The sequence below is a fragment of the Streptomyces sp. NPDC055815 genome, from assembly GCF_053616475.1.
In genome coordinates this window covers 1-54,657 of record NZ_JBSHDU010000041.1, presented here as the reverse complement: position 1 = coordinate 54,657, position 54,657 = coordinate 1, and the positions used below count along the sequence as shown (strand labels likewise).

Here is a 54,657-nt window from a genome sequence, read left to right as displayed (position 1 = left end):
GTGCGCGCCCCTTCGGCGTCGTACGGCGGGGGTCAGCCGAGCGGCAGGCCGTTCAGCGGCAGGCCGCCGAGGAGGCCGCCGAGCGGGGTGGCGCCGAGGCCGCCGGCGGCGGCGTCCAGCGGGAGGTTCTGGGTGGCCTGGCCGGCGGCGGCCGGGAGGGTCTTCACGCCCTGGTCGACACCCTGACCGAGGGCGCCCTGGCCGGCACCGAGGGACTCGGAGGCGCCGTCAGGGAGCGTGGTGAGGCCGTCACCCAGCGGGACGGCCGAGGTCACCGTGCCCAGCGCGTCGGCGTCGAGCGGCAGGGGCGACGCGGCGTTGGCCGCGCCGGCACCGGCGGCGACGAAAGCGGCACCGAGAGCGGCGACACCGAGCTTCTTGGCGGCAGACTGCTTCATCAGAAAATCTTCCTTGGGGAATCCGGGGGCTTCCGGGAAAGCCGGGCGGGGAAATCCTGGGAATTGAGAGCGGCTCTGCAACCTAACCAGCGAACGTCGCCTCCGCAAACACCGAAAAGCGGCCGGGTGTCGCATCGACCCGGCCGCTCCCGTCCCCTGCGCGGGGCGTGTTTCAGCTTTCCGTACGGGAAGACTCGCTGGTCGTGGCGGTCTGCTGGAACAGCCATTCGGACTTGAGCTCGGCGTATCCGGGCTTGATGACCTCGTTGATCATGGCGAGTCGTTCATCGAAAGGAATGAACGCTGATTTCATCGCATTGACCGTGAACCACTGCATGTCGTCGAGCGTGTAGTCGAATGCATCGATCAGCAGCTCGAATTCCCGGCTCATGCTCGTCCCGCTCATGAGCCGGTTGTCGGTGTTGACCGTGGCCCGGAAATGGAGGGTGCGGAGCAGACCGATGGGGTGCTCGGCGATGGAGGCGGCGGCGCCGGTCTGGAGGTTGGAGGAGGGGCACATCTCCAGCGGGATGCGCTTGTCGCGGACGTAGGCCGCGAGGCGGCCGAGGCGGACCGCGCCGCTGTCGGCGACCTCGATGTCGTCGATGATCCGGACGCCGTGGCCGAGCCGGTCGGCGCCGCACCACTGGAGCGCCTGCCAGATCGAGGGGAGCCCGAAGGCCTCGCCCGCGTGGATCGTGAAGTGGTTGTTCTCCCGCTTGAGGTATTCGAAGGCGTCGAGGTGGCGGGTGGGCGGGTAGCCGGCCTCGGCGCCCGCGATGTCGAAGCCGACGACGCCGGTGTCGCGGTAGCGGTTGGCGAGTTCGGCGATCTCCAGGGCGCGGGCGGCGTGCCGCATGGCGGTCAGCAGGGCGCCGACCCGGATGCGGTGGCCGTTGGCCCTGGCCTGCCGCTCGCCCTCGCGGAAGCCCTCGTTGACGGCCTCCACGACCTCTTCGAGGGTGAGACCGCCTTCCAGGTGCTGCTCGGGGGCGTAGCGCACCTCGGCGTAGACGACGCCGTCCTCGGCGAGGTCGACGGCGCATTCGGCGGCGACGCGGAAGAGGGCGTCCCGGGTCTGCATGACGGCGCAGGTGTGCGCGAAGGTCTCCAGGTACCGCTCCAGGGAGCCGGAGTCGGCGGCTTCGCGGAACCAGATGCCGAGCTTGTCGGGCTCCGTCTCGGGCAGCTGCTCGTAGCCCTGCTCCTGGGCGAGTTCGATGATCGTGCCGGGGCGCAGTCCGCCGTCGAGGTGGTCGTGGAGCAGCACCTTCGGGGCACGGCGGATCTGGTCCGCGGTGGGGACGTTGGGGGTCTGGCTCGTCATTTCCGCACTCTAGCCCCTACGCGCGTAGAACACCCCGTGCGGCACCGTTTTTCTCGTGGCGGCGCGGAGACGGCCCCGCCTAGCCTGCCCGTATGACGTCCACCGCAGCCGAACTCCCGCGCATCCACCGCTTCCTGTCCGACTTCCACCGCCGGCAGGCGGCCCGTACCGTCGAGTTCCCGGGCGCCGTCGCGGTGCTCGACGACGACTTCCGGCACTCCCGGGGCAACAACCACGTGCTCGCCTACGGGGCCGTGGACCCGGAGGCGCTGGCCGGTTACACGGACGAGGCGCAGAGCCATCTCCCGTACCGCTTCGCGTACGTCCTCGACGAGCAGGTCGCCGCCGCCTGTGTGGCGCCGATGGAGCGGGCCGGGTTCCGGCACGCCACCACCCTGATCATGGCGCACAGCGGCCCGGTGCCGGAGCACGGCGGGGCGCGCGAGGTGGACTTCGACGAACTGCGCGGCCCGGTCGCCGCGTCCTGGCCGCGGTTCGCCCCGCAGGCGACGCCCGAGCAGATCGGGCACCTGGTGGAGCGGCGGGTGGCGCGGCGGCGGGGTGCCGACGTCGTCCGCTTCTTCGCCGCGCACACCCCGGAGGGGGAGGTGGCCGCCTGGGTCGATCTGTACATGGACCCGGCGACGGGCATCGCGCAGATCGAGGACCTGGTCACCGTGGAGGCCCATCTGAAGCAGGGGTACGCGGGGAAGGTGCTCGACACCGCCCTGCACGAGGCCGCCGCCGCGGGCTGCACGACCCGCTTCCTCACCGCCTTCGCGGGCGACTGGCCGCACACCTGGTACGGCCGGAGGGGCTTCACGGTCGTCGGCTCGGTGGCCCGGTTCGAACGGGTATAGGAGCAAAGGGCGTTCGGTCTCCGGACGATACGTAACAGAGACCGCGCGTACGACTGGCGTACACCTCTCCTTCTGAGACTGTTCTGCCATGGCGCACTTCGCACTCGTGGGGCCGCCCGAGACCCGGAGACCCCGGCTCGGGCGCCCCGTCGGTTCCCGGTCGGCGGTCGCGGCGGTGGGCGGCGTGGTGCTGCTCCTGCCGGACGGCGAGCCCGTGTCGGCCCGGCGGGCCTCCGCGCGGGCGCACGCGGCGATGCTCGCGCCGGCGCGTGAACTGGTGCGGGCGGGCCGGTCCGAGGGGCTCGCGGCGCACGTGGTGCGCTACCGGGCGCGCGGCTGGAACGGCGCGGACGCGGATCTCGTGGCGGACGCCTCCTGGGCGGTCGAGGAGGCCGTACGGCGCTACGGCGACGTCCCGGTCTGCCTCCTGGGCCACGGGATGGGGGCGCGGGCGGCGCTGCGGGCGGCCGGGCATCCGGCGGTCGGCGCGGTGCTGGCGCTCGCGCCATGGCTGCCGGAGGACGACGTGGCGGCGGAGCCGGAGCCGGTGCGGCAGCTGGTGGGGCGCAGGGTGCTGCTCGTGCACGGCACGAACGACGCGCGGACGGACCCGGAGCTGTCGTTCCGGTTCGCCGAGCGGGCGAAGAAGGCCAACCGGGACACCTGTCGCTTCGAGGTCCACTCGGACGGCCACGCGCTGCGCCAGTACGCGGCCGAGGTCCGGGCCCTCGCCGCGGACTTCGTGCTCGGCGCCCTGTTCTCCCGGCCGGTCGCCCGCCCGGTGACCGACGCGATGGCGGCTCCTCCGCCGCTGGGCCTGCGGATGCCGCTCGCGGCGGGCTTCGGGAGCTCACGCCGGAGGTGACGGACTCACGCCGGAAGTGACGGCTCCTTCGGGAGCAGGTGGCCGCGCCTGCTGAGCAGGAACTTCTTGAAGGCGGCCACCGGGGCCGTGTCCGGGTGGCCGTCCAGCCAGGCGACGCCGATCTCGCGGACCGCGCGCGGCGCGGTGACGGTGAGTTCGACGACGCCGGGGCGGGGCACGGCGGGCGGCGGCAGCAGGGCGACGCCGAGCCCGGCGGCGACGAGGCCGCGCAGGGTCTCGGCCTCCTCCCCCTCGAAGGCGACCCGGGGCTTGAAGCCGGCCTCGGCGCACAGGTCGTCGGTGATGCGGCGGAGCCCGTACCCCGGCTCCAGGGTCACGAAGGTCTCCTCCGCGGCCTCGGCGAGCCGCACCCGCTTGCGGCCCGCGAGCCGGTGGTCGTCCGGGACGACGAGCCGCAGCCGCTGTTCGTCGAGGCGCCGGGCCACCAGGTCGGGGGCGTCCGGCACCGGGGAGGTCAGGCAGAGGTCGAGGTCCCCGGCGCGCAGCCGCTCGATCATGGCCTCGCCGTAGTTCTGGACGAGGGTGAAGCGGATGCGGGGGTGGTCGACGCGGAAGGCGCGGATGAGGCCGGGGACGGTCTCGGAGCCCATCGTATGGAGGAAGCCGAAGGCGACCCGGCCCGCCGTCGGGTCGGCATCGGCCCGTACGGTGTCGGCGGCCCGCTCCACCTCGGCGAGGGCCCGCTCGGCGGCGGTGAGGAAGCGGCGGCCGGCCGGGGTGAGGGAGACGGTGCGGCCGCGGCGGGCGAAGAGGGTGACGCCGAGGTCCTGTTCGAGCCGGACCATGGCCCGCGAGAGCGTCGACTGGGGCACGCCCATCTCGGCCGCGGCGCGGGTCACGTGCTCGTGCCGGGCGACGGCGGCGAAGTACGCGAGCCGCGGCGCGAGCAGCAGTCCCATGTCTTCTTCGTTACTGTTCGGTGACAGCCGAGGCTGTGGCCTGTACTCATGCACCATGGGAACGATTACAGCAGTTCCGTGCATTGGACGCATGAAGCGGACCGTCCTACGTTCGTGACATGCCTTCCGCCAGTACCAAGGCGGCCGCCACCACCGCGTCCGCCGACACCCGCCTCTCCCCCGGTGCCCCCGGCTACCGCCGGATGAGCCTCGCGCTCTTCGCCGCCGGACTGGCCACCTTCGCCCTCCTCTACTCCACGCAGGCCCTCCTCCCGGCCATCTCGGCCGAGTTCGGCGCCACCGCCTCCGCCGCCTCCTGGACGGTCTCCGCCGCGACCGGCGCCCTCGCCCTCTGCGTCCTGCCGCTCAGCGCCCTCTCGGAGCGCTTCGGGCGGCGCGCGATGATGACGGCCTCCCTCTCGGTCGCGGTCGCCGTGGCCCTCCTGGTGCCGCTCGCCCCGAACCTGGAGTCGCTGATCGCGCTCCGCGCGGTCCAGGGCGCCGCGCTCGCCGGCCTCCCGGCCTCGGCGATGGCGTACCTCGCCGAGGAGGTGCGGCCCAAGGCGCTGATCGCGGCGATCGGCCTCTTCGTGGCGGGCAACTCGATCGGCGGCATGAGCGGCCGGCTCGTGACCGGCTGGGTCTCCCAGCTGTGGGGCTGGCGCGCGGGTCTGGCCGCCGTCGGCCTGACCTCCCTGGCGTGCGCGCTCGCCTTCCGGGCGCTGCTCCCGAAGGCCCGGCACTTCACGCCCGGCACGCTGAACCCGAAGGCGCTGGCGAAGACCGTCCGGGGTCACCTGGCCGACCCGCTCCTGATGCGTCTTTACGTGATCGGCGCGCTGTTCATGACGGTCTTCGGCGCCGTGTACACGGTGATCGGCTACCGCCTGGTGGAGGCGCCGTTCTCGCTGCCGCAGGGTGTGATCGGCTCGATCTTCCTGATCTACCTGGTCGGTACGGTCTCCTCGGCGGCGGCCGGCAAGCTGGTCGGCCGGCTGGGCCGGCGCGGCGCGCTGTACCTGGCGGTCTCCACGACGGCGGCGGGCCTGCTGTGCTCCCTGTCCGACTCCCTGGCCCTGGTCCTCGCGGGCCTGGTCCTGATCACGGCCGGTTTCTTCGCGGGCCACGCGGTCGCCTCCTCCTCGGTGAGCCGCACGGCGAAGACGGGCCGCGCGCAGGCCTCGGCGCTCTACCAGTCGGCGTACTACCTGGGCAGCAGCGCGGGCGGCACGCTCGGCGCGATCGCCTTCCACGCGGGCGGCTGGGCGGGTACGGTCCTGATCGGCCTGGTCGCGGTCCTCGGGGTCGTCTCGGTCACCCTGTACGGCTCGCACAGCGCGCGCGTCGAGGCGCGGCGCCTGCACCCGGCGGCGGCGTAGGCGGTCTCCCGCCACGGGCCTGCAACCGTCACACTCCCCCTTACGTCCTCAAGTGCAGGGACTCAAGGGGGAGTTGACGATCATGAAAAGAATCTCGCGGCTCGTCGGCAGAAGGGCGGGCATCGCCGCCGGCATCACGTCGCTCGTGGTGCCGATGACGATCGCGCTCGGTACGGCCCCGGCGCAGGCGGCGTCCTGCAACGTGACGACGGGGCCGTACCAGAAGCAGGTGGAGAAGTTCCTCGGCCGGCCGGTCGACGGACGCCAGTCGCTCGCCGACTGTCAGGCCATCCAGGCCTTCCAGGCCAAGCACGGCATCACCCCGACCATGGGGTACGCCGGGCCGGTCACCTGGCGCACCATGAACACGATGCTCCAGCAGAGGGCGGCCGGCACCAACCCCAACCGGGCGGGCACCTGCCCGACCAACCGCGGCCGGATCGCCTGTGTCGACCTGACCCGCCAGCTCAGCTGGATCCAGGACGGCTCGCGCCTCAAGTACGGCCCGGTGCCGGTCCGTACGGGCAAGGACGGCACCGAGACGCGTACCGGCTCCAAGAAGATCTACTGGCGGAACATCAACCACTGGTCGACGATCTACCACGTCTCCATGCCGTACTCGCAGTTCTTCGACGGCGGCCAGGCCTTCCACTCGACCACCAAGTCCATGTGGAACCCGCCGGGCTCCGGCGGCTGCGTCAACATGACGCCGAGGGACGCGAAAGCGTACTGGAATCTGCTCAGGAACGGCGACGACGTCTTCGTCTACGGCCGCAAGCCGGGAACCTGACCCCGGCTGTCAGTCCACTGCGGTAGCTTCCCTCTCACCGGCGCCGAACGGGTACCGGTGAGGGGTGAGTGGGGTGTGGACCCGATGAGCGATGCCGCGACGGCGACGACCGAGGAACTCGACAAGTACCGCAGGGAGCTGACCGGTTACTGCTACCGGATGCTCGGTTCCTCCTTCGAGGCGGAGGACGCGGTGCAGGACACCATGGTCCGCGCCTGGAAGGCCATCGGCTCCTTCGAGGGCCGCTCCTCGCTGCGGTCCTGGCTGTACCGGATCGCCACCAACGTCTGCCTGGACGCGCTGAACGCGGGGAACAAGAGGGCGCGGCCGATGGATCTGAGCTCCCCGACGCCCGTCGCTCAGGCGCAGCTCGTGAAGCAGCCCGAGATCACCTGGCTGGAGCCGATCCCCGACGGGCGGGTGCTGCCCACGGCGGGCGATCCGGCGGAGACGGCGCTGTCCCGGGAGTCCGTACGGCTCGCGTTCGTGGCCGCGCTTCAGCACCTGCCGCCCAAGCAGCGGGCCGTGCTCATCCTGCGCGAGGTCCTCGCCTGGAAGGCGAGCGAGGTCGCGGAGCTCCTCGACACCTCCGTCGCCTCGGTCAACAGCGCCCTCCAGCGGGCCCGCGCGACCCTCGCCGAGCAGGCCCCGGCCGCCTCCGACCCGGCGGACCCGCTGGACGAGGAGCAGCAGGCGCTCCTGGAGCGCTACGTCGCCGCGTTCGAGGGCTACGACATGAAGGCGCTGACGGCGCTCCTCCACGAGGACGCGACGATGTCCATGCCGCCGTACGACCTGTGGCTGCGCGGCCACGACGACATCGTGGGCTGGATGCTGGGCGTCGGCGAGGTCTGCTCGGGCTCGAAGCTGGTGCCGACCGTGGCGAACGGCTCCCCGGCCTTCGCCCAGTACCACCCGGACCCGGCGGGCGGCTTCAGCCCGTGGGCGCTGATCGTCCTGGAGCTGCGGGACGGCAAGGTCGGCGGGATGGACTTCTTCCTGGACACGGAGCGCTGGTTCCCGCTCTTCGACCTGCCGGCGCGGCTAGAAGCCTAGGGTCTCCGCGAGGCCGGTGAGGTGGAGCAGGGTCCGCAGTTCGGGTCCTGCTCCGTGGAAGCGGATCCGGTGGCCCCTTCGGCTCGCGGCGAGTTTCAGCCGGGCGAGGGCGTCGACGGCGGCGAGATCGGCGCCCGCGAGCGCGCCGACCTCGCAGACGACGTCACCGGGCGGGGCGGCGCCGAGCTCGGCGCAGAGCCGGGCGACGTCCTCCGGGCCGGGGCGGGCGGGCAGGGTCACGACGAGGGGCTGACTGGTGTCCACACCGGGGAGACCGCCCGGGCGCCCGGAACTCATCGCTAGGCTCCGGATCATGAGTCTTGAGCCTGTCGAACTGGTGATCTTTGACTGTGACGGTGTTCTGGTGGACAGCGAGCGGATCTACTGCCGGGTGGACCGGGAGGTGTTCGCCTCCCTCGGCGCCGCGTTCACGGAGGCGGAGATGGCCGAGCTCTTCGTCGGTTCCTCGCACGAGATGCTCACGGCGATCGTCGAGGAGCGGCGGGGCCGGCCCCTCGAACCCGGCTGGCAGGCGCCCTTCAAGCAGCGGTACGAGGACGCGCTGGACGCGGAGCTGACGGCCGTGGAGGGCGTCACGGACGTCCTGGACGGCCTGTCCGTCCCGTACTGCCTCGCCTCCAACGGCAGCCACGGCAGCATCCGCAAGAACCTCGGCCGGACCGGCCTCCTGGCCCGCTTCGAGGGCCGGATGTTCAGCGCCCGCGACGTCGCCCGCGCCAAGCCCGCCCCGGACCTGTTCCTGCACGCGGCGGCCTCGATGGGCGTCCCGCCGGAGCGCTGCGCGGTCGTCGAGGACAGCCCGTACGGCGTCCGGGCCGCCCGCGCGGCCGGCATGCGCGCCTTCGGCTACTGCGGCGGCCTGACGCGGGCGGACCGCCTGATGGGCCCCCGGACGGTGGTCTTCGACTCGATGCGGGAGCTGCCGGGGCTGCTCGGGGAGCCGGTGTAGTCCTTCACCGGCTCCCGTCGCGGGCCGGGCCTCAGGCGATGCGGTCCAGGACGATCGGGTTCGGGGTGAACTCCGTGCCCGGGGCCGCGATGTCCCAGGCGCCCGTCAGGGACTTCAGGGCGTAGTCGAACTTCTCCGGGGTGTCCGTGTGGAGGGTGAGCAGCGGCTGGCCCGCGGTCACCGTGTCACCCGGCTTCGCGTGGAGCTCGACGCCCGCGCCCGCCTGCACCGGGTCCTCCTTGCGGGCGCGGCCCGCGCCCAGGCGCCAGGCGGCGATGCCGATGTCGTACGCGTCGAGGCGGGTGAGGACGCCGGTCGACGGGGCCGTGACGACGTGCTGCTCGCGGGCGACCGGGAGGGCCGCGTCCGGGTCGCCGCCCTGGGCCGCGATCATCCGGCGCCAGTGGTCCATCGCCGAGCCGTCCGCGAGGGCCTTCGCCGGGTCGGCGTCCTTGATGCCGGCGGCGGCCAGCATCTCGGCCGCGAGGGCGACGGTCAGGTCGACGACGTCCTTCGGGCCGCCGCCCGCGAGGACCTCGACCGACTCGCGGACCTCCAGGGCGTTGCCCGCGGTGAGGCCGAGCGGGGTGGACATGTCGGTGAGGAGGGCGACCGTCTTGACGCCGCTGTCGGTGCCGAGGCCGACCATCGTGCGGGCGAGCTCGCGCGCGTCCTCGATGTTCTTCATGAAGGCGCCGGTGCCGACCTTGACGTCGAGGACCAGGGAGCCGGTGCCCTCGGCGATCTTCTTCGACATGATCGACGAGGCGATCAGCGGGATCGCCTCGACCGTGCCGGTCACGTCGCGGAGCGCGTACAGCTTCTTGTCGGCGGGGGCCAGGCCGTCGCCCGCCGCGCAGATGACCGCGCCCGTGGTGTCGAGGACGTGCAGCATCTCCTCGTTGGAGAGCAGCGCGCGCCAGCCGGGGATGGACTCCAGCTTGTCGAGGGTGCCGCCGGTGTGGCCGAGGCCGCGGCCGGAGAGCTGCGGCACGGCCGCGCCGCAGGCGGCGACGAGCGGGGCGAGCGGGAGGGTGATCTTGTCGCCGACTCCGCCGGTGGAGTGCTTGTCGGCGGTCGGGCGGGAGAGCGAGTCGAAGTTCATGCGCTCGCCGGACGCGATCATCGCGGCGGTCCAGCGGGCGATCTCCGCGCGGTTCATGCCGTTGAGCAGGATGGCCATGGCCAGGGCGGACATCTGCTCGTCGGCGACCTCGCCGCGGGTGTAGGCGTCGATGACCCAGTCGATCTGCTCCGGGCTCAGCTCGCCCTTGTCCCGCTTGGTGCGGATGACGGAGATGACGTCCATGGTGGTGCCTCTTTCTACGCGCATAGAGGGGAGGAAAGGGGAGCGACCCTCCCATCGTGCCGGAAGGGCCGCTCCTAGGTGCTACTTGGCGAGGTGGTCGGGCCCGAAGGCCTGCGGGAGCATCTCGGCCAGGGTCAGGAACCCCGCCGGGGTCTCCAGGACGAGCTCGGGTCCCCCGAACTCGTACAGGAGCTGCCGGCAGCGTCCGCACGGGACCAGGGACTCGCCCCGGCCGTCCACGCACACGAAGTGCGTGAGCCGGCCGCCGCCGGTCGCCCGGAGCTGCGAGACGAGCCCGCACTCGGCGCACAGGCTGAGGCCGTACGAGGCGTTCTCCACGTTGCAGCCGGAGATCACCCGCCCGTCGTCCACGAGGGCCGCCGCGCCGACCGGGAAGCCCGAGTACGGGGCGTAGGCACGGGACATGGCCTCGCGGGCCGCCGTACGCAGGGCCTCCCAGTCGGGGGTCGTCACTTGCCCTGGCCCTTCCGGTACGGCAGACCGTCCGCCTTGGGCATCCGCAGGCGCTGCGCCGAGAGGGCGAGCACGAGCAGGGTGGTGACGTACGGGGCGGCGTCGACGAACTGGCTCGGGACCTCGTCGGTGACGAAGTACCAGATGAAGAAGCCGGCGGAGAAGATCGCGGACGCGGCCGCGGAGAAGTACTTCTTCTTGTACAGCTGCCACGCGGCGGCGATCACCAGGAGCACCGCGACGAGCAGCAGGAGCGCGTGGACGTTCTCGGCGCCGCCGCGCAGCTTGAGGCTGTCGGTGAAGCCGAAGAGGCCGGCGCCCATGGCCATGCCGCCGGGCATCCAGTTGCCGAAGATCATCGCGGCGAGACCGATGTAGCCGCGGCCGCCGGTCTGGCCCTCCTGGTAGATGCCGGTGGAGACGATCGCCAGGAACGCGCCGCCGAGGCCGGCGAGGCCGCCGGAGACGACGACGGCGATGTACTTGTACTTGTAGACGTTGACGCCCAGGGACTCGGCCGCGACCGGGTTCTCACCGCAGGAGCGCAGCCGCAGGCCGAAGGCCGTGCGCCAGAGGATCCACCAGGTGGCCGGGACGAGCAGGACGGCCACGATCGTGAGCAGCGACAGGTTGGTGACCAGGCCGCCGAGGATGCCGGCGAGGTCCGAGATCAGGAACCAGTGCTTCTGCTGGAGGTCCATCAGCCAGTCGGAGAGGCCCGGGATGGTGATGTCGGTGATCGGGTCGATGCGCGGGGACTGCTTGGAGGAGCCGCCCTCGGCCTCGGCGAAGGTGAAGTTCGACAGGTACTTGGTGAAGCCGACCGCGAGGATGTTGATGGCCACACCGGAGACGATGTGGTTCACGTTGAACGTGACGGTGATGATCGCGTGCAGCAGACCGCCGATCGCGCCGCCGAGGATGCCGACGACGACACCCGTCCACGGGCCCCACTGGTAGCCGGCCCAGGCGCCGAACCAGGTGCCGAGGACCATCATGCCTTCGAGGCCGATGTTGACGACGCCCGCGCGCTCGGCCCACAGACCGCCGAGACCGGCCATGCCGATCGGCACGGCGAGCTGGAGCGCGCCGGAGACCTGGCCGACGGAGGTGAGGTCGTCGGCGCCGGAGACGGCCCGGACGAGCGAGAAGAGCACGAGGCCGGCCGCGGCGATCAGCAGGATCCAGGGCCAGGTCAGCTTGCGGCGTCCGGCCTTCTTGGGCGCGGCGCTCGGCTTGGCAACGGTGCCGGTGCTCATGCCGCCACCTCCTTGTCGGTCTTGATGGCGCCGCCGGCGGCGAGCTCCTCGCCGACCTTCTGCTGCTGGCGGCGGAGGCCGTAACGGCGGACGAGCTCGTAGGAGACGACCACGGCGATCACGATGATGCCCTGCATGATCTCGGTGATCTCCTTCGGGTAACCCTCGACGTCCAGGCTGGAGGACGCCTTGTCGAGGAACGCGAAGAGGAGGGCCGAGAAGAGGATGCCGACCGGGTGGTTGCGGCCGAGCAGTGCGACGGTGATGGCGGTGAAGCCGACGTTGACCGGGAAGGCCAGGCTGTACGTGTGCGACTCGCCGAGCAGGATCGGCATGCCGGCCAGACCGGCGAGGCCGCCGGAGATCAGCATCGCGGTGAGGATCATCTTCTTGGCGTCGACGCCGCTGGCCTGGGCCGCGGACTCGCTCTCACCGGTGGCGCGCAGGTCGAAGCCGAAGCGGGTGCGGTTGAGGACGAACCAGTAGACGACGCCGAGCGCGAGGGCGACGAAGGTGAAGCCGTAGATCTCGCCGCCGTCGCCCATGTCGATGCCGGGGAACCAGCCGGACTCGGAGATCTGACCGGTGGTGAGGTCGTTGGAGCCCTGGGGCTGGACGCCGAAGTTCTTCGGCAGGATCAGCCAGGCCACCAGGGAGGTGGTGATGGCGTTGAGCATGATCGTGGAGACGACCTCGGAGACACCGCGGGTGGTCTTCAGGACGCCCGCGATACCGGCCCAGATCGCACCGGTCGCGATGGCGACGATCACGATCAGCAGGATGTGCAGCGGACCGGGCAGGTCGACCGCGGCACCGACGAGCGCCGACACCATCGCGGCGAGGCGGTACTGGCCCTCGACGCCGATGTTGAAGAGGTTCATCCGGAAGCCGATGGCCACGGCCAGGGCCGCCAGGTAGTAGATCCCGGTCTGGTTGACGATGAGGACCTGGACGTCGGAGTACCCGGCGTTGTCGATCATCAGCCGGATGGGCTCGATCGGGTCCAGGCCCGTCGCGAGCAGCACCAGCACGGTGAGCACGAAGGACGTGACCAGGGCGAGCACGGGGCCGGCGGCCCCGATGATCAGCTTGTCCTTGTCGAATTTCATCATCGGGCGTCACCGTCTTCGGGCTGCTCTTCGGTGCCTTCGAGGCGGCCGGTGGCTGCGCCGGTCATGGCGGAGCCCAGCTGCTCGGGCGTGATGGTGGCGGGGTCGGCGTCGGCGACCAGCTTGCCGCGGTACATGACCCGGAGGGTGTCGGACAGGCCGATCAGCTCGTCGAGGTCGGCGGAGATCAGCAGCACCGCGAGGCCCTCGCGGCGGGCGTCCCGGATGGCGTCCCAGATCTGCGCCTGCGCGCCGACGTCCACACCGCGGGTGGGGTGGGCGGCGATCAGGAACTTGGGCCCGTGGCTCATCTCGCGGCCGACGATCAGCTTCTGCTGGTTGCCGCCGGAGAGCGAGGACGCGGTGACGTCGATGCCGGGGGTGCGGACGTCGTACTCGCGCACGATCCGCTCGGTGTCCTTGCGGGCGGCCTTCGGGTCGAGGATGCCGCGCTTGGAGTTGGGCGCCTCGGTGACGTGGCCGAGGATGCGGTTCTCCCAGAGGGGGGCCTCCAGGAGCAGGCCGTGGCGGTGGCGGTCCTCGGGGATGTAGCCGATGCCGCCCTCGCGGCGCTTGCGCACCGAGACCTTGGTGATGTCCTCGCCGTCGAGGCTGATGGCGCCCGCGTCGGGGGTGGACATGCCCATGAGGGCCTCGATGAGCTCGGTCTGGCCGTTGCCCTCGACACCGGCGATGCCGAGGATCTCGCCCTTGTGGATGGTGAGCGAGATGTCGTCGAGGAGCTTGCGGCCCGCCGCGGCCTCCTCGTGCACGGTGACGGCGGCCGACGGGTCGGCCGGGGCCGCGGTGGTCAGCGGGGCGCCGGCGGCGCCGCTCTCGAGGAGCGTCAGGTTCTCGACCTTGAGCATCGCGACGTCCGTGACCGTCGACTCGCGGGTCTCCGGCGAGGGCAGCTCGCTGCCGACCATCAGCTCGGCGAGCTGCTTGGTGGTGGCGGTCTTCGGGTCGGCGGTGCCGACCGTGGTGCCCCGGCGGATGACGGTGATGTCGTCGGCGACCTTCAGGACCTCGCCCAGCTTGTGCGAGATGAAGATGACCGTGAGGCCCTCGGACTTGAGCTCGCGCAGGTTGTCGAAGAGCGCGTCGACCTCCTGCGGGACGAGGACGGCGGTCGGCTCGTCGAGGATGAGGATCTTCGCGCCGCGGTAGAGGACCTTGAGGATCTCCACGCGCTGACGGTCGGCGACGCCGAGGTCCTCGACGAGGGCGTCGGGGCGGACCCCGAGGCCGTACGCGTCGGAGATCTCCTTGATCTTCTTCCGCGCCTTGGCGCCGATGCCGTAGAGCTTCTCGCCGCCGAGGACGACGTTCTCCAGGACGGTGAGGTTGTCGGCGAGCATGAAGTGCTGGTGCACCATGCCGATGCCGCGCGCGATGGCGTCACCGGGGCTGGAGAAGGTGACCTGCTCGCCGTCGACGGCGATGGTGCCCTCGTCCGGCTTCTGCATGCCGTAGAGGATCTTCATGAGGGTCGACTTGCCGGCGCCGTTCTCGCCGATGAGGGCGTGCACGGTGCCCTTGCGGACCGTGATGGCGATGTCCTTGTTGGCGACGACGCCGGGGAAACGCTTGGTGATGCCGTGCAGTTCTACGGCAGGGGGGCTGGACGCGTTGATGACGCACTCTCCTTGGCCGGAAGGAGTGGGAGCGGGAGGGCAGGGCGGGGCGAAGTTATCGTGCCAGGGAGACATCTACGCGCGTAGCACTGCCGAAAAATGAAAACCCGTACGGGAATGGGTCCGAGGCCCGGGTCCGGTGGGGGGTGCCACCGGACGCCGGGCCCGGGCTCAGGTCGTGACCTGGATGTCCTTACGGAGCGGTCTTGACCGTGATCTTGCCGTCGATGATGTCCTTCTTCGCCTTGTCCACCGCGGCGATGAGGTCCGTCATCTTCATGTACGCCGGGTTGGAGTCGGCCAGGCCGACGCCGTCCGTGGCGAGGCCGTAGCGGATCTCACCGGACTCCGGCTTGCCGTCCTTGACCGACTTGATCACGTTGAAGACGGAGCCCGAGACGTTCTTGGTGACCGAGGTCAGGATGTGGTCCTTGTACTTGGCCAGACCCGCCTGGTTGTACTGGTCGGAGTCGACGCCGATCGCCCACTTGCCGGCGGTCGCGGCGGCCTCGATCGAGCCGGAACCGGCCAGACCGGCGGCGGCGTAGATCACGTCGGCGCCCTTGTCGAGCTGGCCCTGCGCGGCGGCCTTGCCGAGGTCGGGCTTGGAGAAGCCGTCGAAGTTCGGCGGCTGGGTCAGGTACTGGGTGAGCACCTTCGCCTTGGGGTTGGTGTCCTTGACGCCCTGGACGAAGCCCGCCTCGAACTTCTTGATCAGCGGAACCTCGACACCGCCGATGAAGCCGACGGTGCCGGTCTTCGAGGCCTTGGCGGCGGCGACGCCGGCCAGGTAGGAGCCCTGCTCCTCGTTGAAGACCAGGTTGGCGATGTTCGGGGCGGTCACCGACGTGTCGTCGATGAGGCCGAACGTGGTCTTCGGGAAGGACTTGGCGACCTTCGCGATGGCCGGGGCGTAGGAGAAGCCGACGCCGATGACCGGGTTGTTGCCGGCGCGGGCGAGGGACGTGAGGCGCGCGACCTTGTCGGCGTCGCTCTCACCCTGCGAGGGCTCGGCCTCGGAGCCCTTGATGCCGAGCTCCTTCTCGGCCTGCTGCAGGCCCGCGAAGGCGGCGTCGTTGAAGGACTGGTCGCCGCGGCCGCCGATGTCGTACGCGATGGCGGCCTTGCCGCCGGCCGCGGACGAGCTGGAGCTGGAGCCCGCGTCGTTCGAAGACTTGCCACAGGCCGTGACGGAGAGCGCGAGCGCCGCGGAGGCGATGCCCACGGTCGTGATCCTGGTGATCCGGCGCAAGAGGAGGGTCCCTTCAAGACTGACCGAAAGCGCCTCTTCCGGCGCTGGTTTCGCGGCGATCGTAACGCGCGTAGATGTCAGTTAAAGACCCGTTCATGAGTCGTTATCGGATCGTCGCGAACCGGCCTGCGAAGGCGACCGGGGGCGTTCGGCCCGGTACCGGCGGTTATACCGCCGGGGCGGGGTGTCCGGACAGGGGCCGGGAGGCGACGCGCCGGGCGCTGGGCCGGACGTGGGACGGCGGTGGGCCGGACGGACGAGCGGCCGTGTTCGAAGCGGCTCCGGCCCTCCGTCCGGCCGAAAATCATCGTTCGGGCGTGGCGTCCAGCAGGGCCGCGGCCGTGAAGAGCTCCACCCCGGCCTCGATGCACCGCTCGTCCACGTCGAAGTCGCCGGCGTGCAGGTCCCGGACCCGGGTGTCGCCGGGGGTGCGGACGCCGAGGCGGGCCATGGCGCCGGGGACGTGCTCCAGGTACCAGGAGAAGTCCTCGCCGCCGAGGCTCTGCTCGGTGTCCTCGATCGCGTGCGCGCCCCGGCGGGCCACCATGGCGTCGTGCAGCAGTTCGGTGACGAGCGGGTCGTTCACGACCGGGGGGACGCCGCGGACGTAGGTGACGGTCGACTTGGCCCGGTGCAGGGTGGCGACCTCGTCGATGGCCGCGTGGACCAGGTCGGGCGCGTCCCGCCAGGTCGGCAGGTCGAGGCAGCGGACGGTGCCGGAGAGAGCGGCGTGCTGCGGGATGACGTTGGGCGCGTGACCGGCCTCGATGCGGCCCCAGGTGACCGAGAGGCCCGAGCGGGCGTCGACGCGGCGGGCGAGGACGGCGGGGACGTCCGTGGCGACCCGGGCGGCGGCCGTGACGAGGTCGGTGGTGAGGTGCGGGCGGGCGGTGTGGCCGCCGGGGCCGTCGAGGGTGATCTCCAGACGGTCGCAGGCGGAGGTGATGGGGCCCACCCGGAGCCCGATCTTCCCGGCGTCGACGCGGGGGTCGCAGTGAACGGCGATGATCCGGCCGACCCCGTCCAGGACCCCGGCCTCGACGGCGTCGGCGGCGCCGCCGGGCAGGACCTCCTCGGCCGGCTGGAAGATCAGCCGCACGGCGTTCGGCAGCAGGCCCCGGCGGGCGAGGTCGGCGAGGACGAGGCCGGCGCCGAGGACGGTGGTGGTGTGGACGTCGTGTCCGCAGGCGTGGGCGCGGTTGGCCACGGTGGAGCGGTAGGCGACGGTCTTGACGTCGGGGATGGGCAGCGCGTCGAGGTCGGCGCGGATCGCGAGCATGGACCGGCCGGGGTCCCAGGTGCCGATGTCACAGATGAGTCCCGTGCCCGCCGGCAGGACCTTCGGCGCGAGGCCGGCCGCCTCCAGGCGGGCCTTGAGCGCGGCGGTCGTACGGAACTCCTGGTTCCCGAGCTCGGGGTGCATGTGCAAGTCCCTGCGGAACGCGACGAGTTCGGCGCGCAGGGAGTCGGACAGCGTTCCGGGCAGGGTGACGGAGCCTGGCTCACGGGACTTCAACTGGTTCACCCTTTGAAGGGTAGGCCCGTCGAGAGGTCAACTGCCCGTTGATCACGAAAAGTTCAGCCCCTTAGGGGAAAGAATCTCGGTTTCCCAGGCATGAAGCTCACTCCTTGTGGGTACGCTCAGCCGAATTCGAGCCGATCGGCCGGATGTGCCGCTTGGGTGGTGAGCCGGTCGACCTCGTGGGCCGCGGTTCCCGTGATCCCGGACAGGAAGCCCTGGGCGCGCGGGGAGGCGGTCGCCCGCAGCCACTCGGGCGCTATGTCGATGACGGCGACCTTCACGCCCGTGCCGGCGAGGGCCAGGGGCAGGGTGTGGACGACCGTGGACGGGAAGCTGACGACCGTGCGTCCGATGGGACCGCGCCGGGCGATCAGCTCCAGGGGGAGATCGGGCCGGACGACCTGGAGGCCCGTCTCGACCGCGATCCGGTGCAGTTTCTCGGCGCTCTCCCGGCGGTGGGCGAAGTAGCGGGTGGCGCCGTGGGCGCGGGCGAGCTCGCTCAGCACGCGCGCGTAGTGGTCGGCGTCGACGACGCCCGTCTCGACGAGCGAGGTGCCGACCAGGTCCGCGCCGCCGGTGAGCAGCGGCGGGCCGAAGGTGTTCCGGGTCCAGGCGTACGCGTTCTCGGTGACCGTGACGCCGGGCGGGGCCTCCACGGGCAGCGAGGTGAAGATCTCGACGGTACGGCCCCGGGTGGGGGCGAGCTTCCGCCGGGCCAGCGTGGTCACCGGGGCGAGGACCAGCTCGCGCGGGCCGAGGCTGCCCTTGCGGTGCCAGCGCACCAGGCGCTCCCCGCGGCCGAGCTGGGCGGCGTACTCCATGGTCGCGGTGCCGTCGTCGACGACCGTGAGGTGCCGGGGGGCGAAGAGGGTCAGGAGGAGCTGGACGTACCGGGAGAACGGGTCCCCGATGATCACCCGCTCCGCCGAGCGCAGCGGCCGGGCGAGCTGCCGCAGGGTGCGGACCAGCGCGCCGCGGCCACCGCGGGCCTCCTGCCAGTGCACGGTGAGGCCCTGGTCGCGGGCCAGCTGGGCCATCCGGCGCAGCTGGCCCCGCGACATGGGGTCGGTCGGCGAGAGCACGACCACGGTGAGGGGGGTGGCGTCCGCGGACCCACCGGTCGAGGGGGCCGTACGGCCCCCGGACTCCTGCGTGTGCGCCCACTCCAGGACATTGAGCAGCTGGACCGGGCTCTCGACGAACGCCAGCTGCCGGGTCATGCGGCGACGGTGCCCTGGACCCGGCGGAGCTTCTTCATCGGGCCGAGCTCCGACTCGTACACCTTCTTCACGCCGTCGCCGAGCGCGGCCTCGATGGTGCGGATGTCGCGGACGAGGCGCTGGAGGCCCTGCGGCTCGACGGAGGCGGCCTGGTCGGAGCCCCACATGGCGCGGTCGAGGGTGATGTGGCGCTCGACGAAGGTGGCGCCGAGGGCGACGGCGGCCAGGGTGGTCTGGAGGCCGGTCTCGTGGCCGGAGTAGCCGATCGGGACGTTCGGGTACTCCTCCTGGAGCGTCTGGATGACGCGCAGGTTGAGCTCCTCGGCCTTGGCCGGGTACGTGGAGGTGGCGTGGCAGAGCAGGATGTTGTCGCTGCCCAGGACCTCGACGGCGTGGCGGATCTGCTTCGGCGTCGACATGCCGGTGGAGAGGATCACCGTGCGGCCGGTGGCGCGCAGCTCGCGGAGCAGCTCGTCGTCCGTGAGGGAGGCGGAGGCGACCTTGTGGGCGGGGACGTCGAACTTCTCCAGGAAGGCGACGGCCTCGGTGTCCCACGGGGAGGCGAACCAGTCGATGCCGCGCTTCTTGCAGTGCTCGTCGATGGCGCGGTACTCGTCCTCGCCGAACTCCACGCGGTGGCGGTAGTCGATGTACGTCATCCGGCCCCAGGGGGTGTCGCGCTCGATGTCCCACTGGTCGCGCGGGGTGCAGATCTCCGGGGTGCGCTTCTGGAACTTGACGGCGTCACAGCCGGCCTCGGCGGCCACGTCGATCAGCTTGAAGGCGTTGTCGAGGTCGCCGTTGTGGTTGATGCCGATCTCGCCGCAGACGTAGACGGACCGACCCGGGCCGGCGGTCTTGGTGCCGAGGGTGCGCAGACGGGTGCTCATGGTGCGGTTCCTTACGGGTTGGGGGTGTTCAGCTCGGGGCCGAGGAGCCAGGCGGCGATCTCGCGGATCGCTCCGGAGCCGCCCGGGGTGACGGTGACCGCGCGGGCGGCGGCCCGTACGGAGTCGTGGGCGCTGCTCACCGCGACGGGCCAGCCGACGAGGTGGAAGCAGGGCAGGTCGTTGACGTCGTTGCCGGCGTAGAGGACGCGCTGGGGGTCGATGCCCTCGGCCTCGCACCACTCCTTGAGGGCGCGGTCCTTGCGGTCGATGCCGTGCAGGACGGGGATCTTCAGCTTGCGGGCGCGGGCGGCGACGACGGCGTTCTGTTCGGTGGAGAGGATCAGGACGGGCAGTCCGGCGCGGCGCAGGGCCGCGATGCCGAGGCCGTCGCCGCGGTGCGCGGAGACGAACTCGCGTCCCTCGGCGTCGAGATGGACCCGGTCGTCGGTCTGGGTGCCGTCGAAGTCGAGGACGACGGCGTCGACGTCGGCGAAGCCGGGCGTGACGGGCTCGTCGAGGAGCGGCGCGAGGACCTTGGCGCGGGCGAGGTCGTGCGGGTCGTCGATCTCCAGGACCCGGGCGGGGTCGGTGACGACGAGCGCGGTGCGGCCGAAGAAGCGGTGCCCGTGGGTACGGAAGCCGGCCGCGTCCATCGCGTAGACGGCGCCGGTCTCCAGGTACTCGGGCTCCCGGTCCTGGCGGCGCGGGCGGTGCGCCTTGTCGTGGTTGACGCCCTCGGCGCCCGTGGCGGTCTCGCGCCAGAGGAAGCCGTGGGACGGGGCGGCCGTGAAGGCGGTGTCGGCGGCGCCGGAGGTGACGCGCTCGACGGTCTCGGCGACCTCGGCGGCGGTGAGGAAGGGGCTGGTGCACTGGACGAGGAGGACCACGTCGGCCGGGCGGCCGTGGGTGGCCTCGAAGGCGTCCATCGCGTGCAGGACGGCGGCCTCGCTGGTGGCGGTGTCGCCGGCGATCTCGGCGGGCCGCCGGACGGCCTCGGCGCCTGCGGTGCGGGCGGCGGCCGCGATGGCGGGGTCGTCGGTGGAGACCACGACGTGGGTGACGGGGCGGGCGCCGAGGCAGGCCTGCACGGCACGGGCGACCAGCGGGATCCCGGCGACCGGGGCGAGGTTCTTGGCGGGCACGCCCTTGGAGCCGCCCCGGGCGGGGATGACGGCGAGGACGGTGGGGGTCGGCATCACAGTTCTCCCAGGCGGCGGATGACGGGGGCCACGCGCTGGACGCCGTGGCGGTACGCGCCCCGGGCGGCCTCCCGGACGACCCGGCGCAGTCCGCTCTCGCGGGGCTCGGGCGCCGTGACGTCCAGGCGGTGGCGGGCGAGGATCCCCGGCAGGTAGCCGGGGGCCGTCTCCGCGGTGTAGTAGGGGCTGATCGGGGGCAGCGCGGGCAGCGCCAGGAGCTGGGCGACCCGGTCGCGGGCGGCGTCGAAGGCCTCGCCGTACGAGCCGTCGGAGGCGACGCCCTGCCGGGCGAGCCAGGTCTCGTCGGGCGTCGGCGCGTCCCCCTTGTCGAGCCGGTCGAAGGAGGTCAGCAGGCCGGAGCCGACGAAGTGGTGGTTGCCGAGCGCCTCGCGGACCCCGAGGTCGGTGAGGATCGCGGTGGGGATCCGGCGGTGGAGCGCTTCGAGGGCGGCCGTCGAGGAGACCGTGACCAGGAGGTCCGTGCGGTCGAGGACCTCGCCCATGTGCCCGTACACGAGGCGGAAGTTGGCCGGCGGGTCGAGTTCGCGCACCAGCTTCTGGAAGGGGAACTCCTCCAGGTGCGTGGTGTGTTCGCCCGGCTTGGAGCGGAGCTTGAGGAGGACCTCGCGGCCCGGGTGGAGCCGGGCGTGCCCGATCAGCCGCCGCAGGACGTAGGCCCGTTCGGCCCGGGTGGCGGGCACGGAGGGCTGTGCGGCGAAGACCAGGGTGTCGCGGCCGGCCTCGGGGCGGTGCGGGGCGCCACCGAGGAAGGGCAGCGCGGCCTCGACGACCGAGTCGGCGCCGGCGCCCACGCCCTCGTACACGGCGCGGAAACGCTCCGCGTCGTGGCGGGAGTTGGCGAGGACCACGTCGGCGCCGTGCCGCAGCAGGAGGCCGTCGGTCAGCTTCTCGTAGACGACGCCGACATAGCCGGTGACGATCACGGGCCGCCGGTCCAGGGCGAGATCGGCCAGGCCCTGGAGGACGGCCCGGACGGTGCCGCCGACCAGGGAGAGCACGAGGACGTCGTATCCCTCGCCGCGCGCCTCCGCGTCCCGTACCGCGCGCAGGAACTCCGCGCCCGTCACCTCGCGCGGGGCGGCCTGGGACACCCCGGTCTCGGCGAGCTGGCGCGCGGTGGGCGTGGCCCGTCCGCGCAGGACGAAGCCGGTGGGTTCGGCGGTCGCCGTGGTGATGCGGCGCGCCGTGAGGGCGCCCCATTTCCACCGGGTGTCGGAATCGGCGAGTACGGCGACCCGTACCGCTTCTCTGGTACTTGCTGGCACGTCGAGGACGCTAGAAGGGCATTCCGCTTTCCGGCCCAACTGGGCCACAACAAACGGTGAACAGAGCATCTCCGCCCGTTGAAGCGGGTCGTTTTCCGGACGCCACGAGGCCGATTTTCCCTACGGGTAAAGGCGGTTAATCGGCCCGCCGCTTGGTGTTCACCGAAAGGCTGCCCGGCGGTCGGCGGTAATGCCGGGGCGGCGCCTAGCGTCGGCCGCGTGGTCAAGCTCTCCGTCGTCGTGCCGTTCTTCAACGTGCAGACATATGCCCCCGACACCCTCACGAGCCTGCGGGCCAACGCCCGCGAGGACTTCGAGTTCCTGCTGGTCGACGACTGCTCGTCGGACGGGACCCCGGAGCTCCTCGAACGGGCCGCGCGCGAGATCCCGGGCGCCGTCCTGATCAGGCACGAGCAGAACGAGGGCCTCGCCACGGCCCGGAACACCGGCCTGGACGCCGCCCGCGGGGAGTACATCGCCTTCCTCGACGGGGACGACTGGCTCGCGCCCGGCTACTACGAGCGGCTCGTGGCCGCCGCCGAGGAGCTGCGGTGCGACTTCCTGCGCACCGACCACGTCACGGTCACCGGCCGCAACCGAGCGGTGCGCCGGGCGCCGGTCGCCCGGCGCGGCGAGGTGCTGCGCCCCCGGGACGCGATCCTGCCCTCGCACCGGACGACCTCGGTCGACTATCCGTACGCCTGGGCCGGGATCTACCACCGGCGGCTCCTGGACCGGGGGCTTCTGCACTTCCCGCACGGCCTCCGCACGGCCGAGGACCGGCCCTGGATCTGGAAACTCCACCGCGAGGCGGAATCGTTCGCCGCGATCGGAGAACTCGGTGTGTTCTACCGGCGCGGGGTGACGACCTCACTCACCCAGATCGGTGATGTCCGGCAATTGGATTTCATCCGCGCATTCGACCAGGTGATCGAAGAAACAGCCCGGGACTCGGACGCGGATCTTCTTCTCCCCAAGGCCGTCCGCACCTATTGCGCGGTCATTTCCCATCACATCGGTTCGATCGAAAGGTTCGAACCCGAGGTCGCACGGCTGCTGAAGTCGATGAGCGCCGGCGCGCTCCGGCGGATGCCCCAGGAGGTCCTCGACGAGGCCCTGACCGCGATGGGCGGGGACCGCGCGGCGATGCTCCGCCGGCTGCGCAGGCGCCGCCCCGCACCACCGCCGGCGGCACCGGTCCGCGAGGCCGGCACGGACGCGAAGCCGGAGGTGGCCGCGTGAGCGCCCGCCGGACCACCCAGATCTTCTGCGCCTCCACCCTCTACGGCGCGGTGACGCTCGCCGCCGCCCTCGACAGCGGCTGCTTCGGGCCCGCCGACCGGCGGATCCTCCTCGTCACCAACAACGCGGCCGTCCCGGAGACGACCCCCGCCCTCGACGAGGCCGAGGGCTTCGAGCGGCTGCGCGGCCGCTTCGACTCCGTCCTGTCCTGGAACGAGACGATCTCCCCGCTCCACCCCTCCGGCTGGACCCCGCGCCCGAGCGACCTCCCGATGCTCCAGCGCCATCTGCGCAAGCTCTGGGACCTCGGCGACGACCGCGTCGAACTCGCCCTGGAATCGCTCCAGGTGACGCCCGCCCTCGCCATCGCCCAGCTGCTGCCCGACGCGCCGATCACGGCGTACGCGGACGGGCTGATGAGCTACGGGCCGACCCGCAACAAGATCGACCCGCTGATCGGCGGACGCGTGGGCCGGCTGCTCCACCTGGACCTCGTCCCCGGCCTGGAGCCGCTGCTGCTCGCCGAGTTCGGGGCGGTGCCGGAGCGGGTGGCGACGGAGGCGTTCACCAAGGTCGTGGAGGAGCTGGCGGGACCGGCGGCCTCCGCGGAGGACGGCCCGGCGCTGCTCCTCGGCCAGTACCTGGCCGCGCTGAACCTGCTGACGGCCGCCGAGGAGGAGGAGCTGCACCTGCGGATGGTCCGGGGCGCGATCGCCCGCGGCCACCGGCGGCTCGTCTTCAAGCCGCATCCGATGGCCCCGGACGCCTGGTCGCGGACCCTCGTGGCGGCGGCGGAGCACCTCGGCGCCGTCCTGACCGTCGAGGACCGGCCGGTCCTCGCCGAGGTGCTCTACCGCGAGCTGCGGCCGGCGCTGGTCGTCGGCTGCTTCTCGACCGCGCTGCTCACGGCGTCGGCGTTCTACGGGCTGCCGGTCGCCCGGGTCGGTACGCGCGCCCTCCTGGAGCGGCTCAGCCCGTTCCAGAACAGCAACCGGATCCCGCTCACGGTCGTCGACGCGGTCGTCCCGCCCCTGGAGGACCGGGAGGGCGGCGCCGGCGAGATCGGTACGGAGGAGCTCAACGACCTGGTCGCGGCGGTCGGCTTCGCGATGCAGCCGAAGATACGCCCGGAGCTGCGGGAGGCGGCGGTACGGCACCTGTCGGGGCCGCTCGCCGAGCGCACCCGGCACCACTTCACCCGCCGCCGCCTCACCGTCCTGAACCTGCCGGGGGGTCTGCCGATCCCCCGCCACCCCCAGGTCCGCCGGCTCGCGCGCCGCGCGCTGCGGCTGCGCAAGGCGCTGAAGAGGTAGCGGACCCCACCGGGACGGCGGGCCCGGGAACCCGTGCGGGGGTTCCCGGGCCCGCAGCGGTGCGATCAGGCGCGGACGATCGGCTCCTGGATCTCGGAGACCCAGCCGGCCGGGTCCTCCGGGCACTCCAGGTACAGCTCACGGGCGTAGCCGGCCGAGCGGTAGCCGTTGGTGTCGATCCAGGCGGCCAGGGTCTGCGCGGTCGGCAGGATCTCGTCCATCGAACCGCGGTGGACGATGGTGGCCGCCTCCTCGATGCCGGGCAGGACGTGCACCTCGACGCCCTCCGCGACGGTGCCCTCGGGCACGGTCGTCGCCGCGTGCACGCGGACCGAACCGTCCCCCCGGCCCGCGTCCTCGTAGTACGCGACGGCCGGGCCGAAACCGGTGACGCCCGCGGCCTCCAGGCGGCCGCACAGCTCCTCGTACAGCGGTCCGATGACCGGGGTGATGTCCTCCGGGCCGAAGCTCGCGGCGACCCCGCTCAGCTCGGCGACCCGGACGGCGGGAACCTTCTTGACGACGACGTCCTGCGTGGACATGCGTCCCTCGCTCTCGATGGCGTGGAGCCTCGCACCGACCTGGGCGAGCCGGGCCCGCGCCGCCTCCAGGGCCGCTTCCAGCTCGGCCTGGCGCAGCCGCAGCATCCCCCGCAGCTCCTCCGCGCCGATCTCGTCCCGGAGGATCGCCCCCACCTGTTCGAGGGTGAAGCCGAGGTCCTTGAGCGCGATGACGCGGTTGAGCAGGGCGAGCTGGTCCGCCGAGTAGAAGCGGTAGCCGCTGTACGGGTCGACGCGGGCCGGGCGCAGCAGTCCGATGGCGTCGTAATGGCGCAGCATCCGGACCGACACCCGCCCGTGCCGGGCGAAGTCTCCGATGGCAAACATGACGCCCCTTACGGAACGGCCTCACATGGTGTGAGGGTCAAGCACCGGCCAGGGAGAGCTTCGCGGCGAAGCCGAGGAAGAGGGCGCCGGCGGCGGTGGTGGCGCCGGCGGAGAGGCGCTTGCGGCGGCGGAACGCGGCGGCGAGGCGGGTGCCGCTGAATATCAGGGTCGTCAGGTAGAGGAAGCTGCCGAGCTGGAGCAGGGTGCCGAGGACCAGGAAGGACAGCGCCGGGTAGGCGTAGGCCGGGTCCACGAACTGCACGAAGAAGGAGATCAGGAAGAGGATCGCCTTCGGGTTGAAGAGGCTGATGATCAGCGCGCGGCGGTACGGGTGCTCGGACGGCCCGTCGTCCGGCTCGGCGGCGGACTCGGTGACGGTCTCGTGCCGGGTGCGCCACATCGCCAGGGCGGCGCGCAGCATCCCGTAGGCCATGTAGGCCAGGTAGCCCGCGCCCGCGTACTTCACGATCATGAAGAGGAGCGGGGTGGTCTGAAGCAGCGAGGCGGCACCGAGCGCGGCGAGCGTCATGAGGATCGCGTCGCCGGTGAACACCCCGGCGGCGGCCTTGTATCCGGTGCGGGTGCCCTTGCGGGCGGCGACGGACAGCACGTACAGCGAGTTCGGCCCCGGGAGGAGGATGATGAGGACGAGCCCGGCGAGATAGGTCGGAAGATCGGTGACACCCAGCATGAAGCGGAGTGTCGCATACCGGTACGACACTCCGCTTTAAATTTCAACGGGCGGAATCGGTCAGAACGCGTCGCTCGGGACGTAGGTGCCCCAGACCTCGCGCAGCGCGTTGCAGACCTCGCCGACGGTGGCGCGGGCCTTGAGGGCGTCCTTCATCGGGTAGAGGACGTTGTCCGTGCCCTCGGCGGCCTTCTTCAGCTCGGCGAGGGCCGCGTCCACGGCCTCCTGGTCGCGCTCGGCACGCAGCCTCGCCAGGCGCTCGGCCTGCTGGGCCTCGATCGCCGGGTCGACGCGGAGCGGCTCGTACGGCTCCTCGACGTCGACCGTGTAGCGGTTGACGCCGACGACCACCCGCTCGCCGCTGTCGGTCTCCTGCGCGATCCGGTAGGCCGAGCGCTCGATCTCGTTCTTCTGGAAGCCGCGCTCGATGGCGCTGACCGCGCCGCCCATCTCCTCGACCCGGCCCATCAGCTCCAGGGCCGCGGCCTCCACGTCGTCCGTCATCTTCTCGACGACGTACGAGCCGGCGAAGGGGTCGACGGTGGCGGTCACGTCCGTCTCGTACGCCAGGACCTGCTGGGTGCGCAGGGCGAGCCGGGCGGACTTGTCCGTCGGCAGGGCGATGGCCTCGTCGAAGGAGTTGGTGTGCAGCGACTGCGTGCCACCGAGGACGGCCGCGAGGCCCTGCACGGCGACCCGCACCAGGTTGACCTCGGGCTGCTGCGCGGTGAGCTGCACGCCGGCGGTCTGGGTGTGGAAGCGGAGCATCTGCGACTTGGGGTTCTTCGCGCCGAACTCCTCCTTCATCACCCGCGCCCAGATCCGGCGGGCGGCCCGGAACTTGGCGACCTCCTCCAGGATCGTCGTGCGGGCCACGAAGAAGAAGGAGAGGCGGGGCGCGAAGTCGTCGACGTCCATGCCGGCGGCGACGGCCGTGCGGACGTACTCGATGCCGTCGGCGAGGGTGAACGCGATCTCCTGCGCGGGCGAGGCACCGGCCTCGGCCATGTGGTAGCCGGAGATCGAGATGGTGTTCCACTTCGGGATCTCGGCCCTGCAGTACTTGAAGATGTCGGCGATCAGCCGCAGCGAGGGCTTCGGCGGGAAGATGTACGTGCCGCGGGCGATGTACTCCTTGAGCACGTCGTTCTGGATCGTGCCGGTCAGCTTGTCCGCCGGGACGCCCTGCTCCTCGCCGACGAGCTGGTAGAGCAGCAGGAGGAGCGCGCCGGGGGCGTTGATCGTCATCGACGTGGAGACCTTGTCGAGCGGGATCCCGTCGAACAGGACGCGCATGTCGTCGACCGAGTCGATGGCGACGCCGACCTTGCCGACCTCGCCGTGCGCGATCGGGGCGTCGGAGTCGTGGCCCATCTGGGTCGGCAGGTCGAAGGCGACGGACAGGCCCATGGTGCCGTTGGCGATGAGCTGCTTGTAGCGGGCGTTGGACTCCACCGCGGTGCCGAAGCCGGCGTACTGCCGCATGGTCCAGGGCCGCCCGGTGTACATCGAGGGGTACACGCCGCGCGTGAAGGGGTACGCGCCCGGCTCGCCCAGCTTCTCGGCGGGATCCCATCCGTCCAGGGCGTCCGGCCCGTAGACCGGCTCGATGGGCAGCCCCGACTCCGACTCGCGCGCCATGCGTTGTGCCTCCCGATAGACCTGACTGCTCAGCGGTACCGCCCCCTCGCGACGGACTGTAGTGGGGCGACGGAGGCGGCGCGCCGGGACCTTCCTCACAGGATGCGCACTCTCTTCCTCACGTGCGCAACCACACGCGCGCGGGAAGCATCCCTACGTACACACGACGCACCTCGGGGGGCAATGATGAAGCGGTCTTCGTCGGTCATACGCAGAATGGTTCTTGCGGCCGCGGCGGTGGCACTCGCCGCCGGCTGTACGCCGGACGCGGTGGGTACCGGGCCGGGCACGGGTACGGGTACGGCGCCGAGCTCGACCGCGCCCGCGCCCTCGGCCACGTCGCCGAGCGCGACGCCGACCACGGACGGCAAGCCGCCGTCGCCCACGGCCGCGCCCACCTCCGGGAAGCCCGTGCCGAAGCGGCTCATGGGCGACGGGGACGAGAACGAGCAGGTGCGCGAGCTGCAGGCGCGGCTGCGTCAGCTCGACTTCTTCGACCGGGCGCCCACCGGCTTCTACGGGACGATGACGGCGACCTCGGTGAAGAAGTTCCAGGCGCGGCGGGGGCTGCCGCAGACCGGCTCGGTCGACGAGGTGACGTGGCAGCAGCTGCTCTCCGTCACCCGGAAGCCGACCGCCGACGAGCTGAAGCCGTCGACGACGAACAAGCTGGACACCCCGGACCCGCGGTGCATGACCGGCCGGGTCATGTGCATCAGCAAGGAGAGCCGGACGCTGGCCTGGATGATCGACGGCAAGGTCGTCTCGTCGATGGACGTCCGCTTCGGCTCGGAGAACACGCCGACCCGTGAGGGCCTCTTCAAGGTCGAGTGGAAGGCGCGCGACTGGACGTCGACGATCTACCACACGCCCATGCCGTACGCGATGTTCTTCAGCCGCGGCCAGGCCGTGCACTACTCGGCGGACTTCGCGGCCCGTGGCTACGCCGGGGCCTCGCACGGCTGCGTCAACGTCCGGGACAAGGTCAAGCTCTCCGCGCTCTTCGACCAGGTGAAGCCCGGCGACAAGGTCGTCGTCCACTGGTAGGAGCGAAGGAAGAGGAAGGGGCGCGGGTGGGACCGGGGGAACGTGTCCCACCCGCGCCGAGTGCGCGGAGCCGTAGGTACGGGGGGAACCCCGGCTCACTGCGCGGCCGATGACCAGTCGGCATTTCTTACTGCGCCGACGGGCCGAGAAGTGTTACACCGCGAGCGGGAGGCGCGCCTCGGCGGTGATTCCCGCGGGCAGTGCGAGGGTGGCGCCGGTCTGGAGCTGGGCGTCCGGGAGGACGCTGCCGGCCCGGTTCCCCGAGCCGGTGGAACCGCTGTCGGTGCCGTTGGAGGTGCCGTTGGAGGTGCCGTTGGACCCGCCCTGGGAGCCGCTGCCGCGGTCGCCGTCGGAGCCGTCCTCGGAGTCGTCCTTGCCCCCGTCGCCGTTGCCGTCGCCCTTGGAGCCGTCCTGGGGCGCACCGGTGTCGCCGGAGAGGATCCGGTCGCAGTAGACGCGCAGGGTCTCGCCCTTGCGCAGGGCGCTCGTGAGCTGCTGCCGGCCGGCGGCGTCGAGCCGCCCCGTCCGGTACTCACGGCAGGCGGTGAGGGCCTTCTCGCGGGGAACGACGGAAACGCCGCCGCCGTCGCCGGAGGGCGTCCTGCCGGGCTCGGGGGTGCCCGTGCCCGGGGTGACCGTGCCGCGTCCGTCCGGGACGCGGGGGGTCGGGGTGGTGGACCCGGAGTCGGCCGAGGGGGACGAGCCGGGCGTGGGGTCGCCGCCGCCCTGTCCCGTCGGGGGCGTCTCGGGGTCCTGGCGTATGCCGGGCTCCTTGGAGACGAGCGGGTCGGTGGTCTCCCCCGCCGAGACGGAGCTGGCGGGTCCCGGGCCGCCGATCGGCAGCACACCCGTGCCGGCGGCGACGGCGACGCCGCCGACCGTGACGGCGGCGACCGCGGCGGCCAGCCCGTACCGCACGGAACGTCCCCAGCGGCGGGCCGGGGCGGTGAGCGGGGCGAGCCGGACGCGGCCCAGGTCGGCCGCGGCGGTGCGACCGGCGGACGCGGACGTGGACGCGGCGGACGCGGCGACGGCCGCGGCGGCGCGTTCGGCGGTGGCCTTGCGGAAGGCGGCGAGCGCCGCCGCCTCGCCCGGCAGTTCGGTCTGCGGGACGGCGGGGACACGGGCCGTGCCGAGGGCCTCGGCGAGGCGCTCGGCCTGGGCGCGCGCACGGTCGTCGACGGCCTCGACCGGCTCGCCGCGGAGCAGCCGCTCCGCGGCCTCCTGGTCGAGCCACTGGTACCGCTCGTCGGCCATCACATGTCCTTCTGCGTACGCGGACGTGATTGCGTCACACCGCCGGGGGCCGCGGACCCCGGTGTGCGGCCGCGTTGCGGAGGGACGCCGTCCAGGGGGACGACGGTTCCCGCGCCGTCCTCCTGCCCGTCGGCTCCGAGGAGTTCGGCGAGCTTCTTGAGCCCCCGGTGCGCGGCGGTGCGCACGGCGCCGGGGCGTTTGCCGAGGGTGTCGGCGGCGCTCTTGGCGTCGAGGCCGACGACGACGCGCAGGACGACGGCCTCGGCCTGGTCCTGCGGGAGCTGGGCGATCAGGTGCATGGTGTCGCCGGTGGCGAGGGCCTCCAGGGCTTCGCCGGCCGTGTCGGAGTCGGCGGGCTTGTCGGCGAGTTCGGTCTCGTCGGCGCCGACGGCGGGACGGCGGCCGCGCATCCGGATGTGGTCGAGGGCGCGGTTGCGGGCGATCCGGGCGGCCCAGCCGCGGAAGCGGTCGGCGTCGCCGTCGAAGCGGTCGAGGTCGCGGGCTATCTGGAGCCAGGACTCGGAGGCGACGTCCTCGGCGTCCGCCTCGCCGACCAGTGTGCGTATGTAGCCCAGCAGCCGGGGTTGCACGGCGCGGTACACAGTACGGAAGGCGTTCTCGTCCCCGTCCTGCGCAGCGAGCACCGCGGCTGTCAGCTCCGCGTCGTCCCCCAGCACTCCCCAAACCCTGTTCGTCGGTGACGTGGTCGCGCCCCGCGTCATCGCGGCTGGTCACCACCGCCACGCAGCCTCGCGCATCTGCACGCTACGTGGTGTCGCGGCGTCACGTCCACGCGGTCCGGGGTCCTTGTACAACTTGCAACCTCCGGGTGGTCCGGGAGGTGTGACAGAAACCGCACCGGCGGCGCTGATAGGAGTACGGAGCCGTGCTGCGGCTCCGTGGACGACGACCGGGGCCTCTCCTGTGGGGGGTGGCGGCCCCGGTCGTCTCCCATTTCCCCCCTTTTCTCCCTTTCTACTTTCCTTCTTTTCTCACTCTTTCTCGCGATGTCCCGCTTCCCGGGGTGGAGTACGCCCTTTGGGTGTCAACCGACCGTTGACAGTGGAGAGGTGTCAACCTAAGGTTGCCTCATGACGAATCCAGTCGGCCTGAATGTCCCTGTCCGTCTCGACGAACTCATCGAAGCCATCAAGAAGGTCCATCCGGACGCCCTGGAACAGCTCTCCGGCGCGGTCATCGCGGCGGACCACCTCGGCGACGTCGCCGACCACCTCATCGGCCACTTCGTGGACCAGGCCCGGCGCTCCGGCGCCTCCTGGACCGACATCGGCCGCAGCATGGGCGTCACCCGCCAGGCGGCCCAGAAGCGCTTCGTCCCCAAGGAGCCGGACGCGGAGAAGATGGACCCGAACGCCGGGTTCAGCCGCTTCACCCCGCGCGCCCGGAACGTGGTCATGGCCGCCCAGAACGAGGCCACCGCCGCCCGGAACGCCGAGACGGTCCCCGCCCACCTGGCGCTCGGCCTGCTCGCCGAGCCCGAGGGGCTCGCGGCGCACTGGATCACCTCGCGGGGCGTGACCCTCGACCGGGTCCGCGAGGCGGTCACGGCGACGCTGCCGCCGGCCGCCGACGAGGTGCCCGCACTCGTCCCGTACGACGCGGCGGCGAAGAAGGTCCTGGAGCTGACGTTCCGCGAGGCCCTGCGCCTCGGGCACAACTACGTCGGCACCGAGCACATCCTGCTCGCCCTCCTGGAGCACGAGGACGGGCAGGGCGTGCTGAGCGGGCTCGGCCTGGACAAGGCCACGGCCGAGCGGGAGATCGCGGAGACGGTCGCCTCGATCGCGATCCAGGCGCCCGAGGCCTGACGGTCAGGCGGTGCGGGCCCGGCGGGAGACCACCGCGCGCAGCACCCGGCCGCCCTCGACCGAGAGTTCACGCGCCCGGCGCAGTCCGGTCGGGCCGTGGGCGACCGTCTCGAGGACGGCCTGCTGGCGGCGGAGCTCCCCGGCGAGCAGCGGGCCCGCGCCGTCCGCGTCCCCGGCCCGGCAGCGCTCGACGAGGCCGTCGGGCACGCCGGCCGCGTCGAACCGCCCGTGCAGGGCGAGCGCCGCCACGGAGCAGTCCGAGGCCCAGGCGCGCAGGGCCTCGGCGGTCCAGGCCGCCGGGGCTTCGGCGAGCATGGCGCGTACGGCTCCGGCCTCCTCCGTACCGTCCACGTGGAGCTCGACCCGGGCCTTGGCGACGGCCTCGCCCCAGGCGCCGCCGTCGCCGCGCGCGACGGCGGCCCACACGGGGCGCAGGGCGTCGGCCCGGTCGGGGGCGAGCAGCGGCAGACAGCGGTCGAGGCAGGCGAGTCCGGCCGCGGCCAGTCCTCGCTCGTCGGCCCCGTCGATCAGTTCCAGCAGGCTCCGGCCGTTCACCGACGTCATGGACGCCTCCTCGCCACCCGATGCGGACGCAGTACTTCCACTACTGCGCCGGAGGGCGCTTTTTCGTCACTGCGCGGCCGGAATCATGCCAGTGGCCTTGGCGTGCTGCATAGAGGTCGGACGGGCCCTACACCCCGTGGGTCCTGTCGTTGAACACTTCGACCGGACACTTGGCCCGGGTGGCCCGCGCGCCGTCCCTGATCCGGCCGTCACTCGTCACCAGCGGCACGTCGTACCCCTCGGCGAGCGCTACGTACACCGCGTCGTACGCGGTGAGGTTCGCGTACAGCTCCCGTACGCGCGGCAGCAGGAACAGGTGCTCCGACCTGCGCAGCGGGAGTTCGGCGAAGGCCGCGCAGGCGTCGTCCAGCTCCCGGTCGGTGAGCTTGCCGCCACGATGTCGGCCAAGGAGCGCGGACGTCACCTCGACGTCCACCAGGTACGGGGCCAGCAGGCGCTCCCCCTTCACCCGCTCCCGCAGCGCCGTGCCGACCGGTCCCGCGTCGGAGACCAACATGACCAGCGCACCGGCATCCACGACGATCACTCGCGCCGCCTTCCCCGGTCGATCTCGTCCAGCACATCCTCGGTGGAGAGGTGCGCCGTGGCCCGGTCCTGAATGCGGGCGATCACGCTCTCCAGTGACGGCGTCGCGGCTTCTTGCTCCAGCAGGGTCCGCGCGTACGCCTGCAGCGACTGCCGGTTGCGGGCGGCCCTTATCTTCAGCTCGGTCAGCGCTTCCTCGGACAGGTCTCGCACGTAAAGAGTGGCCATGCAACAAGTCTAGTCGCACAGCCAGCAATCTGCTGGCACATGCGGCTCAGCGCACCTTCTCCGCCAAGGCCCTGAACTGCTCCCAGGTCAGCGTCGGTTTCGCCGGGTCCCAGACCTTCTGCGCGAGGGCGGTGAGCGGGAGCCGGATACCGGCCGCGACCTGGGCCTGCGTCTGGGCCCTCGGCAGGTCGCCCCAGACCGCGAAACGGGCGCCCAGGATCTGGGAGTCGTACCGCGCCGGCACCGCGGTCCGGCCGCGGACGACGAGCGGTGTCCACTCCTCGTAGATCCGGCGGCCGGTGGGGTACGTGAACTTGTTGGGCTGGCCGAGGACGTAATACAGGTACAGGTCGTTGAGGTTGACCAGCTTGCGGCCCGCGCTCAGGTACGCGACGGGCTGCCGGGCGCCGATCTCCTTGCCCGTCCAGTACTCGACCTCGATGTCCTTGGCCGCGGTCGCCACCCCGCCCGTGAAGAAGCCGTCGTTCCAGGCCTTGGGGATCTTGCCGGCGGGCCGGACGACGGCCGCGCGGTCGTTCAGCCAGCCGGTGGCGAGGTCCTGGACGCGGCCGGAGGGCCCGTACTTCGCGCGCGCGGCCCGGGCCAGCTCCGGGTAGGTCGCCTCGGGGTTCTTCGACATGAGGGCGACGTACTCGTCGGCGCCGAGGTGGAACCAGGCGCCGGGGAACAGCTGGGCGTACTCGCGCAGCAGGTCGTCGACGATCCGCGCCGAGTCGGGGTCGGAGATGTCCACGGCCCCGCGCGGGGTCCGGCCGCTCGCGCTGACGAGCTGGAGGTCCGGGTGGGCGGCGATGACGGCCCCGAGGTGCCCCGGCGAGTCGATCTCGGGGACGACGGTGATGTGCCGGCTCGCCGCGAGCGCGAGGATCCGGCGGACCTCGGCCTTGGTGAGGTGCTGGGCCGAGACGACCTCGGGGTGGCTCCGGGACTCGATCCGGAAGCCCTGGTCGTCGGAGAAGTGCAGTTGGAGCTGGTTGAGCTTGAGGTCGCCCATCTCGCGGATGCGGTCCTCGATCCAGGCGGCCGTGAAGGGCTTGCGGGCGATGTCGAGGTTGAGTCCGCGCTGCGGCTTCGCCGGGCGGTCGGTGACGGTCCCCTCGGGCATCGCGCCGGTGGCCTTGACCGACTGTTTGAGGGTGCGGGTGCCGTAGAACACGCCGGCCTCGTCGGGACCCGCGATCCGGACGCGGCCGTCGCGGACCGTCAGGGTGTACGACTCGGGGGCGCCCGCCCCGCCCACGGCCAGCTCCACGTCCCCGGGTCCGGGCGCGGCGGCGCCGCGGTACGGGATGCCGAGCTCCCCCGCGATCAGCCGGCCCTCGTCGGCGAGGCCCTCGCTGTTCGCGGCGAGGACGACCCCGCCCGTGGGCGCGGGCTTCCAGCCGGGGCCGCGGGCGGCCTCGTGGGCGCGGACGGAGGGGATCGTGCGCGGCGCGGTCGAGAGGGGGTAGGTCTTCGTCGGCGTCGGTGTCGGGCTGGGCGGCGGGGTGCTCGCGGGCACGCTGCTCGCGGAGGTGCCGGTGCCGGTGCCCGTGCCGGTCGGACCTGACGGAGAATCGTTCGAGCAGGCCGCCACGGTGGCCAGTGCCACCGCGGTCGCCAGAAGTGCGGGGCCCCGGCGAGGCCCCCGGAAGGAGTAACGCATCACTCGGATCCTCCCCCACCGACGAGGGTCCGACCAGTCGACGGAGCCGGAACCCGATCGTCCATCATGTGTTCCGAAACTCTCCCTTCCGGGTGAAATTCGCGCATCCGTCGGACACTTCCCTCATCCCGTCGATAACGTTGCGTCACGCCCACCCCACCCGACCCGGAGTAACCGGAGCCCACGCTGAGCAGCGACACCCACGCCCCCTGCCGGAAGCCGGGTTCCACGGACACGCCTGCGATACCTGCCCAGCAGGGCGCGGCCCGGCACCTCTCGGGGCTCGTCCGCTTCAACGCCGCGCCGGCCGGGGCCGCGGAGGCGCTCCTGTTCGGCTGCTGCGCGAGCCGGCGCTGGGCCGAACGGGTGAGCGCGCACCGCCCGTACCCGACGCTCGACGCGCTGCTCGCCGCCGCGGACGAGGCCTCCTACGACCTGTCGCGGGCCGAGCTGGACGAGGCGCTGGCCGCCGAGTCCGCCACCGCCCCGCACCCCGACGCCCCGCCGGCGGCCCTCATGGCGCTGGGCGCCGCGCACGCCGCGTACGAGAGCCGCTTCGGGCACGCGTTCGTGATCAGCCTGGACGGAGTCCGGCCCGAGGAGCGCCTCGACCGCGTACTGGCCGGTATCCGGTCACGTCTCGGCAACGAACCGGAGGAGGAACGGGTGGTGGCCGCCGACGAACTCCGCCGACTCGCCCGCGCCCGCCTCACCTTCGGCGTCACCACACCGTGAATTCGTCCGGAATGCGGCGATTCGGTGCTGTGCGATAGCCCGTCCGTGCCTGTTTGATCACACCGATGGACCCCGCGCGAGCGAACCGACAAGTCGTCGCTACGATGACCGGGGCCGGTGGACCGTACCCGGCCGGGTCTGACCGACAGAGAAGCCGGCCGGCCCTGATCCCCGCTCCCGGAGGGTTTTTCCGTGCCGGCTGGAACGCTGTACCGCGGCCGGGAAGGAATGTGGAGCTGGGTGGCTCATCGAGTCACCGGCGTCCTCATCTTCTTCTTCCTGTTCGTACACGTGCTGGACACCGCTCTCGTCCGCGTCTCCCCCGAGGCGTACGACGAGGTCGTCGCGACCTACAAGACGCCGATCGTCGCTCTTCTGGAGTACGGCCTGGTCGCCGCCATCCTCTTCCACGCGCTGAACGGCCTCCGGGTCATCGCCGTGGACTTCTGGTCCAAGGGCCCGCGCTACCAGAAGCAGATGCTCTGGACCGTCGTGGGCATCTGGGTCGTGCTGATGGCGGGCTCGCTGTACCCCGTCCTCGGCCACGCCGCACGTGAACTGTTCGGGAGCTGACGCCACTCATGTCTGCTGACACGACCTCCGCAGCGATCGGCCCCGTCGAGGGCGGCGCGCACTACGACGTGGACAACCCCGCGCCGTACATCGAGGCCCCCCGCAAGCGCACGGGCAAGACCCCGCGCGCGACCCGCGGCAACTTCGAGATGGCCGCGTGGCTCTTCATGCGCCTCTCGGGCGTGGTCCTCGTCGTCCTGGTCCTCGGCCACCTGCTGATCCAGCTCTTCCTGGACGGCGGCGTCTCCAAGGTCGGCTTCGCCTTCGTGGCCGGCCGCTGGGCGTCCCCGTTCTGGCAGGTCTGGGACCTGCTGATGCTCTGGCTCGCCATGCTGCACGGCGCCAACGGCCTCCGTACGGTCATCAACGACTACGCGGAGCGGGCCAACACGCGCCTGTGGCTCAAGGGCCTGCTGTACACCGCCACGGTGTTCACCATCCTTCTGGGCACGCTGGTGATCTTCACCTTCGACCCGAACATCCGCTAGGCACGGGGCTGAGGTAATCCACGTCATGAAGATCCACAAGTACGACACCGTCATCGTCGGCGCCGGCGGCGCCGGCATGCGCGCCGCCATCGAGTCGACGAAGCGCAGCCGCACCGCCGTCCTGACGAAGCTCTACCCCACCCGCTCCCACACGGGCGCCGCGCAGGGCGGCATGGCCGCCGCGCTGGCGAACGTGGAGGAGGACAACTGGGAGTGGCACACCTTCGACACGGTCAAGGGCGGTGACTACCTGGTCGACCAGGACGCCGCCGAGATCCTGGCGAAGGAGGCCATCGACGCCGTCCTCGACCTGGAGAAGATGGGCCTGCCGTTCAACCGGACGCCCAACGGGACGATCGACCAGCGCCGCTTCGGCGGTCACTCCCGCAACCACGGCGAGGCCCCGGTCCGCCGGTCCTGCTACGCCGCGGACCGCACCGGCCACATGATCCTCCAGACGCTGTACCAGAACTGCGTCAAGGAGGGCGTGGAGTTCTTCAACGAGTTCTACGTCCTGGACCAGCTGATCACCGAGGTCGACGGTGTGAAGCACTCCGCGGGCGTCGTCGCCTACGAGCTGGCCACCGGCGAGATCCACATCTTCCAGGCCAAGGCCGTCATCTACGCCTCCGGCGGCACCGGCAAGTTCTTCAAGGTGACCTCCAACGCCCACACCCTGACCGGTGACGGCCAGGCCGCCTGCTACCGCCGCGGCCTGCCCCTGGAGGACATGGAGTTCTTCCAGTTCCACCCGACGGGCATCTGGCGCATGGGCATCCTGCTTACGGAGGGCGCCCGCGGTGAGGGCGGCATCCTCCGCAACAAGGACGGCGAGCGCTTCATGGAGAAGTACGCGCCGGTCATGAAGGACCTCGCGTCCCGTGACGTCGTCTCCCGCTCCATCTACACGGAGATCCGCGAGGGCCGCGGCTGCGGTCCCGAGGGCGACCACGTCTACCTGGACCTGACGCACCTGCCGCCGGAGCAGCTCGACGCCAAGCTCCCGGACATCACCGAGTTCGCCCGTACGTACCTCGGCATCGAGCCGTACACGGACCCGATCCCGATCCAGCCCACCGCGCACTACGCCATGGGCGGCATCCCGACGAACGTCGAGGGTGAGGTCCTCTCGGACAACACCACCGTCGTCCCGGGCCTGTACGCGGCCGGCGAGGTCGCCTGTGTCTCCGTGCACGGCGCCAACCGTCTCGGCACCAACTCGCTGCTCGACATCAACGTCTTCGGCAAGCGCTCCGGCATCGCCGCCGCCGAGTACTCCGCCAAGAGCGACTTCGTCGAGCTGCCCGAGGCCCCCGAGGCCTTCGTCGTCGCGCAGATCGAGAAGCTGCGCAACTCCACGGGCAACGAGCGGGTCGCCGACCTGCGCCGTGAGCTCCAGGAGACGATGGACGCCAACGTGATGGTGTTCCGTACGGAGCAGACCATCAAGACGGCCGTCGAGAAGATCGCCGAACTGCGCGAGCGCTACGAGAACGTGTCCATCCAGGACAAGGGCAAGCGCTTCAACACCGACCTCCTGGAGGCCATCGAGCTGGGCAACCTGCTCGAACTGGCCGAGGTCATGGCCGTCTCGGCCCTGGCGCGCAAGGAGTCCCGCGGCGGTCACTACCGCGAGGACTACCCGAACCGCGACGACGTCAACTTCATGCGCCACACCATGGCGTACCGCGAGGTCGGCGAGGACGGCTCCGAGACCGTCCGTCTCGACTACAAGCCGGTCGTCCAGACCCGCTACCAGCCGATGGAGCGTAAGTACTGATGGCTACCCCCGTACTGGACAAGGTCGAGGCGGAGTCCGCCGCCTCCCCGTACATCACGGTCACGATGCGGATCCGCCGCTTCAACCCCGAGGTGTCGGACGCCGCGGTCTGGGAGGACTTCCAGATCGAGATCGACCCGAAGGAGCGTGTCCTCGACGCCCTTCACAAGATCAAGTGGGACGTCGACGGCACGCTGACCTTCCGTCGCTCCTGCGCGCACGGCATCTGCGGCTCCGACGCGATGCGGATCAACGGCAAGAACAGGCTCGCCTGCAAGACGCTGATCAAGGACATCAACCCGGAGAAGCCGATCACGGTCGAGGCCATCAAGGGCCTCACGGTCCTCAAGGACCTCGTGGTCGACATGGAGCCGTTCTTCCAGGCGTACCGGGACGTCATGCCGTTCCTGGTCACCAAGGGCAACGAGCCGACGCGCGAGCGTCTGCAGTCCGCCGAGGACCGCGAGCGCTTCGACGACACCACCAAGTGCATCCTGTGCGCCGCGTGCACGTCGTCCTGCCCGGTCTTCTGGAACGACGGCCAGTACTTCGGTCCGGCCGCGATCGTCAACGCGCACCGCTTCATCTTCGACTCGCGTGACGAGGCCGGCGAGCAGCGCCTGGAGATCCTGAACGACAAGGACGGCGTGTGGCGCTGCCGCACGACGTTCAACTGCACCGACGCGTGCCCGCGTGGCATCGAGGTCACCAAGGCCATCCAGGAAGTGAAGCGCGCGCTGATCACGCGTCGTTTCTGACCACTGGTACGGCGGGAAGCCCGCTTCTGTACGCTGCGGCGTGCAGGAGCGGGCTTTTTTCTTGGGAGGACGGGGACTGATGAGCGAGCCGAACCCTTACGCGGACGGTGAGTACAAGTGGGGGCCGGGGCAGCAGGGCGGGACGCCGGCCTACGGCTATCCGCAGGACGCCACGCCCGGTGCCCCGGCGTACGGGTACCCGCAGACCCCGCCGCCCTACCAGCCGACCCTGCCCGGTGGCGTGCCGGTGCCGCCGCAGCACGCGCCGGCGGGCGGCGGCGCGCCGGTGCTGAGCCTCGGTGACATCACCGTGGTCGGCGACCAGATCATCACGCCGGCCGGGAACATGCCCCTCAAGGGCGCCGTGTGGAACGCGATGGACATGTCGCGGACCGAGGAGAAGATGCCGACCGTGGCGATCGTCCTCGCGGTGATCTTCTTCATCTTCTGCCTGCTCGGCCTGCTGTTCCTGCTGATGAAGGAGAAGACCACGACCGGCTTCATCCAGGTCACGGTCACCAGCGGCGGGCGCCACCACTCGACGATGATCCCGGCGACCGGGCCGGACACCTTCCAGTGGGTCATGGGGCAGCTCAACTACGCGCGCTCGCTGAGCATGTGACGGGTGCCGTTCAGCCGCCGACGAGCGGGACGAGTCTGAGGAAGACGACCTCGGTCTCCGGACCCACCGTCACCGTCTCGTCCAGCTCCTCGATCTGACGGTCGCCCACAAGGACCAGGAAGCCGTTGCGCCCGAAGGCCTCGACGGCCCGGGCGAACGCCGCGTCGGCCTCGGCGGCGGCCTCGTGGGCTTCGGCGGCGGTCTCGTGGGCTTCGGCGGCGGCCTCGTGGGCTTCGGCAGCGGCCTCGTGGGCGACCCGACGGCGGATCAGCTCCCGCAGGGTGAGCCGCTCTTCCGTGACGGGCAGGCGGGGGCCGGCCGTGCGGCCCCCCGAGGTCGTCTCGTCGACGAAGGTCACCGTTCCCATGCCGAGCAGCGTAGGGACGGCCACTGACAACGCCCTCTCAGGCGTGCCAGCCCTGGGCCGGGCCGCCCGCCTCGGCCTCGACCATGATCCGGCGCAGCATGTCGTTGAGCAGGCCGCGTTCCTCGGCGCTGAGGACGCCGAGCAGCCGGTACTCCTCGTGGCCGAGGACGTCCATCGCGCCGAGCCAGGTCTCGTGGCCGGAGGGGGTGAGTTCGACGACGACCCGGCGGCGGTCGGTCGTGGACGGGGTGCGGCGGACGAAGCCGCGCTTCTCCAGGGCGTCGAGGCGCCCGGAGACGGAGGCGGGGGCCAGGTCGAGGTCCTGGGCGAGTTCGGAGGGGGCGGCGCTGCCGCCGCGGCCCGCGAGCTTGTGGAGGGTGTCGAACTCGTGGCGCTCCAGGTCGAAGTCGACGAGCGACTGCTCCCTGACCCGGCGCAGATGGACCGAGAGCTTCTTCATCCGGGTGACCGCGCCTTCGACGACGGGGTCGAGTCCGGGCAGGACGGGCTGCCAGCGGGCGACGTGCTCGTCGGTCCAGTCGCGCGGTTCCTGCGACTCCTGGGGTTCCTGCTCGTCGGGGTGCGCCATGGGGTGATCGTACGTCGGCGGGGCACTCTTTTCGCGAGAAGTATTTCGTTGACGAATTATTCGGCGCCGAAATACTCTGCGATCCATGGTCACCGCCTCCGAGCGCCCCGTCGCGCCCCCGCCCGTCCCCCATCCCCTGCGCACCCGCTCCTTCCGCCTCCTCTTCACCGGCCGGGCCCTCTCCCTCCTCGGCGACGCCGCCATCCCCGCCGCCCTGGCCCTCGCCGTCCTGGAGGCCACCGGCTCCACCTCGGCGCTCGCCCTGGTCCTCGGCTGCGCGATGGTCCCCAAGCTGCTCCTGCTGCCGGTGGGCGGCGTCGTCGGCGACCGCTTCGACGCCCGTACGGTCGCGCTCACCACCGACCTCGTACGCTGCGCCACCCAGCTCGTCGTCGGCGTCCAGCTGCTCGGCGGCGCCCCCAGCCTCGCCGTCCTCGCGGTCGCCGAGGCCCTCGGCGGGGCGGCCGGAGCCTTCGCCATGCCGACCGGCTCGCCCCTGGTGAAGGGCACGGTCGAGGCGGAGTCGCTGCACCGGGCCAACGCGGCCATGGGCGTCGCCCAGAGCGCCACCCGCCTCGCCGGACCCGCACTCGCCGGCACCCTGGTCCTCACCGTGGGCCCCGGCTGGGCGTTCGTCCTGGACGCGGCCACCTTCGCCGTCAGCGCCCTGCTCCTGACCGCCGTACGGGTGAAGCGGGTCCCGATCCCGCGCCGCTCGCTCCGCGCCGACCTCGCCGAGGGCTGGCAGGAGGTCCGCTCCCGGGACTGGTACTGGACCAGCCTCGTCGGCCACAGCGCCTGGAACGGCGCCGCCGCCGTCCTGATGACCCTCGGGCCCGCGATCGCCGTGCAGCGGCTCGGCGGCGGCACCACCTGGGTCGTCCTCCTCCAGGTCGGCGCCGTCGGCTACCTCCTCGGGGCACTGCTCTCCGACCGGGTCAGCCCCCGGCGCCCGGTCCTGACCGCGAACCTCGGCCTCGCCACGTACGCGCTGCCGCTGGTGCTGCTCGCCCTCGCCGCGCCCGCGCCGGTGACGATCGCGGCGTACGGGCTCGCGCAGGCGGGCCTCGGCTTCCTGTCCCCCGTCTGGGAGACCGCCGTCCAGCGCGCCGTGCCCGAGCACGCACTCGCCCGGGTCACCTCGTACGACTGGCTGCTCTCCCTCGCCGCGATGCCCCTGGGCTACACCCTGGCCCCGCTCGCCGCCTCGACGTGGGGCCCCGAAGTGCCCTTGCTGGTGGCCGCGGTGGTGGTCGGCGGGTGCTGCGCGGGGACGGCCCTGGTGCCGGGGGTGCGGCGGTTCGCCGCCTAGCACTGTCAGTGGGGTCCTCTACCGTCGTCTGCATGGTGGGGATCACGAGCCTGGAGAGCAGGCTGGACGAGGCACTGGCGCGCGAGGTCACGGAAGGACCGGGAGCGGTCGGCGAGTTGCTCGCGTCCCTGGGCACGGCCGGCCGCAGGGAGAGCGCGCTCGCACTGCACCTGCGGGCGTGCCGCGGCGACGCGCGCCCTGTCGCGCCGGCCCTCGCCGCGCTGGCGGAGCAGGAGTTGGGCTGGACCACGGGCGAGGCGGACCTGCTGCTCGCGCGGCTCCTGGGGAAGGACGCGGAGCTCGCCCCGCATGAACTCCACGGCGTGTTCCTGACCTTGGTGCCCATCGCCCTGGCGGCGGCCGCGCAGGCCGAGGACTTCGACCGGCCCCGGGTGCGGGCGCTGCAGCGGATCGCCGAGTCCCACTACGTCTACCGGAGCGAAGAGTACGTGGGGATACGCAACCTGATGGACGTCCTGCTGCGCCGCGAGGTGCCGGTGGTGCCCGGCCGGCTGCCCCGGCAGGTCCTCGACGACCTCGACGCATACGGCCCGGCGATGCGCGCGACGCACGGGGAGCTGCTGGCGGAGGCGGGCGTGGCGGCCTTCCTCGCCCACTGTGTCCTCCTGGACAAGCCCAGGGCGACGCGGGCGTGGCGCCGGAAGGCGGGGGCCCTGCTCGGGGAGACCGAGCAGGGGGCGGAGGTGGTGCGGCGGCTGTTGGAGGGGATCGCCGCGCAGCCCGAGCACCGGGTGTCGGACCGCAACCCGTGGCATCAGGTCGACTGGGGTCTCGCCGGCGACACCAACACCTCCCTGGTCCGCGGGCTCCTGTGGGCCGCGCTCGACATCGACGCCCAGTGGGTCGTTCCGCTCGTCGGGGCCGTGGCCGTGAACGCGGGGACGGGGACCGGCGGTTCCGGCGGGTTCTGCCGCAGCCAGACACTGGCCACCACCGCCGTCGCGGTGCTCGGGGAGTGCGGGGGCGCCCGGGGCGAGGAGGCCGTGCAGTGGCTCGGACGGCTGCCGAAGACCGTGAAGAACCGGACGGTGAACAAGGGCATCGCCAAGGCCCTTGAGGCGGTCGCCGCCCGCGCCGGGCTCACCCCGTCGATGCTCCGCGAGCGCGGGGTCCCCACGCTCGGCCTGGACGGGCGCGGGGCCCGGGAGGCGCCGCTCGGGGCGTACACGGCGGAGCTGTCGGTACGGGAGCCGGGCACGGTCGTGCTGTCGTTCAGGGGCCCGGAGGGGAGGCTCCTGAAGACGGCGCCGAAGGAGGTCCGGGAGTCCCGCGCCGAGGAGTTGAAGGAGGTCAGGGCCGGGCTCAAGGAGCTGAAGCGGCTGGTCGCCGCCGAGCGGTCGCGCCTTGAGGAGCACCTCGCGGCGGGGACGACCTGGGCGGCGGCGGACTGGCAGCGGTACTACGTCGACCATCCGGTGACGGGGGCGCTGGCCCGCGCCCTGCTCTGGGAGGTCACGGAGGACGCCGAGGAGCCGTGGACGGCGGGCCTGCCGGAGCGCACCGGCGGCGGCTGGGCGCTCGCGGCCGAGGACGGGACGGCCCGTCCGGTCGGTCCGGGCGCCCGGCTGCGGCTGTGGCATCCGCTGCGGGCCGGCGGCGAGGAGGTCTCCGCCTGGCGGACGGCGGTGACGGAGCGGGAGGAGCGCCAGCCGTTCAAGCAGGTGTTCCGCGAGGTGTACCCGCTGACTCCGGCGGAGCTCGTGACCGGCTCGTACTCCAACCGCTTCGCGGGGCACGTCCTGCGGTACGGGCAGGCGCGGGCGCTGATGACCGAGCGCGGCTGGACGGGGAACCACCTGGGGTACTTCTCGGAGGGCTGGTCCTCGGAGCTGGTGAAGGAGCTGCCCGCCCCGGGCGAGCTGCCGGCCGGCGAGGGGGCGCGCTGGCGGGCCCGGTTCTTCGTGGAGCTGGTCGACGAGGGCGCGAGCCGGGACGGGGTGGCCCGGCTCTGCTCCACGGACCAGGTGCGGTTCGAGCGGAGAACGGGCGCGCGGGGCGACTGGGAGGCGGTCGCGCTCTCCGGCGTGCCGGCGCTGCTGCTCTCGGAGGCGCTGCGGGACGTCGACCTGTTCGTGGGGGTGGCGTCGATCGGGGCGGACCCGAACTGGCGGGACCGCGGGGAGGACCGGGCGTACGACGGGTACTGGGAGAGCTGGTCGTTCGGTGCGCTCACGGAGTCGGCGCTGATCCGGCGCGAGACGCTGGCCCGGCTGCTGCCCAGGACCCGGATCGCGGACCGGGTGGAGCTGACCGACCGGTTCCTGCGGGTGCGGGGCGAGCTGCGGGCGTACCGGATCCATCTGGGCTCGGGGAACGTGCTGATGGAGCCGGACGACAGCTATCTGTGCATCGTGACCGACCGTTCCCGGGACCGGGGGAAGGTGTTCCTGCCGTTCGAGGAGGACGGCGGGCTGCTGTCGGTGATCCTGTCGAAGGCGCTGCTGCTCGCCGCCGACGACCGGATCACCGACGCGACGATCACCGCGCAGATACGCCGGGGCTGAGCTCGGGGAGCTGGGAGAGGAAGGAGAGGAGCAACCGGGCCGTCTCGTCGGGGCGTTCCAGGGCGGGGAGGTGGCCGGCCCAGTCGAGGTCGACGCGGCGCGCGGCGGGCAGGAGGTCTCCGAGCTCGTCGGCGACGGCCCGGAAGTCGGCCAGGTCGTGGGCGCCGACGGCGACGAGGGCGGGGGCCTGGATCCGGGCGAGGTCGTCGCGGCCGACCTCGGCGGCGACGGGGTGGTGCTCCTCGGGGGCGGCGAGCTGGAGGTCGAAGGCGCGCCGCTGCCCGTCCCGTACGAGGGCGCGGGCGGCCTCCGAGGCCTCCGGGCCCAGCCAGGTGTCGACGTTGAGCTCGACGGCGGCGTCGAGGTCGCCCGCCTCGATGAGGGCGTCCTCGCGGGCGCCCCAGGCGCGCAGCTCCGGGCTCGGTGCCATGCCGGGCATCGCGGGGCCCAGGAGCGCGAGGGCGGAGACGCGGCCGGGGTGGAGGGCGGCGAGTTCGAGGGCGACGCGGCCGCCGAAGGAGGAGCCGACGACGACGGCGCGTTCGGCGCCGAGGTGGTCGAGGAGGGCGCGTACGTCCTCGGCGTGGGTGTGCGGGGCGTCGATCGGGCTGTCGCCGAAGCCGCGGAGGTCGCAGCGGACGACACGGTGCCCCGCCTCGGCCAGCGCGTGGAACTGCCCGTCCCACATGCGGCGGTCGCAGACCCCGGAGTGCAGCAGGACGACGGTCGAGGGGCCGGTGCCGGCCAGGTCATGAGAGAGCGTCACCCGCCGACCCTAAGCGCGGAGCCGACGCCGGGCCACCCCATTAGGCAGGCCACCGGGCACCCTCTGAGGCACCCCACGGGGCACCCCACCGGGCACCCCGTCCGACACTCCGCCCGGCATCCCTCACCCAAGCGACTTGAACACGTTCAAGAGGAGGTCTACAGTCATGACCGCCAGCTTTTGAACGCGTTCAAGGGAGGGTGGGGCATGGACCTCACTGTCGTCGCGTACATCGTCTACCTGCTGATCAGCGTGGCCCTCACCGTCTGGGTCGCCCGCACGCTCAGCCGCAACGGAAGGATCTTCCTCTCCGACGTCCTGCACGGGAACGAGAAGCTCGCGGACGCCGTCAACCACCTCCTCGTGGTCGGCTTCTACCTCGTCAACTTCGGCTTCGTCGCCCTCTACCTGAGCCAGGACGCCGCCGTCCTCGACGCCCGGGCACTCTTCGAGGCCCTCTCCGTCAAGCTCGGAGTGGTCCTGCTCGTCCTCGGCGTCATGCACCTCGGCAACGTGTACGTGCTCAACAAGATCCGCCGCCGCGGGGTCATGGAGCGCGAACAGGTGCCCCCGGTCGGCCCGCAGGGCTGGACCGCGACCCCCAAGGGCGGCCCCTGGGCCCCGCCCGCGCCGCAGGCCTGACCGTGGCGCCGGCCCCGGCGAGGCCCACGACCCCCGTGGGACGCCTGACCGTGCTGTACGACGCCGACTGCCCGCTCTGCGTGCACCTCAGGCACTGGCTGCTGCGCCAGCGGCAGCTCGTCCCGCTCGATTTCGTACCCGCGGGATCGCAGCAGGCACAGCGCCTCTTCCCGGCCCTCGACCACGCCGCGACCCTGCGGGAGATCACCGTGATCGGGGACCGGGGCCAGGTCTACCGGGAGACCTCCGCCTGGATCGTCTGCCTCTGGGCCCTGGCCGACCACCGGGCCAAGGCCCACTGGCTCTCCACCCCCGCCGGACAGCCCTTCGCCCGGGCGACCGTCCTGGCGGCCGCGAAATGGCGCGAGGCCCTCAAGGGGCCGGGTCCTGACGACCGGTCCTGCGAGGGCGGGCACTGCGAGGTGCCCGGTCCGCCCGGTTAGGCTCGGGTCCGTGACGGAAGAGAAGAAGGCCCCCAAGAGCGAGCAGACCCGCACGCTCATCCTCGAAACCGCGCTCCGGCTGTTCAAGGAGCGCGGTTACGACAAGACGACGATGCGGGCCATCGCCCAGGAGGCCGGGGTCTCCGTCGGCAACGCGTACTACTACTTCTCCTCCAAGGAGCACCTCGTCCAGGGCTTCTACGACCGGATCGCCGAGGAGCACCAGGCGGCCGTCGAGCCCATCCTGACCGGCCCCGAGAAGGACCTCACCGCCCGGATCCGCGGGGTCTACCTCGGCTGGCTCGACATCGCGGAGCCGTACCACGAGTTCGCGGCCCAGTTCTTCAAGAACGCCGCCGACCCGGACAGCCCGCTCAGCCCCTTCTCCCCCGAGTCGGAGGGCCCGCGCGAGGCCGCGATCGAGGTGCACCGGCGGGTCATCTCCGGAGCCACGGTCAAGGTCGACCCCGAACTGAAGGAAGCCCTCCCGCAGTTGCTGTGGCTCCAGCAGATGGGCCTCGTGCTGTTCTGGGTGTACGACCGCTCGGAGGGCGCGGCGAACAGCCGCCGCCTGGTGGAGCGCCTCGCGCCGGTCACCGCCCGCGCGATCTCGCTTTCCCGCTTCCGGATCCTGCGGCCACTGGTCAAGGAGACGCACGAGCTGCTCTCCGACTTCATGCCGACGGCGGCCGGAATGGCGGCCTCGGGCAAGCCCAAGAAGAAGGCGAGCCCGAAGCCGCAGGAGACCTCCTGAGAGGCCTCCCGGGGGATCCTCAGATCCAGCTGAGCTCCCACAGGCGCCAGATGCCCGTGCCGTCCGTCAGGTACTGGGAGCCGGTGACCGCCTCCGTGGACAGGACGTAGTCCTTCTTCTGCCACAGCGGGACGAGCGGGACGTCGGAGGCGACCTCGTCCTGGATCTCCTTGAAGTCGCCCGTCGCCCGGGCCCGGTCGCTGTACTGCTGCGTCGAGGCGATCAGGCTGTCGATCCGCTTGCTGGAGAAGCCGTTGTGCAGGGTGTTCGCGGTGCCGACGAGCGGCGCGGTGAAGCTGTCGGAGTCGGGGAAGTCGGGGAGCCAGCCGACCGGGTAGGCGTCGTAGCTGCCCTTCGCGTACCCCTTCTGGAAGCTCTGCCAGTCGGCCTCGACGACCTTGACCTCGAAGAGGCCGGTCTCCTCCAGCTGCCGCTTGACCTCGGCGGCCTCGGCGGCGTAGGTGGCGTCCTTGCGGAAGCCGTAGGTGAACTTCACCGGCGTCTTGACCCCGGCCGCCCTCAGGAGGCTCTTGGCCTTCTTCGCGTCCGGCTCCGGGTAGACGTCGAAGAAGGCGGTGCTGTGGCCGACGAAGCCCTGCGGGATGAGGGAGTACAGCGGCTCGACCGTGCCCTTGTAGGCGCCCGTGGTGATCGCCGGGCGGTCGAGGACGGCGGCGACGGCCTGTCGTACGGCCTTGTCCGCCATGGGCGAGCCGGGCCGGACGTTGAAGTTGAGGTTGCGGATCTCGGCGCTCTCCGCCTCGGTGACCCGGGTCCCGTCCTTGGTGTCCAGGGTGGAGAGGAAGGCCGGCGGCAGCTGGCGGTGCGTCACCTGGACCTCCTTCGCCTTCCAGGCCTTGGCGAGGTCCTCGGACTGGCCGAAGTACTTCACGAGGACCGTGTGGCCGGCCTTGCTGATGGCGCCCCTGTACCGGGGGTTGGGCTCCAGGCGGGCGGACTCGCCCTCCTTGTACTCCTTGAGGACGTACGGCCCCGAGCCGTCCACCGCGGTGCCCGTGCGCAGCCTGTCGGCCGGGTACTGGTCCTTGTCCACGATCGAGCCGGCGCCCGTGGCCACCTTCAGCGGGAACGTGGCGTCGCGGCCGCTCAGGTGGAAGGTGACCGTACGGCCCTCGGCCGAGACGTTCTTCAGGGTCGGGAAGAGCGGCTGCGGACCGACGTCCGTCTTGATGTGCAGCATCCGCTCGAAGGAGTACTTGACGTCCTCGGCGGTGATCTTGCGGCCACCGGCGAAGGAGAGGTCGTCGCGGAGCGTGCACTGGTACGTGGTGAGCCGGGTGCCCACGAACTTGCAGCTCTCGGCGGCGTCCGGGACCGGCTGGCTCAGGCCCGGCTTGAACGTCAGCAGCGACTGGAAGACGTTGCTGTACATGGCCCAGGAGCCGGCGTCGTAGGCGCCGGCCGGGTCGAGCGAGGTCACCTCGTCGGTCGTGCCGACGGTGATCGGGTCGGTCCGCTCGCCGTCGGAGGGCAGGAGTTGCCAGCCCCCCACTCCGGCGGCCACCAGTACTCCACAAGTGATGAGGATCCGCAGACGGACCGTCGACCGCATTGCCGTGCTTCCTTTTTTCGGATACCACCCCTGATGCGACGGCCCCCGGAACCGTCGCGATGGCTGCATCCCATCACACGGGTTTCACAAGTGGAAGAGAAAACTTTCACACCACAGGTATATGTCCGGGATATGAGAATTTAAGTCGATGAGCAGCACGTATCGGTCCCGGCGCGGGGAGTGACACCTTCCGTTCAGGCCTGTTTCGAGGCGAGTTCGACGATCGTGATGTCGGAGGGCGCCCCGACCCGCACCGGCGGCCCCCAGGCGCCCGCGCCCCGGGACACGTACAGCTGGGTGTCCCCGTACTGTTCGAGCCCGGCGACGGTCGGGTTGGCCAGTTCGGCGAGGTAGTTGCCGGGCCAGAGCTGGCCGCCGTGGGTGTGGCCGGAGAGCTGCAGGTCCACCCCGTGGCGTACGGCGTCATGGATGACGATCGGCTGGTGCGCGAGGAGCACCGCGGCGCGGGCCCGGTCGCGGTCGCCGAGGGCCCGCCCGAAGTCGGGGCCATGGCCCTCGCTCTCCCCGGCGACGTCGTCGACGCCTGCGAGGTCGAAGCCGGCCGGGATCTCCACGCGCGCGTTGCGCAGCGGACGCAGGCCGAGTTCCCGGACGTGGTCGACCCAGGCGTCGGCGCCCGAGAAGTACTCGTGGTTGCCGGTCACGAAGAAGGAGCCGTGCCGGGCGCGGAGCCGGGCGAGCGGCTCGGCGGCCGGGCCGAGGTTCTCGACGGTGCCGTCGACGAGGTCGCCGACGACCGCGATCAGATCGGGCTGGGCGGCGTTGATCGAGTCCACGATCCGCTGGGTGTGGGCGCGGCCCAGGATCGGCCCGAGGTGGATGTCGGACACGACGGCGATCCGGTAACCGTGCGCGGCGCGCGGGATCTTGGCGAGCGGGACGGTGACCCGCTTGACCCGGGGCCCGCGCAGCACCCCGTACGTGCCGTACCCGACGGTCCCGAGGGCGACGGCGGCGGCGGACCCGGCGACGACCCGGGAAACGAAGAGCCGCCGGGAGGGCCCGAGGGGGTCGGGCCGGGCGGGCTGGGGCTGCTCGGCCGACTCGGGCTGCTCGGTCGGCTCGGGCTGGTCGGTCGGCTCGGGCTGGTCGGGGCGCTCGGTCGGCTCGGGCTGGTCGGGGCGCTCGGTCGGCTCGGGGCGCTCGGTCGGCTCGGGCTGGTCGGCGGGCGCGGTCACGGACGTGGGTACGGGCACGGGCTCGGGCTCGGGCTCGGCCACGGGCTCCGCCGCACGTCGTCCCAGCCAGGCGCGCAGGAGCGGCCGGACGGCCTCGCCGACCAGCAGCGCCAGGACCAGGTACAGGAGCACGGCGAGCCAGAGGAAGCCGGGCCAGGCGACCGCCTGCTGGAGCGGGAAGGGCACGCCCGCCCGCGAGGAGACCAGGGCCGCGATCGAGAGCAGCGGCAGGGCGATGACGGCGGCCGTACCGAGCCGGCGCGGCAGCCCGCCGGGCGCCGTGACGTCGCGCACCAGACGCCGCCACACGTACCAGTGCACCGCGCCGAGCAGCGCGAGCACCACGACCAGGACCAGCAGAAAGACGACCACGCCCCCGTAACCCCTCTTCTAGGCGTCCGCGCGACGCGCGGCACGCACCCCGCGCAACCCGATCACGCCGATCACCGTCCCCAGGACAAAGGACGTGACGGCAAGCAGCAGATGAACCCAGAAGTAGGCCGTCGGGTCGCCCGCGTCGTCGAAGGCGAGGCCGCTCCCGTCGTTCCAGAGGTTCTTGACGAAGGTGACCCAGATGAACCAGGACCACACGCCGAACGCGAGCAGGAACCAGGAGACACGGCGGCTGAGCTTCATGACCCCAGTATCACCGTCCGTCCCACGGCCCCCGCTTCCGGGTGGACGAGCGCGACCGAACCGCCTGCCGGGGTTCGTGTCGCTCGGGCGTACCTGTACGTTCTCGACCGTGTCTGCTTCGAAGAAGACCGCTTGGGCGGTCGCCGCTGCCGTGCTCCTGCCGCTCGTCACCGCCGCGCCCTCGGCTTATGCGGACGGAAAGGACGGGAAGGACAAGCAGCCCAAGCCTCCCGCCGTGATGTCCGGTGTCGGTGGTGCGCTGCTCGGCAAGCCGGGGACGCAGGTGCAGCTGCTGCCCGGTGCCCCGGTGCTGCCGAAGGAGCTGTCGGGCCGTTCCTGGATCGTCGCGGACGCGGAGAGCGGCCAGATCCTCGCCGCGCACAACGCGCACTGGCGGCTCGCCCCGGCTTCCACGCTGAAGATGCTCTTCGCGGACACCCTGCTGCCGAAGTTCCCCAACAAGACGGAGAACCACCTGGTCACCAACCAGGACCTGGCCGGCATCGGGGCGGGCTCCAGCCTGGTCGGCATCAAGGAGAAGCAGACCTACAGCGTCCGCGATCTGTGGCTCGGGGTCTTCCTCCGCTCCGGCAACGACGCCGTCCACGTGCTGACCAGCATGAACGGCGGTCTCAACCAGACCGTCGCGGACATGAACGACCACGCGGCCGACCTCCAGGCCCTCGACACCTACGTGGTCTCCCCGGACGGCTACGACGCCCCGCGCCAGGTCTCCTCCGCGTACGACCTGACGCTCATCGCCCGCAACGGCATGCGGAAGGACGACTTCCGCGAGTACGCCTCCACGCCCCGCGCCGCCTTCCCCGGCGAGGCCAAGCCGGGCAAGAAGCGCGGCACCTTCGAGATCCAGAACACCAACCGGCTCCTCACCGGTGACATCGGCGTCGCCCCGTACCAGGGCATCGCCGGGGTCAAGAACGGAAACACGACGCACGCGGGCGCGACCTTCACGGGAGTCGCCGAGCGCAACGGCAAGGTCCTGCTCGTCACCGTCATGAACCCCTCGTCGAAGGAGCAGCACGCGGTCTACCTGGAGGCCGCCCGGCTGCTCGACTGGGGCTTCGCGGCCGCCGGGAAGGTGACGCCGGTCGGTGAACTGGTGCCGCCGCGCTCGGAGCGCACGGCGTCCGCCGGCCCCGACGACGGGACGGCGCCGGCGCCCGGCAAGAACGCCCCGAAGGAGGCCGTCCACGCGGCGGCCGCCCAGAAGTCCGGCGGGATCGGGATCGCCCTCGCCGTGGCGGGCGGCGTCCTCGTCCTCCTGGCCGCGGCCGTCTTCCTGGTCAACCGCCGCTGGCCGCTGGCCGCGGGGGCGGCGCGCCGCCGCCGTTCCGAGGGCCTTGAGGAGACTCAGGAGACTCAGGAGACTCAGGAGACCGAGGACCTTGAGAAGCCTCGGGACCCTCAGGGGACTCCTGACCGTCCGGGGTCGTCCCCGTCTTCCCCCGACGTGACTCCGTAGCCGTCCACGCGGCGCAGAAGAGCAGCAGCTTCGCGGTGAAGTTGATCCAGAGGAGCAGGGCGACCGGCACGCCGAACGCCCCGTACATCGACTTCGCCGCGACCCCCTTCATGTAGCCGCCGAGCAGCAGCTTCAGCAGCTCGAAGCCGACCGCGCCCATCAGCGCCGCCACCACCAGGTCGCGGCGGCGCGGTTCGACGCCCGGCAGCAGCGTCAGCACGTACAGCAGGATCAGGAAGTCGGCGACGACGGCGACGAGGACGGCGGCTCCCTGGAGCAGCACGCCGCCCGCGCCCTCGCCGGAGATGCCGAGCCGGTCGGCGGACCAGCCGACGGCGGTGGAGCCGAGCCAGGACGCGGCGAGCGAGCCGATCGCGACGCCGCCGAGGCCGAGGAGGATCAGCCCGTCCTTGCCCTTGAGCAGGAACGGGTTGCCCTCGACGTCGTCCAGCCCCCAGACGGCGCGCAGGCACTCGCGCATGGAGCCGATCCAGCTGACGCCGGTGACGAGGAGGACGACGCCGGCGACGAGCCCGATGGTGCCGGCGTTGGCGACGAGCCCGGCGATGTCGAGCTGGTCGGAGATGCCGGGCACCTGGTCGCTGATCTTCTCCTCGATCCGGTCGAGCTGCTCCGGCGTGAGGAGCGCGGCGCCGATCGCGGCGGCGACCGTGATCAGCGGGAAGAGGGCGATGAAGGAGACGAAGGTGATCGCGGCGGCGAGCCGGGTCCAGTGGGCCTCGTCGAGGGTCTCGTACGCGTGCCAGGCGTGGGTCCGCATGAAGCGGGTCACCCACGGGCCGATGACGGGGAGCTTGCTCAGCCAGTCCATGTCGTACGTCCACTCCTCGCGCCGTCGGATCACCCGGGTGGTCGGATCGCCCGGTTACGAGAATCTCCTGCCCGGACTCACAGACCCGCGACCGACATCCCGTACAGCGCGGCCCATGCGAGACCGATGACGGCGAGCGGCCGGTCGCGCAGCACGACGTCCTCGGGCGCGCCGGCCGCCCCGCGGTCGGCGAAGACGGCGTACCGGAGGACTCCGAGGACGAAGGCGCCGACGGAGAGCTGACGCCACGGCAGGGACGTCTCCACCGGGCCCGCTTCCAGGGCCCACAGGCAGTAGCCGAGGACGGCGGCGCCGGCGGCGAGCTGCCAGACGAAGCGGAGGTACCCGGTCGTGTACTGGGTGAGCAGCGCGCGCGTGGCGCCGTCGGTGCCCTCCATCTGGACGGCCTCGGAGTACCGCTTGGCGGCGACCATGAAGAGCGCGCCGAACCCGGTCGTGATGAGGAACCAGCGGGAGAGCGGGATGCCGAGCGCGACGCCGCCGATCATCGCCCGCATGAGGAAGCCGGTGGCGACGACGGCGAGGTCGACGACGAGGACGTGTTTGAGGCGGACGCAGTACGCGACCTGCATGCCGAGGTACGCGACGAGCAGGGCGGCGGTCAGCGGGCCGCACAGGAGCGCGGCGGCGACGGCGGAGCCGAGGCCGAGGAGGATCCCGGTGCCGGCGGCGAGGGCGGCGGACACCTGCCCCGAGGCCACGGGGCGGCGGCACTTGGCGGGGTGGGCACGGTCGGCCTCGGCGTCGCGGGCGTCGTTGAGGAGGTAGACGGCGGAGGCGGCGGCCGTGAAGAGGGCGAAGACGAGGGCGAGCCGGGCGCCGGTCTGCCAGGAGCCGAGGCGCCCGGCGGCGGCGGGGGCGGCGAGGACGAGGACGTTCTTGACCCACTGCCGGGGGCGCGCGGTCCGGACGAGCCCGAGGACTCGCCCACCGCGCCGGTGCGCGGGGGCGTGCGGGACCACGGCGGGGGCGTCGAGGAGGGCGGCGGCTCCGGCCCTCTCGCTCACGAGCGGACCTCCCCACGCGCGCGCGTGGGGGGCGCGGAGGCGGCGGGCGGGGCCAGGAAGCGGCGGCCCGCGGCGGCGGTGGCGGCGCCGAGGAGGGCGCCGACGGCGACGTCGCTCGGGTAGTGGACGCCGACGACCAGACGGGAGAGGCACATCGCGCCGGCCACGGGGGCGGCGAGCCGGCCGGCGGTCGGATGGAGCACGCCGAAGGCGACGACCGCGGCGGCGGAGGAGGTGGCGTGGGAGCTGGGGAAGGAGTGCCGGCCGGCCGTACGGACCAGGGGCTCGTACGTGCCCGGGGCCGGCCGGGGCCGCCGTACGAGCCGCTTGACTCCCATGCTGGCGAGGTGCGCGGTGGCGACGAGGGCGGTACCGCGCAGCCAGTCACGACGGCGGGGACGGTCGAGGGCGGCGGCCACGAGCCCGACGGCCAGCCAGAGGGCGCCGTGCTCGCCGCTGAGGGAGAGCCCCCGAGCGGCAACAGCCACCCGCGGCCGATGCCCGCACTCCCGCAGGGCAGCAAGCACCCGCCGCTCGACGACCACCCATCCGGGCTCGGCGGCCGGGACGTCGCTGGTGGGGGCGGGGGGTACGGGGGGCGGGGCGGCCGGGGCCTCGCCCGCGGGGGCTGGGGGCTCGACGGGCGGTCCGGCGACCGGCGCGACCGGGGCGTCGCCGGTGGGGACGAGCGGCTCGGCGGCTGACACGACCGGGGCGTCGCCAGTGGAGACGGGCGGTCCGGCGAGCGGCGCGACCTGGGCGTCGCCCGCGAGGGCCAGCGGCTCAGCGGGCGGCGGCGCGTCACCCGCGAGGGCCAGCGGTCCGGCGGCCGGCACGACCGGGGCATCGCCCGCGAGGGCCAGCGGCTCGGCGGGCGGCGCGGGCGGGACGTCGCCGGTGGGGACGAGCGGTCCTGCGA

At 72.0% G+C, this 54,657-nt stretch carries 54 protein-coding genes and 1 pseudogene; 22 read left to right on the top strand and 33 right to left on the bottom strand.

Annotated elements, in window-relative coordinates:
- Positions 1-32: 32 nt before the first annotated feature.
- On the bottom strand, positions 33-398 hold the full coding sequence (locus ACWGN5_RS24770) for a hypothetical protein (protein WP_453518832.1): 366 nt from the start codon (positions 396-398) through the stop codon (positions 33-35).
- A 172-nt stretch (positions 399-570) separates the two neighbouring features.
- Positions 571-1,725 carry an adenosine deaminase gene (locus tag ACWGN5_RS24765; protein ID WP_453518831.1) on the bottom strand — a complete coding sequence of 385 codons (1,155 nt, stop codon included), beginning with the start codon at positions 1,723-1,725 and terminating at the stop codon, positions 571-573.
- A gap of 92 nt (positions 1,726-1,817) precedes the next feature.
- On the opposite strand from ACWGN5_RS24765, the gene ACWGN5_RS24760 reads away from it, so the two are divergent.
- Together ACWGN5_RS24760 and ACWGN5_RS24755 are read left to right on the top strand one after the other, a co-directional pair.
- Positions 1,818-2,585 (top strand): GNAT family N-acetyltransferase, encoded by a 768-nt coding sequence (locus ACWGN5_RS24760; RefSeq protein WP_453518829.1) that lies wholly within the window; start codon positions 1,818-1,820, stop codon positions 2,583-2,585.
- Between the two features lie 88 nt (positions 2,586-2,673).
- On the top strand, positions 2,674-3,450 hold the full coding sequence (locus ACWGN5_RS24755; protein WP_453518828.1) for a serine aminopeptidase domain-containing protein: 777 nt from the start codon (positions 2,674-2,676) through the stop codon (positions 3,448-3,450).
- A gap of 5 nt (positions 3,451-3,455) precedes the next feature.
- Here ACWGN5_RS24755 and ACWGN5_RS24750 read toward each other — a convergent pair whose 3' ends face one another.
- Complete coding sequence (locus ACWGN5_RS24750; protein ID WP_453518826.1) at positions 3,456-4,427, bottom strand: LysR family transcriptional regulator; 972 nt, start codon at positions 4,425-4,427, stop codon at positions 3,456-3,458.
- A gap of 62 nt (positions 4,428-4,489) precedes the next feature.
- Here ACWGN5_RS24750 and ACWGN5_RS24745 point away from each other — a divergent pair, with 62 nt between their 5' ends.
- The 3 genes from ACWGN5_RS24745 (at position 4,490) to ACWGN5_RS24735 (ending at position 7,595) form a co-directional block, all read left to right on the top strand.
- Positions 4,490-5,749 carry an MFS transporter gene (locus ACWGN5_RS24745; RefSeq protein ID WP_453518825.1) on the top strand — a complete coding sequence of 420 codons (1,260 nt, stop codon included), beginning with the start codon at positions 4,490-4,492 and terminating at the stop codon, positions 5,747-5,749.
- 82 nt (positions 5,750-5,831) lie between these two features.
- On the top strand, positions 5,832-6,539 hold the full coding sequence (locus tag ACWGN5_RS24740) for a L,D-transpeptidase family protein (RefSeq protein ID WP_453518823.1): 708 nt from the start codon (positions 5,832-5,834) through the stop codon (positions 6,537-6,539).
- An 84-nt stretch (positions 6,540-6,623) separates the two neighbouring features.
- Positions 6,624-7,595 (top strand): sigma-70 family RNA polymerase sigma factor, encoded by a 972-nt coding sequence (locus tag ACWGN5_RS24735; protein WP_453518821.1) that lies wholly within the window; start codon positions 6,624-6,626, stop codon positions 7,593-7,595.
- Here the strand turns inward: ACWGN5_RS24735 and ACWGN5_RS24730 are convergent.
- Positions 7,584-7,892: an STAS domain-containing protein gene (locus tag ACWGN5_RS24730; protein WP_453518820.1), complete on the bottom strand. Its 309-nt coding sequence runs from the start codon at positions 7,890-7,892 to the stop codon at positions 7,584-7,586. The two genes, ACWGN5_RS24735 and ACWGN5_RS24730, sit on opposite strands and share 12 nt — an antisense overlap.
- A 16-nt stretch (positions 7,893-7,908) precedes the next feature.
- Between ACWGN5_RS24730 and ACWGN5_RS24725 the strand changes: the two genes are divergently transcribed.
- Positions 7,909-8,565: an HAD family hydrolase gene (locus ACWGN5_RS24725; RefSeq protein ID WP_453518818.1), complete on the top strand. Its 657-nt coding sequence runs from the start codon at positions 7,909-7,911 to the stop codon at positions 8,563-8,565.
- A 31-nt stretch (positions 8,566-8,596) separates the two neighbouring features.
- Here ACWGN5_RS24725 and ACWGN5_RS24720 read toward each other — a convergent pair whose 3' ends face one another.
- The 11 genes from ACWGN5_RS24720 to ACWGN5_RS24670 all read right to left on the bottom strand — a co-directional run bounded on the left by ACWGN5_RS24720 (position 8,597) and on the right by ACWGN5_RS24670 (position 21,722).
- Positions 8,597-9,874 carry a thymidine phosphorylase gene (locus ACWGN5_RS24720; protein WP_453518815.1) on the bottom strand — a complete coding sequence of 426 codons (1,278 nt, stop codon included), beginning with the start codon at positions 9,872-9,874 and terminating at the stop codon, positions 8,597-8,599.
- An 81-nt stretch (positions 9,875-9,955) separates the two neighbouring features.
- Positions 9,956-10,348: a cytidine deaminase gene (locus ACWGN5_RS24715; protein ID WP_453518812.1), complete on the bottom strand. Its 393-nt coding sequence runs from the start codon at positions 10,346-10,348 to the stop codon at positions 9,956-9,958.
- Entirely contained in the window at positions 10,345-11,607 is a 1,263-nt protein-coding gene (locus ACWGN5_RS24710; protein ID WP_453518810.1) for an ABC transporter permease, read from the bottom strand. Before ACWGN5_RS24710 ends, ACWGN5_RS24715 begins: the two co-directional genes overlap by 4 nt.
- Positions 11,604-12,719, bottom strand: a complete 1,116-nt coding sequence (locus ACWGN5_RS24705) for an ABC transporter permease (RefSeq protein WP_453518805.1) — start codon at positions 12,717-12,719, stop codon at positions 11,604-11,606. The genes ACWGN5_RS24710 and ACWGN5_RS24705 overlap by 4 nt, the downstream gene beginning before the upstream one ends.
- Positions 12,716-14,428 (bottom strand): ABC transporter ATP-binding protein, encoded by a 1,713-nt coding sequence (locus ACWGN5_RS24700; RefSeq protein WP_453518803.1) that lies wholly within the window; start codon positions 14,426-14,428, stop codon positions 12,716-12,718. Before ACWGN5_RS24700 ends, ACWGN5_RS24705 begins: the two co-directional genes overlap by 4 nt.
- Positions 14,429-14,546: 118 nt before the next feature.
- The gene (locus ACWGN5_RS24695; RefSeq protein ID WP_453518801.1) at positions 14,547-15,605 is read right to left on the bottom strand and encodes a BMP family lipoprotein; all 1,059 of its coding nucleotides are present in this window, start codon (positions 15,603-15,605) and stop codon (positions 14,547-14,549) included.
- 304 nt (positions 15,606-15,909) lie between these two features.
- Positions 15,910-17,130, bottom strand: a complete 1,221-nt coding sequence (locus ACWGN5_RS24690; protein ID WP_453518798.1) for an amidohydrolase — start codon at positions 17,128-17,130, stop codon at positions 15,910-15,912.
- 116 nt (positions 17,131-17,246) lie between these two features.
- Positions 17,247-18,347 carry a hypothetical protein gene (locus tag ACWGN5_RS24685; protein ID WP_453518796.1) on the bottom strand — a complete coding sequence of 367 codons (1,101 nt, stop codon included), beginning with the start codon at positions 18,345-18,347 and terminating at the stop codon, positions 17,247-17,249.
- The gene (locus ACWGN5_RS24680; RefSeq protein WP_453518793.1) at positions 18,344-19,237 is read right to left on the bottom strand and encodes an N-acetylneuraminate synthase family protein; all 894 of its coding nucleotides are present in this window, start codon (positions 19,235-19,237) and stop codon (positions 18,344-18,346) included. Before ACWGN5_RS24680 ends, ACWGN5_RS24685 begins: the two co-directional genes overlap by 4 nt.
- Before the next feature lie 11 nt (positions 19,238-19,248).
- Positions 19,249-20,433 carry a cytidylyltransferase domain-containing protein gene (locus ACWGN5_RS24675; RefSeq protein ID WP_453518792.1) on the bottom strand — a complete coding sequence of 395 codons (1,185 nt, stop codon included), beginning with the start codon at positions 20,431-20,433 and terminating at the stop codon, positions 19,249-19,251.
- Positions 20,433-21,722, bottom strand: coding sequence for a DUF6716 putative glycosyltransferase (locus ACWGN5_RS24670; protein WP_453518790.1), 1,290 nt, complete (start codon positions 21,720-21,722; stop codon positions 20,433-20,435). Before ACWGN5_RS24670 ends, ACWGN5_RS24675 begins: the two co-directional genes overlap by 1 nt.
- A gap of 219 nt (positions 21,723-21,941) precedes the next feature.
- Here ACWGN5_RS24670 and ACWGN5_RS24665 point away from each other — a divergent pair, with 219 nt between their 5' ends.
- The gene (locus tag ACWGN5_RS24665) at positions 21,942-22,964 is read left to right on the top strand and encodes a glycosyltransferase family 2 protein (protein ID WP_453518788.1); all 1,023 of its coding nucleotides are present in this window, start codon (positions 21,942-21,944) and stop codon (positions 22,962-22,964) included.
- Positions 22,961-24,277, top strand: a complete 1,317-nt coding sequence (locus ACWGN5_RS24660) for a polysialyltransferase family glycosyltransferase (protein WP_453518786.1) — start codon at positions 22,961-22,963, stop codon at positions 24,275-24,277. The genes ACWGN5_RS24665 and ACWGN5_RS24660 overlap by 4 nt, the downstream gene beginning before the upstream one ends.
- A 65-nt stretch (positions 24,278-24,342) precedes the next feature.
- Here the strand turns inward: ACWGN5_RS24660 and ACWGN5_RS24655 are convergent, their stop codons facing one another.
- The 3 genes from ACWGN5_RS24655 to ACWGN5_RS24645 are packed head-to-tail and all read right to left on the bottom strand — an operon-like array spanning position 24,343 to position 27,496.
- The gene (locus ACWGN5_RS24655; protein ID WP_453518783.1) at positions 24,343-25,164 is read right to left on the bottom strand and encodes a MerR family transcriptional regulator; all 822 of its coding nucleotides are present in this window, start codon (positions 25,162-25,164) and stop codon (positions 24,343-24,345) included.
- Positions 25,165-25,201: 37 nt separating this feature from the next.
- Entirely contained in the window at positions 25,202-25,855 is a 654-nt protein-coding gene (leuE, locus tag ACWGN5_RS24650; protein ID WP_453518782.1) for a leucine efflux protein LeuE, read from the bottom strand.
- A 60-nt stretch (positions 25,856-25,915) separates the two neighbouring features.
- Entirely contained in the window at positions 25,916-27,496 is a 1,581-nt protein-coding gene (locus ACWGN5_RS24645; protein ID WP_453518781.1) for an acyl-CoA mutase large subunit family protein, read from the bottom strand.
- Positions 27,497-27,712: 216 nt separating this feature from the next.
- Between ACWGN5_RS24645 and ACWGN5_RS24640 the strand changes: the two genes are divergently transcribed.
- Positions 27,713-28,543: a L,D-transpeptidase family protein gene (locus ACWGN5_RS24640; protein ID WP_453518778.1), complete on the top strand. Its 831-nt coding sequence runs from the start codon at positions 27,713-27,715 to the stop codon at positions 28,541-28,543.
- A 153-nt stretch (positions 28,544-28,696) separates the two neighbouring features.
- On the opposite strand, the gene ACWGN5_RS24635 is transcribed toward ACWGN5_RS24640, so the two are convergent.
- Both ACWGN5_RS24635 and ACWGN5_RS24630 read right to left on the bottom strand, forming a co-directional pair.
- Positions 28,697-29,800, bottom strand: a complete 1,104-nt coding sequence (locus ACWGN5_RS24635) for a hypothetical protein (protein ID WP_453518775.1) — start codon at positions 29,798-29,800, stop codon at positions 28,697-28,699.
- On the bottom strand, positions 29,800-30,477 hold the full coding sequence (locus ACWGN5_RS24630) for an RNA polymerase sigma factor (protein ID WP_453518774.1): 678 nt from the start codon (positions 30,475-30,477) through the stop codon (positions 29,800-29,802). Before ACWGN5_RS24630 ends, ACWGN5_RS24635 begins: the two co-directional genes overlap by 1 nt.
- 414 nt (positions 30,478-30,891) lie before the next feature.
- Here ACWGN5_RS24630 and ACWGN5_RS24625 point away from each other — a divergent pair, with 414 nt between their 5' ends.
- A complete protein-coding gene (locus tag ACWGN5_RS24625) occupies positions 30,892-31,629 on the top strand; it encodes a Clp protease N-terminal domain-containing protein (protein WP_453518771.1) in 738 nt (245 codons plus the stop codon).
- 3 nt (positions 31,630-31,632) lie between these two features.
- Here the strand turns inward: ACWGN5_RS24625 and ACWGN5_RS24620 are convergent, their stop codons facing one another.
- From ACWGN5_RS24620 to ACWGN5_RS24605, 4 genes are all read right to left on the bottom strand, one after another.
- Positions 31,633-32,193 (bottom strand): hypothetical protein, encoded by a 561-nt coding sequence (locus ACWGN5_RS24620; RefSeq protein ID WP_453518769.1) that lies wholly within the window; start codon positions 32,191-32,193, stop codon positions 31,633-31,635.
- Between the two features lie 127 nt (positions 32,194-32,320).
- Positions 32,321-32,740: a type II toxin-antitoxin system VapC family toxin gene (locus ACWGN5_RS24615; protein ID WP_453518768.1), complete on the bottom strand. Its 420-nt coding sequence runs from the start codon at positions 32,738-32,740 to the stop codon at positions 32,321-32,323.
- A complete protein-coding gene (locus ACWGN5_RS24610) occupies positions 32,737-32,967 on the bottom strand; it encodes a FitA-like ribbon-helix-helix domain-containing protein (RefSeq protein WP_453518766.1) in 231 nt (76 codons plus the stop codon). The genes ACWGN5_RS24615 and ACWGN5_RS24610 overlap by 4 nt, the downstream gene beginning before the upstream one ends.
- Before the next feature lie 46 nt (positions 32,968-33,013).
- Positions 33,014-34,633, bottom strand: a complete 1,620-nt coding sequence (locus tag ACWGN5_RS24605; RefSeq protein ID WP_453518763.1) for a beta-N-acetylhexosaminidase — start codon at positions 34,631-34,633, stop codon at positions 33,014-33,016.
- 186 nt (positions 34,634-34,819) lie between these two features.
- On the opposite strand from ACWGN5_RS24605, the gene ACWGN5_RS24600 reads away from it, so the two are divergent.
- From ACWGN5_RS24600 to ACWGN5_RS24575, 6 genes are all read left to right on the top strand, one after another.
- Positions 34,820-35,368: a 2-oxo-4-hydroxy-4-carboxy-5-ureidoimidazoline decarboxylase gene (locus ACWGN5_RS24600; RefSeq protein WP_453518889.1), complete on the top strand. Its 549-nt coding sequence runs from the start codon at positions 34,820-34,822 to the stop codon at positions 35,366-35,368.
- A 192-nt stretch (positions 35,369-35,560) separates the two neighbouring features.
- Positions 35,561-35,941 (top strand): succinate dehydrogenase, cytochrome b556 subunit, encoded by a 381-nt coding sequence (gene sdhC / locus ACWGN5_RS24595; RefSeq protein WP_015035721.1) that lies wholly within the window; start codon positions 35,561-35,563, stop codon positions 35,939-35,941.
- Positions 35,942-35,949: 8 nt separating this feature from the next.
- Positions 35,950-36,429 carry a succinate dehydrogenase hydrophobic membrane anchor subunit gene (locus ACWGN5_RS24590; protein WP_329854277.1) on the top strand — a complete coding sequence of 160 codons (480 nt, stop codon included), beginning with the start codon at positions 35,950-35,952 and terminating at the stop codon, positions 36,427-36,429.
- A 25-nt stretch (positions 36,430-36,454) separates the two neighbouring features.
- Positions 36,455-38,209 carry a succinate dehydrogenase flavoprotein subunit gene (sdhA, locus tag ACWGN5_RS24585; RefSeq protein ID WP_453518760.1) on the top strand — a complete coding sequence of 585 codons (1,755 nt, stop codon included), beginning with the start codon at positions 36,455-36,457 and terminating at the stop codon, positions 38,207-38,209.
- Positions 38,209-38,967: a succinate dehydrogenase iron-sulfur subunit gene (locus tag ACWGN5_RS24580; protein WP_041130880.1), complete on the top strand. Its 759-nt coding sequence runs from the start codon at positions 38,209-38,211 to the stop codon at positions 38,965-38,967. Before sdhA ends, ACWGN5_RS24580 begins: the two co-directional genes overlap by 1 nt.
- A 79-nt stretch (positions 38,968-39,046) precedes the next feature.
- Entirely contained in the window at positions 39,047-39,589 is a 543-nt protein-coding gene (locus tag ACWGN5_RS24575) for a hypothetical protein (protein ID WP_453518758.1), read from the top strand.
- Positions 39,590-39,599: 10 nt separating this feature from the next.
- On the opposite strand, the gene ACWGN5_RS24570 is transcribed toward ACWGN5_RS24575, so the two are convergent.
- Complete coding sequence (locus ACWGN5_RS24570; RefSeq protein WP_453518756.1) at positions 39,600-39,956, bottom strand: hypothetical protein; 357 nt, start codon at positions 39,954-39,956, stop codon at positions 39,600-39,602.
- 37 nt (positions 39,957-39,993) lie between these two features.
- Positions 39,994-40,545, bottom strand: coding sequence for a MarR family winged helix-turn-helix transcriptional regulator (locus tag ACWGN5_RS24565; RefSeq protein ID WP_453518753.1), 552 nt, complete (start codon positions 40,543-40,545; stop codon positions 39,994-39,996).
- An 85-nt stretch (positions 40,546-40,630) separates the two neighbouring features.
- On the opposite strand from ACWGN5_RS24565, the gene ACWGN5_RS24560 reads away from it, so the two are divergent.
- A complete protein-coding gene (locus tag ACWGN5_RS24560) occupies positions 40,631-41,857 on the top strand; it encodes an MFS transporter (protein ID WP_453518751.1) in 1,227 nt (408 codons plus the stop codon).
- Between the two features lie 32 nt (positions 41,858-41,889).
- Complete coding sequence (locus ACWGN5_RS24555) at positions 41,890-44,382, top strand: DUF4132 domain-containing protein (protein WP_453518749.1); 2,493 nt, start codon at positions 41,890-41,892, stop codon at positions 44,380-44,382.
- Here ACWGN5_RS24555 and ACWGN5_RS24550 read toward each other — a convergent pair.
- Positions 44,357-45,148, bottom strand: a complete 792-nt coding sequence (locus ACWGN5_RS24550; protein ID WP_453518747.1) for an alpha/beta fold hydrolase — start codon at positions 45,146-45,148, stop codon at positions 44,357-44,359. The genes ACWGN5_RS24555 and ACWGN5_RS24550 overlap by 26 nt on opposite strands.
- A gap of 207 nt (positions 45,149-45,355) precedes the next feature.
- Between ACWGN5_RS24550 and ACWGN5_RS24545 the strand changes: the two genes are divergently transcribed.
- From ACWGN5_RS24545 to ACWGN5_RS24535, 3 genes are read left to right on the top strand one after another with little or no spacing between them, the layout of a single operon-like run.
- Positions 45,356-45,790 (top strand): hypothetical protein, encoded by a 435-nt coding sequence (locus tag ACWGN5_RS24545; RefSeq protein WP_453518745.1) that lies wholly within the window; start codon positions 45,356-45,358, stop codon positions 45,788-45,790.
- Between the two features lie 35 nt (positions 45,791-45,825).
- Positions 45,826-46,233 carry a thiol-disulfide oxidoreductase DCC family protein gene (locus ACWGN5_RS24540; RefSeq protein WP_453518744.1) on the top strand — a complete coding sequence of 136 codons (408 nt, stop codon included), beginning with the start codon at positions 45,826-45,828 and terminating at the stop codon, positions 46,231-46,233.
- 10 nt (positions 46,234-46,243) lie between these two features.
- Positions 46,244-46,987: a TetR family transcriptional regulator gene (locus tag ACWGN5_RS24535; protein ID WP_453518743.1), complete on the top strand. Its 744-nt coding sequence runs from the start codon at positions 46,244-46,246 to the stop codon at positions 46,985-46,987.
- A 19-nt stretch (positions 46,988-47,006) separates the two neighbouring features.
- Here the strand turns inward: ACWGN5_RS24535 and ACWGN5_RS24530 are convergent, their stop codons facing one another.
- From ACWGN5_RS24530 to ACWGN5_RS24520, 3 genes are all read right to left on the bottom strand, one after another.
- Positions 47,007-48,560, bottom strand: a complete 1,554-nt coding sequence (locus ACWGN5_RS24530; RefSeq protein WP_453518741.1) for an ABC transporter substrate-binding protein — start codon at positions 48,558-48,560, stop codon at positions 47,007-47,009.
- Between the two features lie 194 nt (positions 48,561-48,754).
- Positions 48,755-50,131: a metallophosphoesterase gene (locus ACWGN5_RS24525; protein ID WP_453518738.1), complete on the bottom strand. Its 1,377-nt coding sequence runs from the start codon at positions 50,129-50,131 to the stop codon at positions 48,755-48,757.
- Positions 50,132-50,149: 18 nt separating this feature from the next.
- Entirely contained in the window at positions 50,150-50,395 is a 246-nt protein-coding gene (locus tag ACWGN5_RS24520; RefSeq protein WP_359589775.1) for an SCO4848 family membrane protein, read from the bottom strand.
- Here ACWGN5_RS24520 and ACWGN5_RS24515 point away from each other — a divergent pair.
- Positions 50,334-51,407 (top strand): annotated as a pseudogene (locus tag ACWGN5_RS24515) (D-alanyl-D-alanine carboxypeptidase); the annotation flags it as partial. The gene ACWGN5_RS24520 and the pseudogene ACWGN5_RS24515 sit on opposite strands and share 62 nt — an antisense overlap.
- A 292-nt stretch (positions 51,408-51,699) precedes the next feature.
- On the opposite strand, the gene ACWGN5_RS24510 reads toward ACWGN5_RS24515, so the two are convergent.
- The 3 genes from ACWGN5_RS24510 to ACWGN5_RS24500 form a co-directional block, all read right to left on the bottom strand.
- Positions 51,700-52,710, bottom strand: coding sequence for a YihY/virulence factor BrkB family protein (locus tag ACWGN5_RS24510; protein ID WP_453518886.1), 1,011 nt, complete (start codon positions 52,708-52,710; stop codon positions 51,700-51,702).
- A 77-nt stretch (positions 52,711-52,787) separates the two neighbouring features.
- Complete coding sequence (locus ACWGN5_RS24505; protein WP_453518883.1) at positions 52,788-53,693, bottom strand: decaprenyl-phosphate phosphoribosyltransferase; 906 nt, start codon at positions 53,691-53,693, stop codon at positions 52,788-52,790.
- 41 nt (positions 53,694-53,734) lie between these two features.
- Positions 53,735-54,283, bottom strand: a complete 549-nt coding sequence (locus tag ACWGN5_RS24500) for a phosphatase PAP2 family protein (protein WP_453518880.1) — start codon at positions 54,281-54,283, stop codon at positions 53,735-53,737.
- Positions 54,284-54,657 lie beyond the last annotated feature (374 nt).

Coding starts and splice junctions, on each gene's coding strand:
- ACWGN5_RS24770 (WP_453518832.1), bottom strand. CDS start 398: ATGAAGCAGTCTGCCGCCAAGAAGCTCGGTGTCGCCGCTCTCGGTGCC.
- ACWGN5_RS24765 (WP_453518831.1), bottom strand. CDS start 1,725: ATGACGAGCCAGACCCCCAACGTCCCCACCGCGGACCAGATCCGCCGT.
- ACWGN5_RS24760 (WP_453518829.1), top strand. CDS start 1,818: ATGACGTCCACCGCAGCCGAACTCCCGCGCATCCACCGCTTCCTGTCC.
- ACWGN5_RS24755 (WP_453518828.1), top strand. CDS start 2,674: ATGGCGCACTTCGCACTCGTGGGGCCGCCCGAGACCCGGAGACCCCGG.
- ACWGN5_RS24750 (WP_453518826.1), bottom strand. CDS start 4,427: ATGGTGCATGAGTACAGGCCACAGCCTCGGCTGTCACCGAACAGTAAC.
- ACWGN5_RS24745 (WP_453518825.1), top strand. CDS start 4,490: ATGCCTTCCGCCAGTACCAAGGCGGCCGCCACCACCGCGTCCGCCGAC.
- ACWGN5_RS24740 (WP_453518823.1), top strand. CDS start 5,832: ATGAAAAGAATCTCGCGGCTCGTCGGCAGAAGGGCGGGCATCGCCGCC.
- ACWGN5_RS24735 (WP_453518821.1), top strand. CDS start 6,624: ATGAGCGATGCCGCGACGGCGACGACCGAGGAACTCGACAAGTACCGC.
- ACWGN5_RS24730 (WP_453518820.1), bottom strand. CDS start 7,892: ATGAGTTCCGGGCGCCCGGGCGGTCTCCCCGGTGTGGACACCAGTCAG.
- ACWGN5_RS24725 (WP_453518818.1), top strand. CDS start 7,909: ATGAGTCTTGAGCCTGTCGAACTGGTGATCTTTGACTGTGACGGTGTT.
- ACWGN5_RS24720 (WP_453518815.1), bottom strand. CDS start 9,874: ATGGACGTCATCTCCGTCATCCGCACCAAGCGGGACAAGGGCGAGCTG.
- ACWGN5_RS24710 (WP_453518810.1), bottom strand. CDS start 11,607: ATGAGCACCGGCACCGTTGCCAAGCCGAGCGCCGCGCCCAAGAAGGCC.
- ACWGN5_RS24705 (WP_453518805.1), bottom strand. CDS start 12,719: ATGATGAAATTCGACAAGGACAAGCTGATCATCGGGGCCGCCGGCCCC.
- ACWGN5_RS24700 (WP_453518803.1), bottom strand. CDS start 14,428: ATGTCTCCCTGGCACGATAACTTCGCCCCGCCCTGCCCTCCCGCTCCC.
- ACWGN5_RS24685 (WP_453518796.1), bottom strand. CDS start 18,347: ATGACCCGGCAGCTGGCGTTCGTCGAGAGCCCGGTCCAGCTGCTCAAT.
- ACWGN5_RS24680 (WP_453518793.1), bottom strand. CDS start 19,237: ATGAGCACCCGTCTGCGCACCCTCGGCACCAAGACCGCCGGCCCGGGT.
- ACWGN5_RS24675 (WP_453518792.1), bottom strand. CDS start 20,433: ATGCCGACCCCCACCGTCCTCGCCGTCATCCCCGCCCGGGGCGGCTCC.
- ACWGN5_RS24655 (WP_453518783.1), bottom strand. CDS start 25,164: ATGTTTGCCATCGGAGACTTCGCCCGGCACGGGCGGGTGTCGGTCCGG.
- leuE (WP_453518782.1), bottom strand. CDS start 25,855: ATGCTGGGTGTCACCGATCTTCCGACCTATCTCGCCGGGCTCGTCCTC.
- ACWGN5_RS24645 (WP_453518781.1), bottom strand. CDS start 27,496: ATGGCGCGCGAGTCGGAGTCGGGGCTGCCCATCGAGCCGGTCTACGGG.
- ACWGN5_RS24640 (WP_453518778.1), top strand. CDS start 27,713: ATGGTTCTTGCGGCCGCGGCGGTGGCACTCGCCGCCGGCTGTACGCCG.
- ACWGN5_RS24635 (WP_453518775.1), bottom strand. CDS start 29,800: ATGGCCGACGAGCGGTACCAGTGGCTCGACCAGGAGGCCGCGGAGCGG.
- ACWGN5_RS24625 (WP_453518771.1), top strand. CDS start 30,892: ATGACGAATCCAGTCGGCCTGAATGTCCCTGTCCGTCTCGACGAACTC.
- ACWGN5_RS24620 (WP_453518769.1), bottom strand. CDS start 32,193: ATGACGTCGGTGAACGGCCGGAGCCTGCTGGAACTGATCGACGGGGCC.
- ACWGN5_RS24610 (WP_453518766.1), bottom strand. CDS start 32,967: ATGGCCACTCTTTACGTGCGAGACCTGTCCGAGGAAGCGCTGACCGAG.
- ACWGN5_RS24605 (WP_453518763.1), bottom strand. CDS start 34,633: ATGCGTTACTCCTTCCGGGGGCCTCGCCGGGGCCCCGCACTTCTGGCG.
- ACWGN5_RS24590 (WP_329854277.1), top strand. CDS start 35,950: ATGTCTGCTGACACGACCTCCGCAGCGATCGGCCCCGTCGAGGGCGGC.
- sdhA (WP_453518760.1), top strand. CDS start 36,455: ATGAAGATCCACAAGTACGACACCGTCATCGTCGGCGCCGGCGGCGCC.
- ACWGN5_RS24580 (WP_041130880.1), top strand. CDS start 38,209: ATGGCTACCCCCGTACTGGACAAGGTCGAGGCGGAGTCCGCCGCCTCC.
- ACWGN5_RS24575 (WP_453518758.1), top strand. CDS start 39,047: ATGAGCGAGCCGAACCCTTACGCGGACGGTGAGTACAAGTGGGGGCCG.
- ACWGN5_RS24570 (WP_453518756.1), bottom strand. CDS start 39,956: ATGGGAACGGTGACCTTCGTCGACGAGACGACCTCGGGGGGCCGCACG.
- ACWGN5_RS24565 (WP_453518753.1), bottom strand. CDS start 40,545: ATGGCGCACCCCGACGAGCAGGAACCCCAGGAGTCGCAGGAACCGCGC.
- ACWGN5_RS24560 (WP_453518751.1), top strand. CDS start 40,631: ATGGTCACCGCCTCCGAGCGCCCCGTCGCGCCCCCGCCCGTCCCCCAT.
- ACWGN5_RS24555 (WP_453518749.1), top strand. CDS start 41,890: ATGGTGGGGATCACGAGCCTGGAGAGCAGGCTGGACGAGGCACTGGCG.
- ACWGN5_RS24545 (WP_453518745.1), top strand. CDS start 45,356: ATGGACCTCACTGTCGTCGCGTACATCGTCTACCTGCTGATCAGCGTG.
- ACWGN5_RS24530 (WP_453518741.1), bottom strand. CDS start 48,560: ATGCGGTCGACGGTCCGTCTGCGGATCCTCATCACTTGTGGAGTACTG.
- ACWGN5_RS24520 (WP_359589775.1), bottom strand. CDS start 50,395: ATGAAGCTCAGCCGCCGTGTCTCCTGGTTCCTGCTCGCGTTCGGCGTG.
- ACWGN5_RS24510 (WP_453518886.1), bottom strand. CDS start 52,710: ATGGACTGGCTGAGCAAGCTCCCCGTCATCGGCCCGTGGGTGACCCGC.